Genomic DNA, 56242 nt, shown 5'->3' on the forward strand with positions numbered 1-56242 from the left:
GTAGTTGAGGTACTCGCGCTTGCACATCCGCCGGAACGCGCTGCTGCTGAGCTCGCGCTGCTGCTCCTTGAGGTAGCGCCACAGGGTGAGCCAGGTGAGGAAGTCCGAGCCCTCGGCCTTGAACCGTGCGTGCTGCTGGTCGGCCTGGGCGCGCTGCTCGACCGGCCGCTCGCGGGGGTCCTGCAGCGACAGCGCGGCGGCGATCACGATGACCTCGCGCGCGCAGCCGAGACGTTCGGCCTCGATGATCATCCGAGCCAGTCGGGGGTCCATCGGCAGCCGGGCCAGGCGACGACCGACCTGCGTCAGCTGCGGCCCGTCGTGCTGCGGCTGCGGGCGACCTCGACCTCGGCGACCGCTTCCTCCGCGCCGTGGCCGACGATCTGGCCCCTCGCGGTGGTCGTCCGGGGCCACTTCGTCGCTCACCGCGCCCAACTCCTCCAGCAGCTGGACGCCGGCCTGCACGTTGCGCTTGTCGGGGGGCTCGACGAAGGGGAAGCGGGCGATGTCGCCCAGGCTGAGCGAGGCCATCTGGAGGATCACCGAGGCGAGGTTGGTGCGCAGGATCTCGGGGTCGGTGAACTCGGGGCGGGCCTCGAAGTCCTCCTCGGCGTAGAGCCGGATCGCGATGCCCGCCGCGACGCGACCGCAGCGACCCGAGCGCTGGTTGGCCGAGGCCTGGCTGATCGGCTCGATCGGCAGCCGCTGGACCTTGGTGCGCACGGAGTACCGCGAGATGCGCGCGACGCCGGTGTCCACGACGTACCGGATCCCCGGGACGGTGAGCGACGTCTCGGCCACGTTGGTCGCCAGGACGACGCGCCGCCCGACGCCCGCGGGACGGGGCGCGAAGACACGGTGCTGCTCGGCCGAGGAGAGCCTGGAGTAGAGGGGCACGATCTCGACCCCTCGCGGGCCTTCGGAGAGGTGGCCGAGCGCATCGGCGGTGTCGCGGATCTCGCGTTCGCCGGGCAGGAAGACCAGGACGTCGCCGGCCCCCTCCGCCGAGAGCTCCTTGACCGCCTCGACGATGGCCTCGGTCTGGTCGCGCACGACCGTCTCACCCTCCTCGTCGTCGTCGGCGAGGTCGATGAGCGGGCGGTAGCGCACCTCGACCGGGAAGGTGCGCCCGGACACCTCGATGATCGGGGCCGGGGTGCCGGACGCGTCGGCGAAGTGCTCGGCGAAGCGGTCGACGTCGATGGTGGCGGAGGTGACGATGACCTTGAGGTCGGGCCGGCGCGGCAGGAGTCGCTTGAGGTAGCCGAGCAGGAAGTCGATGTTGAGGCTGCGCTCGTGGGCCTCGTCGATGATGATCGTGTCGTACTTCGCCAGGTCGCGGTCGCGCTGCAGCTCGGCGAGCAGGATGCCGTCGGTCATCAGCTTGACCCGGCTCGCGCGGCTCGTACGGTCGGTGAAGCGCACCTGGTAGCCGACGACGCTGTCCGGCTCGCCCACCTTCGTGCCGAGCTCGTCGGCGATCCGCTCCGCCACGGAGCGGGCGGCGATCCGGCGCGGCTGGGTGTGCCCGATCAACCCGCCCCGGCGGGCGCCCTCGGGACGCAGCCCGCGACCCAGCTCGAGGCAGATCTTCGGCAGCTGGGTCGTCTTGCCCGAGCCGGTCTCCCCCGCCACGATCACCACCTGGTGGTCGCGGATCGCCTCCGCGATGTCGTCGCGACGCTGGCTGACCGGGAGGTCGGGCGGATAGGTGATCACCAGCCCGCCGGCGCGGGCGGGGTCGGGAGCCGGCGAGGTGGGGGATCCGTCGGAAGGGGGCGCAGACATGACACCCCCCATTCTGCCGGTCGCGTCGAACGGGTTTGCCCGCCGCCTCGCGCGGCACCTTGCGCTAGAACACGTTCTAGTTGCAGGATCGGGCGGTGGACGAGCACTCCGAGCAGCAGCAGTACGACGTCGTCGTGGTCGGCAGCGGGGGCGGCGCCCTCACCGGGGCGGCCCTGGCCGCCCGCGCGGGACTGTCGGTCGTGGTGGTCGAGAAGACCGCCCTCCTGGGCGGCACGTCGGCCTACTCCGGCGGCGCCTGCTGGCTGCCGGGCAGCCAGGTCCAGCAGCGCGCGGGCCTCCCCGACTCGACCGAGGGCGCCCGCGCCTACCTGTCGGCCATCCTGGACGACCCGACCGGGCCCGCGACCGCCGCCAAGCTCGACGCCTTCCTGACGCACGCGCCGGAGCTCGTCGCCGCCCTCGAGGACGACCCCGACCTGGACTTCGAGTGGCTGCCCTTCCCGGAGTACTACGACGCGCCGGGCCGGGTGCCGATGGGGCGCTCCATCCAGCCGGTGAGCATCAAGCGCGACGCCCTGCCCGCGCCCGTCGCCGAGCTGGTGCGACCGCCGGTGGAGCTCGACCGTGCGGGCGCACCCGGGCGTCGCACCCTGACCGGCGGGCAGGCGCTGATCGCCCGTCTGGCCGTGGTCGCCCTGCGCGAGGGGGCGCACGTGCTGACCCGCCACACCATGACCGAGCTGCTGGTCGAGGACGATCGGGCGGTCGGCGTGCACTGCACGACGCCGGACGGTGCGCCGGTCGAGCTGCTCGCGCGTCGTGGGGTGCTGATCGCGGCCGGCGGCTTCGAGGGCAACGCCGCGCTGCGTGCCAGGCACGACGTACCGGGAGAGGTGGCGTGGAGCATGGCGCCGCGCGGCACCAACCTGGGCGAGCCGATGACGGCGGCGGTCGAGCTCAGCGCGGCGACCGACTTCAGCGCGCTCGGGTGGTTCTGTCCGGGCCTGGAGCAGCCCGACGGCGGCGGCTCCTTCACCCTCGGCTTCCGCAGCGGCGTGATGCTCGACGCCGCGGGCTCGCGCTACGCCAACGAGTCGCTCCCCTACGACCGGTTCGGCCGGGCCATGGCCGCGCACCCGGGTGCGATCCCGTCCTGGTTCGTCTTCGACTCCCGTGAGGGCGGTCGCCTACCGGGCATCGCGATGCCCGAGGGCGACCCTGCCGAGCACCTCGCTGCCGGCACCTGGGTCCAGTCCGACACGCTGGCCGGGCTCGCCTCGGCCACCGGTCTGCCCGCCGCGGCACTGGAGGCGAGCGTCCGGCGCTACAACGGCTTCTGCGCCACCGGGGTCGACGAGGACTTCGGGCGCGGCGCCGACGAGTACGACACCTTCTTCACCGGCGGAGAGGGCCCCAACAAGGCCCTCACCCCGGTCGACGTGCCGCCGTACTACGCGGCTCGCTTCGTGCTCTCCGACCTCGGCACCAAGGGCGGGTTGCTCACCGACGACGCGGGCCGGGTGCTGCGCGAGGACGGCTCCTCGATCGCGGGCCTGTACGCCGCCAGCAACTCGACCGCGTCGATGTTCGGCTCGGTCTATCCCGGACCGGGCGCGCCGCTCGGCTCGGCGATGGTCTTCGCGTCACTGGCCGTGCGGGACATGCTCAGCTCGCCTGGTGCCGCTGGCGTCGCATGAAGGACTTGCCGTCAGGCCACGCACGGAGCGGCGCAGGCTCGGCTCACGACAGGGTCCGGTACTGGATCTCGACCCGGAAGCTCTTCACGTCGTACCGGCTCCCCTCCGACAGCCCCACCTGCCAGTAGATCGCCGGCTGACCCGACGCCGGGTCCCGCACGAGATCACCCTTCTTGTGCGTTCCGCCCCGGTGGAGCCCCGAACGGCCGTCGAACTGTGCCCGGTTGAGGAAGTCGCCGTCCTCCGTGAGGTAGCCGAGCACGAGATAGGCCTCGCGCGCGCCACGGGCGGCCCCGCCACGCACGCTCACCCGCATGTTGCGGTAGCGACCGCCGAAGGCAGGCGGCAGGTAGACGCCGTGCACGCTCACCACGACGCTCTGCTTCGGCTTCTGGCAGGAGGTCTGCGAGTACAGGCCCAGCCCACCACCACGCTGCTTCTTCAACGAGGAGCAGCGTCCGACGAACGAGTTGACCTGACTCGGGGCCGGGGACAGGTCGGCCTTCCACTTCCTCCACCGCAGCTTGTCGTCGGAGACCCGGAACGTCGTCCGCACGTCGGCCTGGTTGCCTGCCCGGTCCTCGCCACGGACCCGCAGCTGGTAGCGGCCTGCGGCGACCGGCTTGCCGGCGACCCGGCCGTCCCAGTCCATGACGACCTGTCCGCGGTAGTTGCCTGGCCCGCCGGTGCCGAAGGTCTTCACCACCTTGCCCTGGGGGGTGAGCACGTCGAGGAAGGCATGGCGCATCCCGCCGTTGCGGAGCTGGGCGACGACCCGGAGGCGATCGCGGTAGCCGTCGGGAGCGGGGAACAGCGTCGGGATGGACTCCGGCAGCTCGACGTCGCCGTTCGCATCGTCGTCGAAGACGAACTCGAAGCTCGTGGTGCCCTCGAGGAGACCGAAGTCCTCGGTCGCCAAGGACGCGTCGGCCACCAGCTCGTAGGTGGCGTCCTGGTCGAGGCCTTCAGGGACCTCGAAGCGCAGCCGGGCGGCCGCGTTGCTCGGCATCGTCTGCTCACCCTCGGCCACCACGGACGCGTCCGGGGCCACGATCCGCCAGGCGACGTCCAGCTCCGAGCCCGCAGGCGCCTCGGTGTTGGCGACCTGGAGCTCGACCGGACCCGGCCTCAGCGGTGCCCGGTTGCGCACGTGGGCCACGTCGAAGCCGACTCGCCGGTAGATGTCCAGCGACTCCGACCGGGCGACCTCGACGCACGGGTAACCGCACCGGATGACCCACACGAACGTGTCGTCGGCGTTGTAGTCGAAGGTGACCGGGACCTGGCCGTCGGGGGGGACGGCGAAGGTGTCCTGGTTCTGGTTGACCACGTAGAGGGCACCGGCCTCCGGCGCGTGGTCGACGACGCTGACCACGTAGTCGGTGACGTCCGGGTTGAAGCGCGTGACGCTCGGGAAGGTCACCTCCACGTCGCCGGTTGGTGCCTCTGCGGGCGCCGGGTCCGCCGACGCTGGCGCTGCCGTGCCGAGAACCTGCAGGGACGTGGTGACGGACAGGGCAACGGCGGCGACGAGCGCGCGGATCTTCATCGTGGAGGCTTCTTCCGAGACGGGCCCCCGGATCGAGGCGGCTCAGCGTAAGGCCGCCGTGTGCCCTCCGTCCCGGATTTTCCTCAACCCGGACGAGGCTCAGGTCACGTGGTCGTTCCGCCCGTCGAGTCGCCCGCCCCGGAGTCCGGTACGACGTCGTCCTGCGGCACGGTGCCGGGCGGGAGCCCGCCCTGCTGGCCACCGGTCACGCCGCCCTGGAACTGGCCGCCCCGTCCGGGGAGCTGACCCTGCTGACCCGGCTGCCCGGGCACGAACTGTCCACCCCCGGGCCCGCGCTGGTCGGTGTCGGCACCGTCCGAGACGGCGCCCAGCGCGGCTCCCCCGAGTCCCCCGAGCACGAGGGAGGCCAGGGCCACCGCAGCGACAGCGCGGAGGCCGAGCACGCGATGGCGCAGGCCGGTCGGGGGGTCGGCGTCAGCCGGGGCAGGGGTGGCCGGGGTGGCAGCGGGCGGTGGCGGGGGCGCGACGGTGTCGTCGATCGCCCGGGTGTCGTCGGTGTCCTGGTCCATGCAGCCAGGCTCGTCCGGGCACCTGTACGCCGGCTGTGGTCGCGATGTGGACTCGGCATGCGCTCCACCAACGGGACTCAGGCGCCCGCAGGCACCACCCAGCGTGTCCACAGCAAACCCACAGACAGGATCGTCACAGTGGACTCATGACCACCGCACCAGCTCTCCTGCGTCCCGACGGAACGCCCGTCCGAGTCCTCGTCGTCGACGACGAGGTCAACATCGCCGAGCTCATCTCGATGGCCCTGCGCTACGAGGGCTGGGTCGTGGAGACCGTCCACACCGGCACCAAGGCCGTCGCTGCTGCCAAGGAGCACCAGCCCGACGCCGTGGTGCTCGACATGATGCTGCCCGACTTCGACGGGATGGAGGTGCTGCGCCGGATGCGCGGCACCGATCCCGACGTACCGGTGCTCTTCCTGACAGCGCGCGACGCCGTCGAGGACCGGATCGCCGGCCTGACGGCGGGGGGCGACGACTACGTCACCAAGCCGTTCTCCCTGGAAGAGGTCGTGGCCAGGCTCCGGGCGCTGATGCGCCGCTCGGGCGCCCAGCAGGCGGCCACGTCCTCGCTGCTCACCGTCGGCGACCTGATCCTCGACGAGGACAGCCACGAGGTCCGTCGCGGCGGCACCGAGATCTCCCTGACCGCCACCGAGTTCGAGCTGCTGCGCTTCCTGATGCGCAACCCCAAGCGGGTGCTCAGCAAGGCGCAGATCCTCGACCGCGTGTGGAACTACGACTTCGGCGGCCAGGCCAACGTCGTCGAGCTCTACATCTCCTACCTGCGCAAGAAGGTCGACGCCGGACGGGAGCCGATGATCCACACCATGCGGGGCGCCGGCTACGTGCTCAAGCCGGCCGCGGGCTCGTGAGGGGTCGCTTCGCGTCGCTGACGTCGCGGCTCGTCGTCACCGCGGTCGCCCTGGTGCTGGCGACCTCCGTGCTGATCGGCGTCGTCACCGCCCTGACCGTGAAGACCTACCTCGGTGGCCAGCTCGACGACGACGTGCGTGCCGCCTTGCAGCGTGCCGAGCGCGTGCCCAGCAGCCCGTTCTTCGGGCTCGACCAGCTGCCCTTCGCCGAGGAGCCGCCGGGCGACGGCGGCCCCGACGGGGACGATCCCGGCCGCGGCCAGTCCGTCGGCACTCTCACCGCCTTCTTCGAGCAGTACGCCGACTACGACGCCGACCCGACGGGCACCCTGCTCACCCAAGGCCAGCGCGGCCGCCCCGGGGACTCCAACCTGTCCGAGGAGGTGCTGGACCGGATCGACGAGCTGCCGGCCGACGGCACCCCGCGCAAGCTCGATCTCCCCGGACTCGGGAGCTACCGGATCGCCGTGAGCGAGACCTCCACCGGCAGCTACAAGGTCGCGGCCGGGCTGCCGACCGACGACGTGGACGGAGTGGTGACGACCCTCATCAGCACCGAGGCACTGCTGATCCTGCTCGGCGCCATGATGGCCGCGGTCGCCGGACGTTCCGTCGTACGGCGTCAGCTGCGCCCTCTCACGGAGGTCGCCGAGACCGCACACTCGGTCGCCGAGCTGCCGCTCGACTCGGGTGAGATCGGTGTGACCGAGCGAGTCCCGGCGCACCTGACGGACGTGCGCACCGAGGTCGGGCAGGTGGGGGCGGCGCTCAACACGCTCCTCGCCCACGTCGAGACGTCCCTGGACGCGCGCCACGCGAGCGAGCAGCGGGTGCGCCAGTTCGTCGCCGACGCCTCGCACGAGCTGCGCACGCCCCTCACCACGATCGCCGGCTACACCGAGCTGGCCAGACGCCGGCCCGACGACTCCGCGGCCGGCGCGATGGCGCTCGCCAAGGTCGAGGAGGAGTCGGCACGGATGACCGCCCTCGTCGAGGACCTGTTGCTGCTCGCGCGCCTGGACTCGGGTCGACCCCTCGAGCGCGAGGACGTCGACCTGACGCGACTGCTGGTCGAGGCCGTCTCGGACGCCCGCGTGCTCGCGCCGGAGCACCAGTGGCGGCTCGAGCTGCCCGAGGACGTCGTGGAGGTCCCCGGCGACGCGCTGCGGCTGCACCAGGTCGTGACGAACCTGCTCACCAACGCCCGCAAGTACACGCCGCCCGGCACCACGGTCACGGTGACGGCGCGCCCCGACGGCTTCACCGTGCACGACGACGGCCCGGGCTTCCCGCCCGAGATCGCCCCCCACGCCTTCGAACGGTTCGCCCGTGCCGATGCCGGGCGCAACCGCGCCGGCGGGGTCGGGCTGGGCCTGGCTCTGGTGGAGGCCATCACGGCGGCCCACGGTGGCACCGTCAGGTTGAGCAGCGAGCCGGGCGACACCCGGATCGACGTCCGCCTCGGCTGAGACCGACCCGCGCCGGCGAGTTGGCCCCCGATGCATTGTCTGACAATCTGGGGCGGGCTCGCTACGGTGGGCCCAGACCCGAGAGGAGCGTGATCCGCATGACGATGACCGACCCCGCGACGTCCACGAGTGGCGTCGAGTTCGGCCGGGCCGAGGCCCGTACCGCACACAACTACCACCCCCTGCCGGTCGTGGTCGCCCACGCCGAGGGCGCCTGGATGACCGATGTCGACGGGAGCCGCTTCCTCGACCTGCTCGCCGGCTACTCAGCCCTCAACTTCGGTCACTCGCACCCGCGGCTCATCGAGACCGCGCACGCCCAGCTCGACAAGCTGACCCTGACCAGCCGGGCCTTCGTGCACGACCAGTTCGCCGACTTCACCGCCAAGCTGGGCGACCTGTGCGGCAAGGACCTCGTCCTGCCGATGAACACCGGCGCCGAGGCCGTGGAGACCGCCATCAAGGTCGCGCGCAAGTGGGGCTACCAGGTCAAGGGCGTCCCCGCCGACCAGGCGAAGATCATCGTCGCCAGCGGCAACTTCCACGGCCGCACCACCACGATCGTCGGTTTCTCCGACGACGAGGAGGCCCGTGCCGACTTCGGCCCCTTCGCTCCCGGCTTCACGTCCGTCCCGTACGGCGACCTCGAGGCGCTCGAGGCCGCGATCGACCCGACGACGGTCGCCGTCCTGATCGAGCCGATCCAGGGCGAGGGTGGCGTCGTGATCCCGCCCAAGGGCTACCTTCGCGGCATCCGGGAGGCCTGCACCCGCAGCAACGTGCTCTTCGCAGCCGACGAGATCCAGGCCGGCCTCGGTCGCACCGGCACCACGTTCGCCTGCGACCACGAGGGTGTCGTCCCCGACATCTACGTGCTCGGCAAGGCCCTCGGTGGCGGCGTCGTCCCGGTCTCGGCCATCGTCGCCGACCGCGACGTGCTCGGCGTCCTCAAGCCCGGCCAGCACGGCTCCACCTTCGGCGGCAACGCCCTCGCCTGCGCGGTCGGGTCGACCGTCGTCGACATGCTGGCGACCGGCGACTTCCAGCGCCGCGCAGCCGAGCTCAGCACCATGCTGCGCGAGCGGCTCGAGGCCATGGTCGGCCACGGCGTCCTCGCCGTGCGCGTGCGCGGCCTGTGGGCCGGCGTCGACATCGACCCGTCCGTGGGCAGCGGCCGTGAGGTCTGCGAGAAGCTGATGGCCCGCGGCGTCCTGGCCAAGGACACCCACGGCTCGACGATCCGCCTCGCGCCCCCGCTGGTCATCTCCGAGGAGGACCTCGCCTGGGGTCTCGACCAGCTCGCCGCCGTGGTGGCCGGCGACTGACCCCGGCCCTCCCCGGCCCACAGGAGACCAACAGGTAGGACCGAACCCCGCCCCAGCCTGACTGGCCATCGTCTCCCCCATGACGCTGACCGACGCGCGACCCGCAGCCTCCCGAGACTCCGACGACCAGGTGGTCGAGACCGACCTCCGCCCCAGCCTGCGCCAGCAGGTGGCGAGGCTGGACCAGGAACGCGCGGCGTACGTCGTGCTGCTGGGCGCGACGGCGCTGCTCTACCTGTGGGGGCTGGGCGCCTCCGGCTACGCCAACTCGTTCTACTCGGCGGCCGCGCAGGCAGGCTCGGAGTCGTGGAAGGCCTTCTTCTTCGGCGCTTCCGACGCGGCCGGCTCGATCACCGTCGACAAGCCACCGCTGTCGATCTGGCCGATGGCACTCTCGGTGCGGGTCTTCGGACTCTCCTCGTGGAGCATCCTGGTGCCGCAGGCCCTGATGGGTATCGGCACCGTCGCCCTGCTGCACGCCACCGTGCGCCGGGTGACCGGGTCGGGCTGGGCCGGGATCGTCGCCGGGGCGACGCTGGCAGCTACCCCGGTAGCGGTGCTGATGTTCCGGTTCAACAACCCCGACGCGCTGCTCGTGCTGCTGATGGCTGCCGCGGCCTACGCCGTCGTCCGCGCACTCGAGTCCCCGCGGGCCCTGCGGTGGATGGTGCTCGGTGGAGCGTTCGTCGGGCTCGCGTTCCTCACCAAGACCCTGCAGGCCTTCCTGGTGCTGCCCGCACTGGCCGCGACCTACGCGATCTTCGCAGCCGTCCCGTGGCGCACCCGCGTCCTGCACCTGCTGGCGGCGTTCGGGTCGATGGTCGTGGCCGGCGGCTGGTGGGTCGCGATCGTGCAGCTGTGGCCGGCCTCGTCGCGGCCCTACATCGGCGGCTCGCAGACCAACGACTTCCTCGAGCTGACCTTCGGCTACAACGGGTTCGGACGCCTCACCGGCGACGAGGCCGGGTCGGTCGGCGGGGGCAACGGGTGGGGCTCCACCGGGCTGCTGCGCCTCTTCGGCTCCGACAACGGCGGCCAGGTCGCGTGGCTGATCCCGGCGGCCCTGATCCTGGGCGCCGGCGCCGTGTGGTGCGGGTCGCGGATGGTGCGTGCCCTGGCCACCCTGCTCCTGGGCTGGCTGGTCGTCACCGCACTGACCTTCAGCCTGATGGCCGGCATCTACCACGCCTACTACACGGTCGCCCTGGCCCCGGCGGTCGCCGGACTCGTGGGACTCGGCGGCTGGGCGCTGTGGCAGCGCCGCGACTCGCTCGTCGCCGCGGGTCTGCTCGGCCTCGCCACCGCGACGACCACGGGCTTCGGCTTCGCGCTCCTGGACCGCACGCCCGACTTCGCGCCGTGGCTGAGGTACGTCGTCGCCACCGTCGGCTTCGCGGCCGCCCTGATGATCGTGGGGGCCCGACACCTGCCTGCGCGCGTGGCCTCGGTCGTCGCCGTGGCCGCCCTGCTCGCCGGGCTGGGCGGCCCGGCGGCGTACGCCCTGGAGACGGCAGCGACCCCCCACACCGGCTCGATCCCGACGGCAGGCCCCAGCACGAGCGGCGGGTCGGGCGCCGGGTTCGGCGGTCAGGCCGGCGGGCCGGGCACCGCGACCACGGGCGGTGTCGGCGGCCTGCTGGACGGCAGCACCTCGACCGATGCCGTGACCTCGCTCCTGCTCTCGGACGCCGACTCCTACACCTGGGTCGCGGCGACCGTCGGGGCGAACTCCGCGGCGGGCTACCAGCTGGCTTCCGAGGAGTCGGTGATGCCGATCGGCGGCTTCAACGGCAGCGACCCGAGCCCCACGCTCGCGCAGTTCCAGGAGCTGGTGGCCGACGGCCAGATCCACTTCTTCATCAGCGGTGGCGGCGGCCTCGGCGGCGGGCGAGGCGGCCCCGGGGGCAGCGCGAGCACCTCGGACATCGAGGCCTGGGTCGCAGCCACGTACACCGCCCAGACGGTGGACGGGGTCACCCTCTACGACCTCTCCGGCGCCTGAGCGCCGGCTCAGGACGCGAAGCCCGCCGTGCCCGTGCGCGGCGGCTGGGTCAGGCCAGCGCCTCGACGAGGGCCGGCAGCGACGCGATCATGATCGCGAGCAGCTCGTCGCGGGAGACGCCGGCCGGGTCGGCGACCCAGCTCAGCACCAGGTCCTCCACCATGGCCGACCAGCCGCGCACGACCAGCCGCGTGGTGGGCGTGTCGGGGATGATCTCGGCCTGCGCGTCCTCGCGGAAGATCCGGTCGGTCAGTGCCGCCCGTGCCTCGTCGTAGATCGCCCGCATCGTCTCGTTGCCGCCGGCGGCGCCCTTGACCAGCGAGAGGTAGCCCTCGTGGTTGCTCTCGACGTAGTCGAGGTAGGCCGTCATCGAGACCGTGAGCCGGTGGAGCGGGTCGCTGTCGACGGGCGGAGCCGTCTGGGCGATCAGGTCGTCGGCCGCCCGCCGTACGACGGCCTCGTGGAAGGCGTGCTTGTTGCCGAAGTAGTGGTAGAGCAGCCCGCGCGAGATCCCCGCCTCCTCGGCGAAGAGGTCGATCGACAGCTCGTCGAGCGAACGGGTCGCCAGCAGCCGCACCCCCAGGTCCAGCAGCTGCGCGCGGCGTTGGTCGGGGCTGAGGCGGCTCCGGGAGGCGGACTTCGATGTGCTGGCGGTCACGACACGCATTCTATTGACATCTATTCAATAAGGGCAATACCGTCGGCTCCATGAACGTGATCAATGTCGACCACCTCGTCATCGGAGCCGGCTTCGCCGGACTGTGTGCCGCCATCAAGCTGGACCAGGCAGGCGAGTGCGACTTCGTGGTGATCGAGAAGGGCAGCGACGTCGGCGGCACCTGGCGCGACAACACCTACCCGGGTGCGGCCTGCGACGTGCCGAGCCAGCTGTACTCCTACTCCTTCGCCCCCAACCCCGACTGGTCGATGTCCTTCTCCCCCCAGCCGGAGATCCTCGCCTACATCAAGCGCGTGGCCGACGAGTCCGGCACGCTCGACCGGTTCGTGTTCGACACGCTCGTCGAGGACGCCACGTGGGACGACGCGGCCCAGCGCTGGACGGTCCGGACGGGCAGCAGCGCCGGCGGCGGTACGACGTACTCCGCGCGCACCGTGATCAGCGGCGCCGGCGGACTCTCGGCCCCCAAGCTGCCCGACATCGCCGGCATCGAGTCCTTCGGCGGTGAGCTCTTCCACTCGGCCGAGTGGGACCACGAGGTCGACCTCGCCGGCAAGCGCGTCGCGGTGATCGGCACCGGCGCCTCCTCGATCCAGATCGTCCCGGCCATCCAGGAGAAGGTCGCGCACCTCGACGTCTACCAGCGCACCGCGCCGTACGTCATCCCGCGCAACGACCGCCGCTACAGCAGGCTCGAGCGGCTCGCCCTCAAGAAGGTCCCCGGACTGCAGAGGCTGTACCGCACCGGCATCTACTGGGCCCGCGAGGGCTACGTGCCGGCGTTCACGATGGCACCCAAGCTGGCGATGCCCGCGCAGAAGATGGCCCTGGCCAACATCCGCAAGGGCATCAAGGACCCCGCGCTGCGCGCCGCGGTCACGCCGGACTACCAGATCGGCTGCAAGCGGATCCTGATCTCCAACACCTACTACCCCGCGCTGGGGTCCGACAACTGCGACGTGGTGACCGACCCGATCGCCGAGATCACCCCGACCGGGATCGTCACCGCCGACGGCACCGCGCGCGACGTCGACGTGCTCATCATCGCCACCGGATTCCACACGACCGAGCTCCCGATCGCCGAGAAGGTCACCGGACGCTCGGGCCGGCCGCTCGCGGCGAAGTGGAACGAGAGCGGCATGTCGGCCTTCAAGGGCACCGCGGTGGCCGACTTCCCCAACCTCTTCTTCATCGTCGGTCCCAACACGGGGCTGGGCCACTCGAGCATGGTCTTCATGATCGAGTCGCAGGTCAGCTACATCGTCGACGCCCTGCGCACGATGCGCACCGAGGGACACGGCTCCGTCGAGGTCACCGCCGCGGCCGAGCAGGCGTGGTCGGCCGACCTCCAGCGCCGGATGAAGCGCACCGTGTGGAGCTCCGGCGGCTGCGCGAGCTGGTACCTCGACAAGCACGGCAACAACACCACGCTGTGGCCCCGGTCGACCTTCGCCTTCCGCGGCGAGACGGCCTCGTTCGACCCCGACGTCTACACGGTCTCGGCCGTGAGCACCACGCAGGATCCCCAGGCAGGACCCACCAAGCGAGAGGCAGTCTCCTCATGAAGTCCCTGAAGGACAAGGTCGTCGTCATCACCGGTGCCGGCTCCGGCATCGGTCGCGCCCTGGCGCTCAACTGCGCCCAGCGCGGCTCCCTGCTGGCGCTCTCCGACGTCGACGAGGCCGGCCTGGCCGAGACCGTCGCCCTGGTCACCGACGCCGGGGTGGGCAAGGTCCGCAGCGACCGGCTCGACGTCTCGGACCGCGACGCGTTCGCGCGCTACGCGCTCAACGTCGTGCAGGACTTCGGCCGGGTCAACGTCGTCGTCAACAACGCCGGCGTCGCGCTGGCCGGCGACCTCGCCGACCTCGAGTACACCGACATGGACTGGATCATCGGCATCAACTTCTGGGGCGTGGTGCACGGCACCAAGGAGTTCCTGCCCCACCTGATCGCCAGCGGGGACGGCCACCTGGTCAACCTGTCCTCGCTCTTCGGCCTCATCTCGATGCCCGGCCAGTCGATGTACAACGCCTCCAAGTACGCCGTGCGCGGGATGACCGAGGCGCTGCGCGAGGAGATGCTCATCGCCGGTCACCCGGTCGGGGTGACGTCGGTGCACCCCGGCGGCATCAAGACCGCGATCGCCCGCAATGCGCGTGTCTCGGCCAAGGAGGACCAGGCCGCCACGGCCAACCTCTTCGACAAGAAGCTGGCCCGGATGACGCCCGAGAAGGCCGCCGAGATCATCGTCAAGGGGATCCTCAAGAACCAGGCCCGCGTGCTCGTCGGCATCGACGCCCACGCGCTGCACACCCTCGGAAAGCTCGCCGGGTCGCGCTACCAGGACATCATCGCCCACTCCGCCAAGCGGGTCCTGCCCGCGAAGGCCAAGGTGGTCTGAACCGACCGGACACACCGTTTGCTCGGATGGGGCCCATGGACCTGGGTGACCCGCCCCGTGTGGCGATGACCACGTGGGGCGAGACCGACCAGGTCGCCGAGCACCGGGTCAGCCTCGGCTACCCGCCGGAGGTCGTCTCGTCGGCCGAGGCCTCCTGCGCCTGGGTGCTGGAGTCGGTGCTCGAGGAGCGGGCACCCTTCGACGGTGACACCTCCGAGGGATGGTTCTCGGTGTTGTCCGGGCTGGCAGCGCCGGCCGGTCCCACCCCGCGCGACTGACGCGAGCGGCGCGAGCGGCGCGACCGACGCCGCGGAAGGTGGACGGGGCCGACGAGCCGCGGGCCGGCGAGGCGCTGCTCGAGACGTCGTGACTGCCGGGTGACGGGCTGGGCGAGGTACTCCCCCAGGATCACGCCGGCTGCCAGCGCCAGGGCGACCGAGGCCGCGGTGATCAGCGCGACCAGACCCTCGGAGGTGTCGCGGCGGCTGCCTTCGCCGAGCAGTGCGAGCCCGCGGTAGATCGAGACACCGGGCAGCATCGGGATCACCGCGGAGACCACCACGATCAGGGGCGGGACCCGCATCCTGCCGGCGACGGCGTACCCGACGATGCCGACGAACAGGGCGGCGAACGCTACCGACCAGGTCCGCGCGATACCCGGCGCCTGGATGGAGCTGGAGATGGAGATCGCGATCGCAGCCATCAGCGCCACCGGCACCAGGATCCGCTTCGGGGAGTACGACGCGAAGGCGAACGCGGAGGCGGCGGCCGCAGCCCCGACAGCGGTGAGCCACAGCCCTTGCACGTCGGTCTGGCCGGGGTCGACCTCGGGCAGGTCCACCCCCACCGCGTAGGCCAGGCTCAGGCCCCCGCTGACCCCGGCGATGATGCCGGCCGTCGACAGCAGCGCCTCGGTCAGGCGAGCCCCGGCGGTGATGTAGAAGCCCGTCAGGGCGTCCTGCAGGGCGCCCATGAAACCGATCCCGGCCAGCAGCATCACGATGTTGGCCGTCACGACGAGCGAGACGTCGATGTCGATCGACAGGGCGGCGGCTCCGACAGCCACCAGGGTGGCCACGCCGCCGCCGGCGACCTGCTCGTAGAAGCCGGGCAGCCGACGCCGGGCGATCCGCAGCTTGAGACGGTCGATCAGGACCGCGGAGAGGAAGGCGAGCAGCCCGACCATCCAGTCGCCACCCAGCTGCACGCCGATCCCGGCCGACATCAGGCCCCAGCCGACGGTCACGGCCCAGCGCGGACGGTCATGGCCGGTGGAGACGATCCGGCGCAGCTCGGCGCGACCCGAGGTCAGGTCCAGCTCACCGCGCAGGACGTCGCGCACGAGGTGGTCGACGCGCGTCAGGTCCTGGTAGTCGATGACGCGCCGCGTCACCTGCCGGGTGGCGATGATCGGGACCTCGTCGGGACTGCTCTGGTAGCTCATCGTGAGGGAGGTGAAGGTGATGTCGACGTCCGCGGCGCGCGCATCGAGGCCGCGGGCGAGCGAGAGCATCGTCGACGTGACGTCGGCGGCGCCGGCGCCCGAGGACAGCAGCAGCTCCCCGACCCGGAGACAGAAGTCCAGGATCAGGTTGAGCTCGCTCGTCGGGCGCTGTCGCGTGGCCATCAGGCGATGGTGACGCACTCCCGGGGTCGCACCCAACCTGCGGCGACGCGATGCTCGTCACCCCTGCCGGGCCGGGCCTCACACGTCGACGCGCGACCCGTTGCGCTGCCACCAGCCGAGGGCTCCGGCCAGCTCGGTCGAGCCTCGCGGGTCCTCCAGGAGCTGGCCCATCACGGGGTGCGCCGTCATCCCGGCGGCGTACAGGGCCCGGTTGGCCACCCGGCCCCCTCCCAGCAGCGCTCGGGCGAGGATGTCGGCCGGCACCCACGTGTTCGAGGCGCCCGCCAGGAACAACGCCGCCTCGAGCTCGTCGTCGTCGCCGTTGACCAGCCACGAGCTCGCCAGGCCCGGGAAAGACCCCTGGGCCATGCCGGGCAGGCGGCGCAGCATCCGTTCGCGCAGGGCCGGATCGACATGGGTCTCGATCAGCTGTCCCAGTGAGGACGTGACCCGGGCGGCGATCTCGGGAATGGAGCCGAGCAGCATGTACGACGTGACCGCGCGGGACTCGTACGGACTGATCGCCAGGTCGAACATCAGCCTGGCCAGCATCGGCTGGTTGCCCAGCTCGAGCTCGCTGGCGATGCTCGCCGCTGCTCGGCTCACGTCGGCCCAGTGACCGTTGGTCTCCTCGCGCTCCCAGCTCGCAATCACCGGCGCCGGCGCCAACGCCTTGCTCACCCGGTGTCGCCGCGGCCCCATGACGCCGGCAGGGACGAGGCGCAGCAGGTGGCTGTGCCACTCCCACCCGGGCGCGTCCTCGGCAGAAGCGTTGTGTACGGCGATGATCCGGTCGACGACCGACTCCCAGAACTCGTCGGAGGCCTCGGCGATCTGGCCCATGTTCTCCAGGGCCAGCGCGGCCCCGTGGATCACCCGCTCCCGGGGATCGGTGAGCAGGTCCAGGCACCATGCCACGGCGTCGGTGCTGACGTGCTCCCCCACCGCGCTCATCATGTCGTTGAGGACCTGGATGTCGGGGTCGGCGATCTGCTCGCGTGCCACCTCCAGCACGACGTGGCCGTAGTCGCTGCACCGCAGCAGGGCCAGGGCCTCGTAGCGGATCGGGTAGGCGTGCGACGTGGAGCGTCCGAGCTCGGTGACCAGGCGTACGACGAGATCCTGGGCCAGGCGCTCCGGCATCCCGATGCCCCCGGATCGGGACAGCGCCCGCGCCCACGCGAACCAGAGGTGGGCCGGTTGGGTCTCCACGGACGAGAGCCGTTCGGTGAGTCGCGAGAGCTCGCGCACCGTGGCCACGACCGGCGCAGGGTGTCTGTCGACCGGCGCCTCGGGGAAGGTGCGGCAGACGATGTCGATCGGCGCCTGCAGAGAGGCCGGTGCCAGGCCGAGGACCTCCTCGTACTTCTCGACCAGGCGTCCCTCCCGGGTGCCGCCCGTCTCGACGCGATGGAGCCGGGTCGCGTTGGACTGCACCTTCGTGGCCATCGCCTGGAGGCCGGCGCCGGCGGCTTCACGATGGAGCAGCCGGGAGACGCGCAGGACCCAGCCGATGCGAGGACCGATGTCGATCTGAGCACCGTTGAGGGGTGTGCCGTCGTCGATGTCGCGCGAGGACCCCCGGGGCCGTGCCGTCATGGCACCACCCAACCGCTCCGACCGACGCCCTCGGGGGCATCTCGGAAAATTGCGGCACACGACGGCCGGGGCGTGCCAGGGTTCGCCGCCCGCCGGGGACGGACGTGCGCGGCATGTCACTCAGTGGGCTGCCTGTGACGCAGGGACCTGCACGAAATGTTCCTGTGCGAAGATTTCCTGCATGTCAGCAGCCATGACGACCCGGGTCCTCGTCGCCAGTCCGTTGGCCGCCATCGTCAGCGACTACCTCGAGCAGCTCCTGACGCCGGCGGTCGTCGTGACCGCGTCGACACCGCTCGAGATCCGCGCGGCTCTGCAGACCCGGCTGCGCTTCGACGCGGTGCTGACGGACCTGGTCAGCAACGACACGACCTGGGCTCCCTGCTTCGACGGGCTCGACGTGCTCTCCCTGGTCCGCGAGCGCGACGGCGGCACTCCCCTGGTCTACGCGTTGCACAACGCCCGAGGTGAGGCCGAGCACGTCGCCGAGCTGACGGCTCGCGGCGAGGCTGCCGGCCTGGTGCTCAAGTCTCAACCACTGGCCGAGATCGGGCAGGTGCTGCGCGAGGCCGCCTCGGGGCACGTCGCGGACCTGCCAGGACGGCATGTCCCCTCGCTCTACGAATACTTCTCGTCGAGCCAGCGCGGGGCCACCGCCGCTCGGCTGGCCGGCGCGATCGCTGCGGGGCGGGCCAGCGACACGGCCAGCCTCGCCGCGGCGACCAGCGTCTCCCTCTCGACGGCCGAGAAGGTCGTCGGCTACCTGCGTCCGATCATGGTCGCGCGCGACGAGCACGACGACGACCTGAGGCTGACCTCCGCCTCGGTCTACCGCTGGTGCGGCTTGCACGCGGGCTACCTGACGTCCTGGTGCCGGAGGCACGGTCACGAGGACGTGCTCGCCACCCCGTAGCTGTGGAACTCTTCGGGCGTGCGCATCGACTTCCATGCCTCGTCCGAGCCCACGCTCGGCGTCGAGTGGGAGCTGGCGCTGGTGGACCGCCGCACCAGAGACCTGCGCAACGAGGCGAGCCATCTCTTCGCTCGGGCCCGACCCCGGCTCCCGCACCCCGAGCGCTTGCACCAGGAGCTGCTGCGCAACACCGTGGAGATCGTCACCGGGATCTGTCACGACGTGCCGGAGGCGATGGGCGACCTGCGCGCCACCCTCGAGGGCGTCGTGCGCGGGTGTGACGAGCTGGACCTGGACCTCTTCGGCGCCGGCACTCATCCCTTCGCAGCCTGGAGCGGGCAGCAGCTCAGCGAGGGGGCGCGCTACGAGGAGCTGATCAACCGCACGCAGTGGTGGGGCCGGCAGATGCTGATCTGGGGCGTCCACGTCCACGTGGGGCTCGCCGACCGGGCCCGGGTCCTGCCCGTCCTGGCCGGGCTGCTGACCTACTACCCCCACCTCCAGGCGCTCTCCGCCTCCTCGCCCATCTGGGCCGGCCTGGACACCGGCTACGCCTCCAACCGGGCCTTGATGTTCCAGCAGCTGCCCACGGCCGGACTACCTTTCGCGTTCGAGACCTGGGCGGAGTTCGAACGCTTCGCCTCGGACCAGCTCACGACCGGCGTGATCGACGACCTGTCCGAGATCCGGTGGGACGTGCGCCCGGTCCCGGCCCTGGGCACCCTCGAGAATCGCGTGTGCGACGGCGTGTCCACCGTGGCCGACCTCGGCGCGCTCGTCGCCCTGACGCACTGCCTCGTCGTCGACCTGGACACGCGCGTGGCCGCCGGCGAGTCCCCTGTCATCCTGCCGCCGTGGCACGTGCAGGAGAACAAGTGGCGCTCGGCGCGCTACGGGTTGGACGCCATCGTGATCGTCGACACCGACTCCGCCGAGCGGCTGGTGACCGACGACCTCGCCGACCTGCTGGTGCGTCTCGAGCCGATCGCGGCACGATTGGGCTGCCTCCCGGAGCTCGCCTCGGTCGCCGACCTGGTGGCGCGGGGCGCGTCGTACCAGCGCCAACGCGCGGTGGCGGCGGCCACGGGCGGCGATCTCGTGGCCGTGGTCGACTCGGTCGTGCAGGAGCTGCGGGGCTCGCTCTGACCTGCGGGACGCGGGCCGAGGATCAGTAGCCGCCCTCCGGCGCCGCCATCTCCAGGCGCACCCCCAGCAGTCGGACCGGTCGGTCGCGCTCGACGCGGGCCAGCAGTCCGACGGCGACCTCGGCCAGGACCTCGGGCTCGTCCGACGGCGCGGGGAGCGTGCGGCTGCGGGTGACGGTGGCGAACGACCGGTTGCGGACCTTGATGACCACGCGTGCGGCCGGTCGGCCGTCCGCGGCGATGTCGGCCGCAGCGCGGCGGGCGAGGCGTCGTACGGCCTCGGCGATCTCGGCGTCGTCGTCCAGGTCCTCCTGGAAGGTCTCCTCCCGGCCGTGTGCTCGAGCCACCCACGGCGTGGGGTCGACACGGGTCGCGCCCCGACCCCGGCCCAGGCTGCGCAGCCACGGCCCGGTCGAGGGGCCGAAGACCGCACCGAGGACCTCCGGGTCGGCATCGGCGAGACCGCTCACGGTCGTGATGCCCACCGCGGCGAGCCGCCTCTCGGTCTTGGCCCCGATCCCCCACAGCGCGCGGGGCGAGCGGTGCCCCATCTGCGCGACCCACGAGTCGTCGCCGATCCGGTGGGTGCCCCGGGGCTTGCCGAAGTCGGTGGCGATCTTGGCCTGCAGCGTGTTGTCGCCGATGCCGACCGAGCAGTGCAACCCGGTGGCGGCGAGGACCTCGGCGCGGATCCGGTCGGCGAAGACCTGCGGATCGCGGCCGTCGGCGTCGACGTGGGCGTCGGCCTCGGCGCCGGGTGCGAGGCCGACGAAGGCCTCGTCCCAGCCGAGCACCTGCACGTCGACCGGGTCGCCGTCCCAGCGCAGTGCCCGCAGCGCCGCCATCACCTCGGCGGACGCCTCGTCGTAGGCGGGCTTGTCGACCGGCAGGAAGACCGCTCCGGGGCACCTGCGCACGGCCACCCGCAACGGCATCCCCGAGCCGACCCCGAAGGCCCGCGCCGCGTAGGAGGCGGTTGAGACGACGCCCCGCTCGGTCGGGTCCCCTCGCCCGCCGACCACGACGGGGCGTCCTGCGAGGTCGGGACGACGTCGCACCTCCACCGCGGCGAGGAACTCGTCGAGGTCGACGTGGAAGACCCATCCGGTCACCCCACCAGGATCGCACTCGTAGGCTTCGACCTGTCGAGCCTTCGGCTCAGGAAGGCCCGGGGACCATGCTCAGCACCACCACCGTCCAGACGCTCACCGCGAGCGTGACCGACGAGATCTCCGACTCGGCCGGTGACATGCTCGACGCCCTGCTGCGCGCGCTGCCACGCGTGGGGGTCGCGATCGTCCTCGTCGTGGTCGGCTGGGCGGCGGCGAAGGCGGTCAGGTGGGCGCTGCACAGGTGGTTGACGCGCGGCCACACACCGAGCTTCGCGACGGTGATGAGCAAGATCGCGAGCTGGTTCGTGGTGACGCTCGCGGTCCTGGCCGCGATCACCGTGGTCTTCCCGTCGGTGCAACCGGTCGACCTGCTGGCCGGCCTGGGGTTCTTCTCCCTGGCAATCGGGTTCGCGTTCAAGGACATCTTGGAGAACACCCTGTCCGGGGTCCTCATGCTCTTCCGCCAACCGTTCGCGTCGGGCGACCAGATCGAGGTCCAGGGCTACACCGGCACCGTGCAGGCGATCACCATCCGCGAGACCCGCCTCAGGACCTTCGACGGGCAACTGGTGCTGATCCCGAACAGCGACGTCTACAAGAGCGCCATCCGGGTGCAGACCCATCACGAGCAACGTCGGATGTCCTTCGTGGTCGGTGTGGCCTACGAGAACGACCCGGCCGAGGCCAGCGAGGTGATCGTGCGTGCGCTCGGGACCGTCGACGGCGTGGCGACCGAGCCGGGCCCGCAGGCCCTGATCACGACCCTCGGCGTCTCGACGGTCGATCTCGATGCCCGATTCTGGTGCGACAGCCACCAACGGGAGTCTCTGCTGGTGCTGCACCGCGCCATCGACGCGGTCAAGCGAGCCCTGGACGAGGCCGGCATCGAGATGCCTGCCGACATCGTCGCGCTGCAGGCCACGCCCAGCTTCCGCGCTGCACTCCAGGGCGACGCCGCCGTCACTCCCGGAGGGTCGATCCGTCCCGCCTGATCGACCCCGCGCCGATCAGCGACCGTGCTCGGCGGCATACGCCAACGAGCGCTGCAGGTCTCCGAGGTCGCGGTACCAGGTGCGCACCCCGACGCGACAGCGCACGCGGGCGACCTTGGCGTCGTACTCCGAGCACTCCGCCCTCGCCTCGGAGTCCGTCGGCGGAAAGCGGGAGTCGCCGTCGGCGTAGGTGATGCCGAAACCGTTGCCGGCGTCACCGGTGACCTCCACGATCACGGGGCGCTCGCGGGCCGGCGCCCGGACGTCGTCGGCGGCGCCGGCAAGGCCGGACATCCCCAGACCGAGTCCGAGGGCGGTGAGGGTGCAGCCGGCGACGAGGGCGAGGGTGTGCTTCATGAGGGTCTCCCGAGTAGGTCCTGCGCCGGGAGGTCCGGCGCCCGTCAGACGCTAGGGAGCACCGACCCGGGCCACCATCACGAGCACCGCAGCCTGTGGACGGGACCGCCTCGACGACGCCTGTGGACGACTGGCGGGCCGGCCAGGCGCTGACCAGGGACCGGCCAGGGACCGGCCAGGCGCCGACCAGGGACCGGTCAGCGAGCCAACGTGACCGAGATCGTGGAGTTCGTGCACCCCGCCGCCAACGACTGCATCGCCGACTTCTCCACCGAGTCGATCGACAGGCGCCAGCGGTGCTTGACCGCCACCCACTCACGCAGGTAGCGGCACTGGGCGTGGTCGGGCAGCCAGTCGGCGACGTCACGGTCACCCTTGGAGCGGTTCTCCCCTGCGGTGACCGCGACCAGCGACCGGGTGTCCCCGAGGTCGTTGGCGAAGGCCTTGCGCTCGGCCGACGTCCAGGAGCGCGCTCCGGAGTCCCAGGCCTCGGCGAGCGGGACCATGTGGTCGATGTCGAGCGCCGAGGAGGAGTACTGCGAGATGGCGTCATAGTAGGAATACCAGCGGCCTCCGCTGAGAGAGCAGCCCGAGCCGACGCTGACCGGGTCGTCGGCCTCGGAGATCAGCACCTCGTTGCGGGTCGAGCAGCCGTCGCCGTCTGCGTCGATCCAGTGCGTGAACTTGCTGCGCTCGTAGCCCGTGCGCACCTCCGAGGAGACCGTGAGGTCCGCGATGGCGGTCTGCAACGGCGCGGAGTATCCCGCGGCGTAGGCAGCCGCGGGCATCGCCACCAGGGCGGAGACGACTCCGAGGGTGAGCACGAGCAGCGCGATCAGGCGCCGGGCGGGCAGGGTGAGGACGACCATGAGTGACTCCCGAGAGCAGTGACAGGTACGACGCTCCCTGAGCCTCTCCCGCCGCCCGGGTCGGCGGCAAGGGCCGGTGGGTGACGCAAGGGAGAACCCTGCACGACGCCGCGACCACGTCTCACCCCGGGACGGCTTGTGGTCGTCCTCACAGCACGCAAGGATCGCCGGAACGAAAGGTGACTCCCTTGCCGACTCCGCTCGACCCGACCTCCGCCGCCTTCCTGCTCGCCGAGAACCGCAACATGCCCATGCACGTCGGCGGTCTGCAGCTGTTCAAGAAGCCCGAGGGTGCCGGCCGCAGCTACACCCGGGACATGTTCGAGTCGATGCGTGACGAGCCCGAGATCGCCCCGCTCTTCCTCAAGCACCCGCACCGTTCCGTGCGCACCGGCGCGCAGCTGGTGTGGCGCCCCGACGCGCAGTTCGACATCGAGCACCACGTGCGGCACAGCGCCCTGCCCAAGCCGGGCCGCGTGCGTGAGCTGCTCGAGCTGTGCTCGCGCCTGCACAGCACGCGCCTGGCCTGGGAGCGTCCGCTGTGGGAGTCCCACGTGATCGAGGGCCTGCGCGACGGCCGGGTCGCGATGTACACCAAGGTGCACCACGCGCTGGTCGACGGAGTCTCCGCGATGCGGCTGATGGCCAGCACCCTGAGCACCGACCCCGACCAGCGCGACATGGCGGCGCCGTGGGCGCCCCGCACCCCGACCACGAGGAAGCCGGCGCCGGCCGAGACCAGCCTGGCCGACGTACCGATGAGCGCCCTGCGCAGCGCACTCGGCCTGACCGCCGAGGCCGCCGGGATGCCTGGGGCGCTGGTCAAGACCATCTCCAAGGGCCTCAAGAACGAGACCTCGGCGATCTCGCTGCACGCACCGCAGACGATCTTCAACCAGCCGATCACCGGCTCACGGCGCTTCGCCGCCCAGGACTGGCCGATCGAGCGGCTGCGTGGCATCGGGAAGGCCACCGGCACGACGATCAACGACGTCGTCCTGGCGATGTGCGCAGGGGCGGTGCGCAGCTACCTGCTCGAGCTCGATGCGCTGCCCGAGGCCCCGCTGGTCGCCATGGTGCCGATCGGACTGAACGCGAAGCAGTCCCACATCGCCTCCGCCGAGGGCGGCAACGCGGTAGGAGCGGTGATGGTCCAGCTCGCCACCGACCGCCCTGACCCCGCCCGACGGTTGAGTGCGATCCACCGGTCGATGAAGGACGGCAAGGAAGCCCTGTCGTCGATGACCCCGACACAGATCCTGGCGATGAGCGCGATCGGCCAGGCACCGGCCATCCTGACGCCGATGTTCAAGATGTCCGGGCTGGTGCGGCCGCCGTACAACCTGATCATCAGCAACGTGCCCGGCCCGCGCTCGACGCAGTACTGGAACGGCGCCGAGCTGGTCGGGCACTACCCGCTGTCGATCCCGATCAACGGGATGGCGCTCAACATCACCTGCATCTCCTACGACGGCAAGATGGGCTTCGGGCTCACCGGCTGTCGGCGGACGGTCCCGCACCTGCAGCGACTGCTGACGCATCTCGACGACGAGGTGAAGGCGCTGGAGAAGGCCGCCGGGCTCTGAGCGGTACGGCGCTCCGCGCGCCGCGAGCCCGGACGGCCCCCGCCGCGCACGCCACGACGGCGAGCGCGCCGACCGCCGTCAGCAGCGTGATGCGCTCGCCGAGCAGGAGCGTCGCCCACCCGATGCTCAGCACCGGCTGGACGAGCTGGACCTGGCTCACCGTGGCGATCGGCCCGATTGCCAGCCCGCGGTACCACGCGACGAACCCGAGGAACATGCTGACGGCCGCGAGGTAGGCGAAGGCCGCCCACTGCCCCGTCGTCGCCACCGGCGGCTGCTGGGCGACGGCAACGGCGGTCAGCACGGCGGTGACGGGCACGGCCACGACGAGCGCCCACGACACGGTCTGCCAGGCGCCGAGGCTGCGCGCGAGCAGTCCCCCCTCCGCGTAGCCCACGGCGGCCGCCACCACCGCACCGAGCAGCAGCAGGTCGGCCCAGCCGACACCGCCCAGGCCTGCGCCCTGTGCCGTCACGAAGCCGACGGTGGCCACGACGCCGAGCGCCGCGAAGCGCCAGAAGCGAGGGCTGGGGCGCTCCCCGCCGCGCAGCACCGCCACCACGGCGGTGGCCGCGGGCAGCAGCCCGATCACCACCGCGCCGTGGCCGGCGGGCACGCTCTGCAGGGCGTAGGAGGTCAGCAGCGGGAAGCCGAGGACGACGCCTGCCGCCACCACCAGGAGCCTTCCCCACTCCGTGCCGCGCGGCAGCCGCTGGCGGGTCAGCGCCAACGCCGCCCCGGCCAGGGCCGCGGCGACCACGGCACGACCGACACCGATGAAGAGCGGGGACATCCCCTCCACGGCGATCCGGGTCAGCGGGACGGTCAGCGAGAAGGCGAGGACACCCAGCAGTCCCCACCCGAGGCCCGGCGAAAGCGCTGGGGAAGTCTGCGTGATAGCGCTACTGTTCTCTCTCATGAACGACAGTAGCAGTGCTCGCATCGTGACGGCGCTTCGGGAGTGGATCGCGGACGCCGCCCCCGGCGCCCGGCTGCCCTCCACGCGCTCCCTCGCCGCCGAGCACGGCGCCGGCCCGGTCACCGTGCAGCAGGCGTTGCGCACGCTCACGACCCAGGGCCTCGTGGAGACTCGCCCGGGCGTCGGCACGTTCGTGCGAGCCGGCCGGACGGCCCACACCAGCGACTACGGCTGGCAGACCGGCGCGCTCGGCCGGCCACCCTCGCGGGTCGCCCCGATCTCCACGGCCCTGCGCACCGTCGACGACGACGTGATCGCCCTGCACAGCGGCTACCCCGACCGCGAGCTCCTCCCCGAGCGCCTGGTCCGGGCAGCCCTGGGCCGGGCCGCCCGCAGCGACGCCGCGCTGTCTCGCCCTCCGGTCGCCGGGGTGCCCGAGCTGCGCCAGTGGTTCGCCCAGGACCTCGCCGCCACCGCACCCGCCCACGTCAGCGCCCCGGCGTCCGGCGACGTCATCGTGCTGCCGGGCAGCCAGAGCGGGCTCAGCTCGGCCTTCCGGGCACTGGTGCCCCGAGGCCGCCCCCTGCTGATGGAGTCGCCCACCTACTGGGGCGCCATCCACGCGGCCGCGCAGGCGGGGGTCGAGGTGGTGCCCGTGCCGAGCGGCCCGCACGGCCCCGACCCGGCCCAGCTCGACCGTGCCTTCGAGGAGAGCGGCGCCCGGCTGCTCTACGCCCAGCCCACCTACGCCAACCCGACCGGCGCCCAGTGGAGTCGGGACGTCGCCGAGGCGGTCCTGGGCGTCGTACGGCGGCACGGGGCGTTCCTCCTGGAGGACGACTGGGCCCACGACCTCGGGATCGACACCGAGCCCGCACCCCTGGCAGCCCAGGACGACGCCGGGCACGTGATCTACCTGCGCTCGCTCACCAAGACCGTCTCCCCGGCGATCCGGATCGCCGCGATCATCGCCCGCGGCCCGGCCCGGGAACGGATCCTGGCCGACGCCGGGACCGGGTCGATGTACGTCAGCGGAGCGCTGCAGGCCGCCGCGCTCGACGTGGTGACCCAGCCCGGGTGGGAGCCCCACCTGCGCCGGGTCCGGACCGCCCTTCGCGAGCGACGCGACCTGCTGCTGGCCAGCCTGCGCACCCACGCGCCCCTGGCGCACGTCGAGCACGTGCCGGCCGGCGGGCTCAACCTGTGGGCCCGGCTCCCCGACAGCACCCTCGTCGACGACCTCACCGAGCGGTGCCGCAGCCGGGGCCTGATGGTCGCCGCGGGCTCGGAGTGGTTCCCGGCCGAGCCGTCGGGCCCCTACGTGCGGCTCAACTACTCGGGCCCACGACCGTCGGCGTTCGGCGAGGGCGCCCGCATCCTGGGCGAGGCGCTCGCGCAGGGGTCCGGAGCCTGAGCCGTCTCAGCGCTCGACCAGCCCCCCGCCGTACGACGCCGCGACGGCGCGCAGCCGCGCGCGGGTCACGTCGGCGACCGTGGCGTACCCGGCGTTGGCGGCGTTCGACCCGGCTCGCGTCGGCTCCGCGGAGTTGATGCTCAGGCAGGTGCGCGTGCCGCTGTCGGCGACGTTGGCCAGGGCGACGGCGTGACCGGTCGTGCCGGAGCCGGCGAAGAAGTCGAGCACGCGCGCGTCGTTCGGCATGGTGGTCAGGATCCGGCGGATCAGCCCCGTCGGCTTGGGCGACTCGAAGAGGTGGCCGACCAGTGCCTTGAGCTCGGCCACGGCCGTGTCGGTCGAGCCGATCTCCTCGCTGAGCCAGATCGTGCGCAGCTTCTTGCGGCGTCCGGGCTCGAGCCAGTCCTTCTGGAAGAGGTCGACGCGCTCGCCGAGGCGCGTGCGGACCCGACGACACACGAGGTCGTCGGGTCGCTCGTCGACCAGCCGGGCGCTCCATCGCCACACCGCCGGGGTGCCGTCGCCGAACACCGGCAGGATCTCCTGACCCCCCGCGAACGGGGCCGAGCGCACCGTCCCCGAGTCCGGGTCGCCGTACAACGCGTAGTGCATGGTCGGCGCGGTGACCGGGTTGAACTTCTTGTTGGTGTTGCGCAGCGGCAGCCGTCGGTAGCGGCGCGGCTCGCCGGGATCCTCGAGCGGGAAGTCGCGCGGATCGACCGCGTCGGGGCTCGACGGGTCGAGCACGCAGGTCGCCGCGTCGCGCGCGTAGGCCAGCAGGTACTCGTGGTTGACGGCGAACCCCTTGCCCAGCTGGCGCCCCTTGGCGTTGAGGTTGACCACGATCTGCGCCAGCAGGTTGGCCTCGCCGAAGACCTCGTCCATCAGCAGGCGCAGGTGAGCCGCCTCGTTGTCGTCGATGCTCACGAAGATCGCGCCGGACTCGGCCAGCACGCGCCGCGCCTCGACGAGCCGCGGTCGCATCATCGCCGTCCAGGCCTCGTGCCGGCCCCGACGACCGGCCTGACCGGCGCCCGCGGGGACCCGGTCGACGTACACGAAGTCGTTGCCGGTGTTGTACGGCGGATCGATGTAGACCAGGTCGTACGACGCCTCGTCCAGGCCGGCGAGTACGTCGAGGTTGTCGCCCTCGGCGAAGGCGTTCCAGACGGCGCCCTCGGCACCCGACCCACTTTCGACTACCGGCACCGCGCCATCATGGACGACATGGCCCTCGCCCGCGAACGCGAACGCACCATCACGGTGCTCTCGATCGTGGTGACCCTGGTCGTGGTCGGCGGCTACGTGGCGTTCGGCAACAGCCCGGTGAGCGTGCAGCTGCGCTCGCTGTTCGGCGTCGACGACCGGCTCCGCCCGGCGGTCGAGGCCGACGCCAACGGTGACTACGCGTTCCTGGAGACCCGCAGCAACGGCAGCCCGCTCGGGTTCAGCCCGTGCCGGGAGATCGGCTACGTGGTCAACCCGGCCGGCGCCCCGGACAACTGGGCCGAGCTCGTCTCGATCGCGGTGCGCGAGGTCAGCGAGGCCACCGGTCTCCAGTTCGAGGACGAGGGCGTCACCGACGATCGCAGCTTCTCCGAGCGCATCGACTCCTCCGGCAACGCCGAGCCGGTGATCATCGCCTGGGCCGACGACAGCGAGGTCGACGCGCTGGCCGACGACGTCGCCGGCGTGGGCGGCCCCACGGTGATCCAGCGCGGCAACCTGCGCTCCTTCGCCAGCGGTTCGGTCATCCTCGACACCGACATCACCGACCGCCTCGACCGGCAGATCGGCGGCGGCAACGCCCAGCTCGGGCTGCTGCTGCACGAGCTCGGCCACCTCGTCGGCCTCGACCACGTCGACGACCCCAACGAGCTGATGTACCCCACGGCCACCTCGATGACGGCTTTCGGTCCGGGCGACCTGCAGGGGCTGTCGTTGCTGGGCGCCATCCCCTGCTGACGACCTCCCGGTGACCGACCGGTAACTTCCTCCGCCGCGAGGTGTGACTTCGTGCACAGTCACTCGTTGAAGAGACATGCTTACCCGCACCGCACGCCTGCTCGGCGGCGTCCTCGTCACCTCCGTCCTCGCCGTCGTCCCCAGCACCGGCGACGCCACGGCCGCGCCCGTCGGCGGCGCGGCAGCCGGCAGCGCCACGGCCAAGCCCGCCCCGGTCACGACCGTCGACGGATGCATCAAGAGCAAGCCCGAGCCGGGCACGAAGGCCAAGATCGACCTCTGCTACACCTACTTCAAGCCCGCCGGTGCCAACCGGCGGCAGCGAGTGCCGATGATCATGCACAGCCACGGCTGGGGCGGCTCGCGCACCGAATCGGCGCGGGCCTTCAAGACGTTCACCGACGCCGGGTACGGCGTGCTCTCCTTCGACCAGCGCGGGTTCGGCGAGTCCGGCGGCCACGCCCACGTCGAGGACCCGACCCTCGAGGGGGTCGACGTCCGCAAGCTGGTGCGCCTGGTGAGCGAGCTGCGCTGGGTCCAGCAGGACGGGCGCGGCGACCCGCGCCTGGGCGCGATCGGCGGCTCGTACGGCGGCGGCTACCAGTTCGTGGGCGCCTTCGAGGAGCTGCGGGTGAAGGGCAAGCCCGTCTTCGACGCCCTGGCGCCGGAGATCACCTGGAACGACGTCTCCGACAGCCTCGCTCCCGAGGGCGTCGTCCGCACCGAGTGGGCCCTGCTGCTGAGCGCCGCCTCGGTGCCGACCGACGCCCTGCCCACGTCGGTCTACAAGGCGCTCCTGGAGGGTGCCGCCACCGGCACGTACCCCGACGGCTCGCTGCCCGGCACCGAGGACCTGGTCACCTTCTTCGAGAAGAACGGACCGAGGTGGCACGTCGATCACGGCCGCCGACTGCCGATCCCCGTGCTCTTCGGCCAAGGCACCACCGACGGTCTCTTCCCGCTTCAGCAGGGCCTGCGCAACTGGCGCACCGCGATCACCAAGCAGGCCCGCAAGCAGAGCATCTTCGTCGCCTACAACGGCGGCCACGTGCTGCCCTCGGTGCTGCCCCAGGGCGTCAACGTCACCTCCGACCCGTGCAGCAAGCGGCTGACCGGAGGTGACTTCGAGAAGCTCTCGATCCGGTTCTTCGACGAGCAGCTCAAGGGACGCGACCGCGGTCTGGGCGGCTACGGCAAGCTCCACCTGGCGACGGCGGCCAACGACTGCGTGACGGTGAAGAGGGTCAAGGCCACCAGGAGCGTCGACCTCGGCACGGTGGCGAGCACGACGGCCGCGGGGGCACCGATCCCCTACGAGATCGCCGAGGGACCGGTGACCGTCGCCGGCACGCCGTACCTCACCGGCGACGTGACGGCGCTGGGCGTGCAGAACCGTGCCTTCTACGGCCTGGCGATCGGCGCCTCCCCGCTCGACGCCCACCTCGTGCAGAACAACGTCCTGCCGCTGAGCGAGGACCTGCCGGTGACCGGCGTCGCGCGGCGCATCGATCTCCCGTCGGTGTCGGTGAGGGTCCCGAAAGGCCAGCACCTCTACCTGCTCGCCTCGCCCATCAGTGACACCTTCGTGGGGATGGGGTCGCGGGTCCCCGGGCTGATCACGATCGCCGACACGACGGTGCACCTCCCCGTCGTACGCCGCTGAGGTCCTTACCCTGAGCGGGTGCGACCCTTCCCCTCGCTCGTGCTTGCCTGCCTGCCCGTGATCATCGCGCCGGCGGCCCTGGCCGCGCCCGCTCACCTCGCCCAGCCCGCCGGTCCGAGTGCGGAGCCCGCACCGTGGTCGGTGCGCGCCGACGCCTCCGATCGTCCCGACGGCGCGAAGGCGCCCGGTGCCACTCCCCTGGCCGAGGCGCTACGGGCCGCCACCACCGAGGGCGACGTCCCGCAGACCAGCGACGGCGTCCAGGGCCCGGTGGCCCGGCCCCGCAACGTCGCCCCACGGGGACCCGGCGACGAGTCCGTACGGCGGCACTGGCGCGTGGCGCCCGGCGTCACCGCGACCGTCTGGGACGAGCGCGACGAGCGCGGCCCCATCCGAGCCAACCTGCTGACCATCGACTGGGAGCAGCCCGGCATCGGCATCGACTACGCCAACGACGGCCGCGTCAACCGCACCGCGACCCTCAGCGCCATCCTGACGCGGGACAAGGCGATCGCCGGGGTCAACGGCGACTTCTTCGACATCGGCGACACCGGGGCACCCCTCGGCGTCGGGCGCGACCGCCAGCGCGGCCTGCTGCACGGTCGGCTGAGCGGCTGGAACTCCGCCTTCAGCTTCGACCAGGACGGGCGCCCGCAGATCGGGCCGCTTCCGGTCACCACCACCATCAAGCAGCGTCCGGGCATCACGATCACCAACGTCAACTCGCCCTCGGTGGCCGTCGCCGGCATTGGCCTGTACACACCGTCGTGGGGCACGACGTCCGGCTACCGGATCACCGACGGGCAGCAGTCCAACGTGCGGATGGTGCGGATCAAGGGCGGCAAGGTCATCCGCAACACCACCAAGCTGCCCTCGGGCACCACGTTCAAGGGCCGGATGCTGGTCGGTCGAGGCCAGGGCGCGGACGCCCTCAAGAAGCTGAGGAAGGGCGCACCGGTCACCTTCGTCTCGCGCGCCTCCGGCTCCCCGGCGATGGCGATCACCGGCAACCAGTTCCTCATCGACGACGGGGTGGTCCGGGTCGTCGACGACCGCGAGCTCCACCCGCGCACGGCGATCGGCATCGACCGCGACACCCACACGATCCTGCTCCTCGTCGTCGACGGCCGGCAGAGCTTCAGCCGCGGCTACACGATGGTCGAGATGGCCGCCCTGATGCAGGACCTCGGCGCCGACGAGGCGCTCAACCTCGATGGTGGCGGCTCCTCGACGATGATCGCGAAGCGACCCAACGGCAGGGTCAAGGTGATCAACTCGCCCTCCGACGGCCGCGAGCGGCACGTCGCCAACGCCGTGTCGGTGACCTACACGGCACCGGCGCGATGAGGCTCCCGGCTCCGGTCAGCTGATCGCGACCAGGGCCACGGTGGTCACCGGCGCCAGGCACTCCTGGAGCGGCTTGGCCACCTTCTCCGGCGTCACCAGGTAGCCGGCCTCGCCCTCCTCGACGAAGACCCCCGGCGATACGTCGCAACCGATGGACACGACCGCGGCCCACAGGTCCCCCTCGTAGGAGGCGGAGGTGGCGTCGTTGCGGACCTCGTCGGCGAAGGAGTCGAGGCGGAACTGCGACACGAACGTGTCGAGCTCGTCGGGGGTGCCGACCGGGGTGAGCATCGGCGACACCGTGCCGCCCGCGGCGGTCTCGCTGGGCAGGCTCACGACCTCGTAGTCGACCGGCTCCTCGGCGTCGCCGTCGGTCTGCGACCCGCTGTCCGGCCCCTCCGTCGGGTCGGCGGGCGACGTGGCCGGGTCGCTTCCCGTGCTGTCGGTCGGCTGAAGACCGGGAACCTGCTCCCCGGCGCAGCCGGCGAGCAGCAGCACGGTGGAGAGGACCAGGGCCAGGGAGGATCCGAGAGTTCGTCGCATGGTGTTTCGACGGTACTGCGCCCCGCCCGGTTCCCGCGATGGTCCGGGCGTGACGCGATGATGGTCCGATGACCAGCTTCACCCGCGCCGAGCTCGAGTCGTTCCGCGACGCCGAGGTGCCCGACCTGCTGCCCGGTCCGGGCGACCCGGCGCTGCGCCTGCTGTTCGTCGGCATCAACCCGGGGCTGTGGACCGCGGCCACCTCCACCCACTTCGCCCACCCCGGCAACCGCTTCTACCCGGCCCTGCTGCGAGCGGGGATCCTCGACTCCCCGGTCGACCCGGCCTCCGGCATGGTGGACGCCGACCGCGACCGGCTCCGGTCGGCGGGGATCGGGATCACCAACGTCGTCCGGCGCGCGACCGCCAAGGCCTCGGAGCTGGACCCGGAGGAGCTGCGGACCGGAGGGGCCGAGCTGGCGGCGCTGGTGCGCCGTACGCGCCCGACCGTGGTCGCCATCGCCGGCATCACGGCGTACCGCACGGCCTTCGGGCACCCCAAGGCCGTGATGGGCCGGCAGCCGGACGGGATCGGTGGGCCCTTCGACGGCAGCGAGCTGTGGGTGGTGCCCAATCCCAGCGGCCTCAACGCCCACGAGACTGTCGAGACCCTCGCCGCTGCGTATGCCGAGCCGGCGCGAGCGGCGGGCGTGCTGGAGACCGGCGTGCTGTAGACCCGCGTCGGCCCTGCCACAACGCCACAATTGTGGAGTTGTGGCATGCCCCCGGGGCCAGAACGTGTCACAACGGCACAATTGTGGGATCTGGACACCGAGAAGCCACCCGAGGCCAGGTCACACCACGATCAGCCCGGGAACACCTGGTCCTTGCCGAGGACCGTCAGCCCGTCCTCGACCAGGAAGCCACGAGCCCGGTCGGCCTGCGCGTCGACCCCGATCTCGGCGCCGGGCGGGACGACGACGTTCTTGTCCAGGATCGCGTTGCGCACGACTGCTCCGGCGCCGACGGTGACGCCGTTCATCAGCACGGACCCGTCCACCGAGGCGCCCTCGCCGACGTGGACCGCCGGGGAGAGCACCGAGCGGTTGACGTGGCCACCGCTGACCACCACCCCGGGCGAGAGGACCGCCTCGTCGACCTGGGACTCGCGCCCGCCGGAGGCGACGACCTTCGCCGGCGGCTGCGGCCCGTAGGAGGTGTAGATCGGCCAGTCGAAGTTGTAGAGGTTGAAGATCGGCAGGGGCGAGACGACGTCCATGTGGGCGGCGTAGTAAGAGCCGAGCGTCCCGACGTCGCGCCAGTAGCCCTTGTCGCGCTCGGTGGCGCCGGGCACGACGTTGTCCTGGTAGTCGTAGACGCCGGCCTGGTCGCGACGGACGAACGCCGGCACGATGTCGCCACCCATGTCGTGCTTCGAGCCCTCCGTCGTGGAGTCGCGGGTGACGGCCTCGACGAGCGCCTCGGCGTCGAAGACGTAGTTGCCCATCGAGGCGAGCACCTCGTGCGGGCTGTCGGGCAGCCCGGTGGGATCGGTCGGCTTCTCCAGGAATTCGCGGATCCGTCGCGGGTCGTCGGGCACGACGTCGATCACGCCGAACTGGTCGGCCAGCCCGATCGGTTGCCGGATCGCCGCCACCGTGCACCCGGCTCCGCTGGCGACGTGCTGGTCGACCATCTGGGAGAAGTCCATCCGGTAGACGTGGTCGGCGCCGACGACCACGACGATGTCGGGCTTCTCGTCCTTGATCAGGTTGAGCGACTGGTAGATCGCGTCGCCCGAGCCGAGGTACCAGTGCTTGCCGACGCGCTGCTGCGCCGGGACCGGCGCGACGTAGTTGCCGAGCATCGTCGACATCCGCCAGGTCTGGGTGACGTGCCGGTCGAGGCTGTGCGACTTGTACTGCGTCAGCACGACGACCTGAAGGTAGCCGGAGTTGACGACGTTGGAGAGCGCGAAGTCGATCAGCCGGTAGATGCCGGCGAAGGGCACCGCGGGCTTGGCCCGGTCGGCGGTCAGCGGCATCAGCCGCTTGCCCTCCCCGCCGGCGAGGACGATGGCCAGGACCTTCGGGCGCGCGCTCACGTGCCCAACGTACGCCGTCCACCTCCCGCGTGTGCTTGGGTTGCGCCATGTCTCTGACGTCTCCGAGGTCGCTGGGTTCCCCGCCGTCGGTGCTGCGGCGCGCACTGGTGGTCGCCGCCCTGCTCGCCGCCGGGCTGCACGTCTCACCGGTCTCGGGCGCCGAGCCGGCCGAGCCGGCCGAGCCCGACCAGCCCCGCACCCCGACCGATGCCGCCGCGGTCTTCAAGTGGGGCCGGGCCGACTGGCGTGACGAGTTCGAGGTCAAGGGTCCGCCCCGCGACACGTGGCAGATCAACAAGCCCGAGCGCGCCGAGAACACCAAGGGGATGCTGTCGCTGGAGTCGGCCCGCCGCGGCACCGTGAAGGCGCTCGCCACCGACCAGGCCGCCCGCTACGGGCGGTGGGAGGCACGGGTCCGCGCGCGCCGCTTCAGCACCAACCGGACGCCGTACCAGGTGGTCTGGGAGCTGGTGCCGAAGCGGCGGTACAAGTGCGGGTCGAAGTCGATCGTGCTGGCCGACTACGTGCCGGGCTACGGGTCGGCGGCGGGGGTCGTGCGCACCCGCCCCGGCAACGAGCTCGACTTCGGCATCGACCTCGACCTGAGTGACGACACGTTCCACACCTACGCCGTCGAGGTGACCCCGGACCACGTGTCGTGGTTCGTCGACACCGTGGTCCTGCACACCGAACGCCGCCCCGAGGCGCTCTCGGGCACCAGGCTGCAACCGCGCTTCCGGCTCCAGGCGACGAAGGGCGAGCGGATGGACCACGGGCGGCTGCAGGTCGACTGGGTGCGCTACCACGACCTCGACCGGCCCAACCAGCAGTCGATCGAGGCACCCGAGATGACCCTGTCGACCTACGACGGCGCGTGCCCGCCACCGTGAGGGTCCGCTCCGGATAGGTTCGCACCGTGCGCGTCGACGTCCTCACCAAGGAGTACCCACCCGCTGTCTACGGCGGGGCCGGGGTCCACGTCGCCGAGCTGGTCCGAGCCCTGCGCGGCCTCGACGGCCTCGACGCACGGGTGCGCGCCTTCGCCGGGGCTCGCGACGAGTCCGGCACCACGTCGTACGGCGCCCTGGCCGAGCTCGCCGGAGCCAACCCGGCGCTCGCCACGCTCGGCGTGGACCTGGCGATCGCCGACGCGTGCGGCGGGGCCGACCTGGTGCACTCCCACACCTGGTACGCCAACCTCGCGGGGCACCTCGCGAGCCTGCTGCACGGCGTGCCCCACGTCGTGACCGCGCACTCCTTGGAGCCGTTGCGGCCGTGGAAGGCCGAGCAGCTGGGCGGGGGGTACGCCGTCTCGTCGTGGGCCGAGCGGACGTCGTACGAAGCGGCGGCCGCGGTGATCGCCGTCTCGGCGGCCATGCGCGACGACGTGCTGGCGTCGTACCCCGCGATCGACCCGGACCGGGTCCACGTCGTGCACAACGGCATCGACACCACCGACTGGGCCCCGATCCACGCACCCGCGCGCGTCCGCGAGCTCGGCGTGGACCCCGACCGCCCCTCGGTCGTCTTCGTCGGGCGGATCACGCGGCAGAAGGGTCTGCCGCTCTTCCTGCGCTCGGTGGCGCAGCTGCCGCCCGAGGTGCAGATCGTGCTGTGCGCCGGGGCTCCGGACACCCCCGAGATCGAGGCCGAGGTCGTCGCCCTGGTCGACGAGCTGGCCACCACGCGCACGGGCGTCGTCTGGATCCGTGACATGCTGCCGCGCCCCGACGTGATCGCGCTGCTGACCGCGGCCACGATCTTCGCGTGCCCGTCGATCTACGAACCGCTCGGCATCGTCAACCTGGAGGCGATGGCCTGCGAGACCGCGGTCGTGGCGACCGCGACCGGGGGCATCCCCGAGGTGGTCGTGCCCGCGGAGACCGGGCTTCTCGTCCCGATCGAGCAATCCGACGACGGGACCGGTACGCCCCTGGACCCCGACCGCTACGTCGCGGACTTCGCCGACGCGCTCAACGAGCTGGTCGCGGATCCGGCGCGCGCGGCGTCGTACGGACGAGCGGGCCGGCAGCGGGCGATCGAGTCGTTCGGGTGGACGGCGATCGCCGAGCGCACCCGCGAGGTCTACCGCTCGACGCAGCGGGCCTGACGCCCGGCCCCCGAGCCGGTCCCGGCCGTCTTGCGGAGGGCATCGAACGGCAGGACCACGGCGTCCTGCTCCAGCGCCAGGACCCGCTCGGTGATCCGGTTGTTGTCGGCCCGGATCTCGCGCAGCCCGTCGATCACGACGACGCCGCTCATCCGGTGACCGCCGCGCAGCCGGTTGGCCAGGGCGGCGTGCATGGCATCGATCGTGCTGGGCGCGAGGAACTCGTGGCACAGGAAACGCAGCCACGGAGCGACCTCGGAGGCGTCCTCGCCCACGACGTCGAGGTCCAGGTCGAGGCTGCGGCCGTCGGGGCCCACCCGCCAGGGGCAGTGCGCGTTGGGCTGGCCGGGCCAGACACGACGGATGTCACCGCGGGAGGAGAAGCCGGAGAGGAACTCGATCTCACTGGGCACGAGCGGAGGATCGAGATACATCGACGCCGGCTGTGGGGGAGGCTGCGTCACGAGACACCCGTACCCGCATCCCCCGGGTGTATGCCCGTGCGGATCCGCGAAGGACGAGCTGACCGCTAGCGTGACAGGTGTGACAAAACGGATGTTCGCACTCTGGGGCGACGATCTCGCCTCGACACTGCTCACCCCTGCCCTGCGCAGCGCACTGGCCGGGCTGGGGGTCGAGCGGCTCCAGGTGAACGTCGACGACGCTCCGGTCGCCGCCGCGATGCGCATCCCTGCAGGTCAGGACCCGATCGGCGCGTTGCTGAGCACCTGGGGCGGCACTGCGGACGCCGTCGCCGCCGTGCTGTCGGGACTGCGCGGGGTGGGACGCGTCGCCGGGTGGGAGGTCGAGGAACGACGTCCCATCGCCCCCGGGGAGAGCTGGGACGGATCACGACTCGATGCGCTGGCCAACATCGCTCTCCTGCGTCGCCCGCCGGAGCTGACCCACGACGAGTGGCGGCACCGCTGGCTGGTCGACCACACCCCCGTCGCGATCGCGACGCAGGGCACCTTCGGCTACGTGCAGAACATCGTCGTCGGGCCGGTCACCGCCGCGACCCTGCAGCCGGCCGCCGGCGCGGCCGGCGACGAGCCCGTCGCCGCTCTCGTCGAGGAGCTGTTCCCGACCGCCGCGATCACCGACATCCACGCCTTCTACGGCAGCGACGGGACCGACGCGGACCTGTCGGACCGGATGGAGAGGATGATGGCGAGCGTCGGCCGGTTCGGCGCGGACCGCGGGCTCGACCTGGTCCCGACCAGCAGGTATCTGTTCGACCTGACCTGACCTGATCCGACGGCCGGCACCCGCGCGACCACCTCGGCCTCCTCCGGCCACTTGGTCGACCCGGTGGCAGTAGACCTTCGACGTCCGCGGCCAGGTCTCGCGCGACTTCAGCACGGCGCCGGTGTGGCAGGGAGTTATCCACAGATCGCGTTCGAGCGCCCCAGGCATGTCTCGGTCGGGGCAGGCTGAGGTGCGTCGTACCGGACTCATCTCGGGAGCCCCCATGACCATCAACCTGATCCATGCCGACCTCGCCGAGGCGGTCGCGGCGCTGAGCCAGGTCGCCGAGCGGCTGGAGGACCGCCGCGCTGCCACGGAGCAGCAGGTCGACACCCTCGCCGAGCGCTGGTCGGGGGCCGCGGCGACGACCTACGTCGAAGGCTGGGAGGAGTGGCGCAGCGGCAGTCGCGAGGTCACGCAGGCGCTCCGCGCGATGGCGGACCTGATCGTGACTGCCGGCCGGGATCTCGGCGAGGCCGACGAGTCGTCGCGGACGGCGTCGGCTGCTCTTGCCGGACGGGTGGCGGATCGTCTCGTGGAGCGGCTCGGATGAGCGCGCCGTACGCGATCGACCTCCAGGTCCTGCAGGACACCATCGACGCGCTCGCCCACTGCGAGGCATCCTGCGACGAGGCGCTGGACGACGTCGTACGACGCGTCGCCCGGTTGCACCTCACGTGGTCCGGTCTATCGGCCGACGCGCAGGCCGAGGCCCAGAGTCGCTGGGAGGCGGGCTTCGCGACGATGCGCGACGGTCTCGCCGTGATGCGCGGCGCGGCTGCAACGTCTCGGGACAACTATCGAGCGGCCATCGACGCCAACGTCTCGATGTGGGAGGCGCTGTGACCACGATCGACGTCACCGGGGCCGGCTACGCCGAGGGCTCGGCGCTGCTCCACGACGGCAACGTGTGGGCTGCCAAGCACTTCGGCAACCTCGTCGACGGCCTCGCCGGGAGCGGCGGGATGGCCGGCGACTCGGCCTTCGCCGACGCTTGGTCGGTCGCCTACGACGAGGCAGCGGGCGAGGTGTTCGGCGCCATGGCCGAGGCCGTCGAGGCCCTGGGCAACCTCGGGCGTCTCGCCTTCGCGTCCCTGGAGAACCACACCCGGGCCGAGCGCGCCTCCACCTTCGGCGGCGTCAGGATCGCCCATGACCCCTCACTGTCGACCGACGACTGGATCCACGTCCTGCCGTTGCGACCGCCCGCCTCGGTGGGCGGCGATCCGTCATCGCTGCCGGGGTGGGCCAACGTCATCCTCGACCACGTCGAGGGGTTCGTCTGGCCGGACGCCGACCTCGACCGGTTGCACGCCGCCGCCGCGACCTGGCGGGCTGCCGCCGACGGTCTCGACGACGTCGCGACACTTCCGGGGCGAGCCGTCAGTGCCCTGTGGTCCGAGCGCTCCCCCGAGATCCCGGCCGCCACGGCTGCGATCGGTCGGCTCGGCAACGGTGTGGTCGACCTCGCCGGCGGCTGTCGTCAGATCGCCACGCTGTGCGAGGAGTACGCCGAGCAGGTCGCCGCGCAGCGCGAGGCCATCCTCGACCTGGTCAGCGACCTCATCCGTGACGCAGTCCTGATCCAGGTCGGTGGCTTCGTGCTCGGGCTCGTCAGCCTTGGCGCCGCCAACGGTGGGGCGGTCGCCATCAACGTCGCCAAGATCGCCGCAGCCGCCCCGCGGTTCACCCGAATCCTGGTCGACCTGCGCCGCTACCTCGCCGAGGCCGCGCAGGCCTTGCAGGGCACCCGGCTCGCCGTGGCCGGCGTGGGCACCCGGCTGCGCCCGATGGGCGACGTCCGCCTGCTGATGACCGCCGAGGTCGGCCAGGTCGGCGCGAAGGGCAAGCGCGCGACGTCGTTCTTGAAGGCACACGAGGGCGGCCCGATGAAGGCGCACACGATCGAGCGACACGTGGGGAAGTCCGACGACTACCTGCGGGCGAGGCTTGCCGCTGACCCGAAGAAGAAGTTCGTCTCCACCTTCACCGATGAACGAGCTGCGGAAGCTGCGATCACGTCGGTCCTTGCGTCTCGCGGTTCCGCGCTCGCCAAGTTCTTGTCCGGGTCGAAGAAGGGCACGGTCTTGGAGGCGCCCGTCGCTGGTCTCTCAGGTCGGGTCATGGCCAGGAACGGAGACATACTCGAGGGGAAGAGCGTCCTGATACAGATTGCCAGGGACCCGGCGATGCCAGACGGCTATCGCATCATCACGGCTTACATGAAGGCATGAGGAACGTGGACGAAGCGTCGGAACTGACTCACTTCCTGAGCGTCTACTACGGCGAGGACTTCGAGACCTGGTGGAGTGGCCTGGACCAGTACCTCGACGATGACCCGCCCGAAGACCAGCAAGAGCTCATCCAGGAAATCGAACACGTGCTGGCCGACAGGACACGCACTGACGAACAGCTCGGCGACCTGTTGGAGAGCCGCGGCTTCTACGGCTATCTCTCCGACACGCCCGGCGGCTACCGCGGCTGGCTCGAGGAGATCGCCCGGCGGGTGCGGGCCCACCTGGCGGATGCCTGACCGTGGTCACGGCGTACAGCACTATTCGCCCGCGCTCGTTTCAGCCTCGGCGAGGCGCTCGTGCAGCCGCGAGCGCACCTCGTCGGGGGTGAGGTTGGCGCGTTGACGCTGGTCACGCGCGATGATGACTCCCGTGGCGGCGACACCGGCCACGCCCGCGACACCCAGCAGCTTCCACACGCTCAGCTTCATCCGACTCTCCCACTCGACGCACTGTCTTCGATCCGTCCGGAGGACGCACCCGATGGCTCCGATCAGCCGTGACCGACTGCCGCTCGACGCCGCGGTCGAGCTGACCCGCACCGGCGACCTGTGGCTCTTCCGGGGCGCCTCCGCCGCCGACCAGGCTATCCGGGTGCTGACCAACGCCCCGGTCAACCACGTGGGGATGGCGATCGTGGTCGACGACCTGCCGCCGTTGATGTGGCACGCCGAGCTCGGCAAGGGTCTCCTCGACGTCTGGTCGGGCAACCACCACCGCGGCGTGCAGCTCCACGACCTGCGAGAGGCCGTCGTGCAGTGGTGCGGCCGCTACGAGCAGCATGCGTGGCTGCGCCAGCTCTCCCCCGCCGTCACCCGCGACATGGAGAGCGCCGCGCTCCAGACCGTCGCCCGCCTGGACGGCACGCCGTTCCCGGCGACCGCGGCCCTGGCCGGGCGTTGGCTGCGCGGTCGCGCGCGGCGTCAGGCCGGCGTCGAGATGACCTACTGCGCCGAGGTGGTCGCCGCGACCTACCAGGAGATGGGCCTGCTCGACGCCAAGCGGCCGACCAACTACTACGACCCGGGCAAGTTCTGGTCCGGCGACGACCTCGAGCTCGAGCTGGGCGCGACGCTGGGCGACGAGATCGAGGTCCGGGTCTGACGCCGGACCTCCGATGCCAGGGGTCAGGCCGCCGGTCCGACCTCGAACTCGCACCGTGGTCCCGGAGCACGAGCCAGCCGAGCGTCCAGGGTCACCAGTGGCACCCGAGCCGCCTCGGCGACCGCCACGTACCAGGCGTCGTAGGCCGAGACCGTCTCGCGCAGCTCCCAGACCCGGTGGGCAACAGCGGCGAAAGCCACCTGAGTGATCGGGTACCGCATCAGCTCCGCGATGACGTGTCCGGCCACAACCGGATCGAGCCGCCCGACTCGCACGCTCCTGCGCAGCACCTGGGCGACCTCGGCACCGAGCAGGTGCGGGGCAAGGAGCGGGCGGCCGCGCAGACGACGTCTCGCCCATGGCCCGACCACGCCGTTGTCCGTCAGCGCCGCCACCATCGCCGACGAGTCGGCAACGACGCTCACCGCCGCCCCTCGTCCAGGGCCGCGAGGATGTCCTCAGTCGAGAGCGTGCTGCCGTGCCGGGCCACCGACTCCTCGACGCGGTCCCAGAACTCGCCCTGGTCCTCGGCCGCGCCGATCTCGATCAGCTGGCGCCGCAGGTACTCCTGCATCGACTGCCCCGCCCGCTTGGCGCGCGCCGCCAAGAGGTCGCGGGTCTCGTCGGGGACGTTGCGGACCGTGATCGTCGTCATGCATGCATTCTGCCTGCATGCCGCCGCGCGAGCCACCCCTCTCACAGCTCCTTGGCGGTGACGACCAGGTTGTCGGCGTAGTGGAAGCCCGTGCTGGTCCGCTGCCGGGTGGTGCAGGTGACGAGGTGCAGCAGGTGCGGACCCGTCGTCTTGAGCAACCGGGCCGGAACGCCCTGCGTGCGCGGGAACCGCTGGACCCGCCGTACGGCGAACCGGTGCGTCTCGCCGCTCGCGTCGGTCCACCGCACGACGTCTCCCCGTCGCACGTCGCGCAGCCGCCACAGCGCGCCGGGCCGGTCGCTCCGGTCGGAGACGTGTCCCGAGATCACGCTCGAGCCCATCACGTCGGCCGCTCCGGCCGTCGTCGAGAGCCAGCCGAGCCGACCGGTGTCGTTGGGGATCGCCATCGTGCCGCCGTCGAGACCCACGCTGCTGACACCGGCGCGGATGCCGACGCGGGCGATCCGCAGCTCACCGCCGCCTGCCGTGCGGCCGAGCGCGTCGCCCGACTCGGGGGCGACGTAGCGCTCCTCGAGGTAGCGCGGCTCGGTGCGCTCCGTCGGCCGATCCGGCACGTCGTCGCGAGCCGCCACGTCCTCGGCCCGGATGTCGAACCCGGACGGGATCTCCGGCACGTACGGCGTCGCCGGTCGCGTCACCAACGAGGTCTCGCTGGGGATGCCGGGGCGGGTCTCGGTCGGCTCGGTGGCCGGCGTGGCCGGCACCCGCTCGGAGTAGGTGTAGCAACCGCTCGCCTGCACACCGACCCACCGGGTCCGGTAGCGGCCGTTGCCCTGCGCGCCGAACTCGCCGCGATCCGCCACGGGCGCGCCCGACCAGTCGAGGCCACGGCACGACGTACCGCGCTTCGGCGCGATCGGGCCGTGCAGCCACCACTTCACCCGCACCCGGTCGGCCTTGCGCAGACCCTGCAGCCGCACCGTGTCGCGGATCTTGTCCCCGACCAGGGCGCGCTGGTCGGAGACGACCGTCGTGACCTCGGGCGTACGACGGCGCACCAGCGCGGTCTCCCGCGCGAGCCCCGGCGGGCTGAGCGCCGCGGTGCTGATCGCGGTCGGCTCGACGGACTGGGAGTAGGTGTAGCAGCCCGCACGCTCGAGCGGCGTGCTCGCAGTGCGGTAGGTGCCGTCGCCGTCCACGACGAGGCTGCCGCTATCGGCGATGCCGGCCCCGGCCCAGCGGACCGCAGCGCACGAACCGTCCACCGGCCGACGCGGCCCGTGCAGGCGCCAGCGCAGCGTCGCTCGGGTGTCGCGCAGCCCGTCGACGGTCACGACGTCGTGGATCCGGTCGCCCACCTCGGCGCGCTGCCGCGAGGCGACGGTGCGGATCCGCGGCGTGAACGGCTCGACCAGGGTCGTCTCCTCGACCAGTCCGCACCGCGTGGTCAGCGGCAGCGTGAACCGGTCGCCGCGGAAGGCTTCCACCCACGTGTAGTAGCCGACCCGGTCCACGACGACCGCCGGCGTCGTGTACGTGCCGTTGCCGTCGACCTCGAAGCGCACCCGACCGGCGCGCGTGGCGGCGGTGCAGTCGTCACGGCCAGGTCGATCGACGAAGGGACCGTGCAGCGTGGCCACCACCTGCCGGGCATAGCCCTTCGGTAGTCCCCCGACGTGCACGACGTCGTGGATCCGCGCGCCGGGCAGCACCTCGACGTGCGACGTCGTCGTGCGCACCTGCGGTCGCGCCTTCTTGATGGTGGTGCGGGCGCTCGCCCCGGCCCGAGCCCGGTTGTCCTGCGCGATCCAGCCGCGCTGCACCCCGACCCCACGGGCCGTCGGTCCGGCGTGCGTGCGCCAGCCCCGCTGGCGGTAGAGCAGACCGTGCGCGTCCGGTCCCGACACTCGCGCGCGGATCCGGAACCTCCCCGTGTCGCTGGGCCGCACCTTGAGCTTGGCGCCCTTGCGGCGCGTCGTGATCGCCTCAGGACAGGCGATCGGGCCACGGCACCGCAGGGCGACCCGCACCCCTGTCAGCCGACGACCCGCCGCCGACGTCACATCTGCTCGGTAGGTGCGGGTGCGGCCCAGGCGCATCGGACCGCCGGCGGTCTTGCGGAGGCTGAGCTCCCACGGACCGTACGAGCGCGACGCCTCGCGCCACATCGCCCGGGCCAGCCCCAGGACTCGGCCGCCGAGTCCGCCGACCGGGGGTCGGACCTGTTCCCCCACGTCCAGCCCTCCCGGGTAGACGACCAGGCCTCCCGGCCGGGTGCCGTCGCTCATCACCTCACGCACGATGAGTGCGATCGCGGCGTCCCGGTCGTCGCTGCCCGTCGAGCCGCGCCCGGCCCACGTGGAGATCACGTAGTTGAGAGCAGCCACCTCGGCATCACCCACGCGACGGCCCAGCTGGTTGACGAGCCGCTCGGTCGAGACGGTCTCGGCCCTCTCGGGCAGCCGGGAGTCGTAGAGGTAGTCGATGCAGAAGAAGATGCGACCGTTGGGAGCGCGGTAGGTCCCGATCCAGGTCAGACCGCTCCCCTGCTCGGTCTGGAAGCGCAGGCAGACCCCGTTGACCAGGTTGGGGTCGATGCGTCGGCACGAGTCCTTGTCCACACGTGTCGCGGCCTGCGCCGCGGGCGGTCCCCCCGGCGGTGCGACGACGAGGGTGAAGGCTCCGAGCACCAGGGCGAGCACGGTGATCGGAGCGAGGACGGGGCGCAGGAGGATCCGAGAGAGCGACATGACGACCACGGTGGCCGGCGCGGCGCCCGGCCAAAACCACCGATCTGCAGCCTGTGGATGGGAGCGTGGATCGACTGCACGTTCGCGCAGCCGGCACCCGACCGCCTCACCGTGGTCCTCCGCGAGCCGTGCCCCTCAGACGGCTCGACGCCCGCGGAGGCGGCGCCGCTTGCCGGCCACGACGATCTCGGGCGGAACCGTGATGACCTCGACGGTGGCGGCGACGGATCGGGCGCGCTCAGCGCGTTCGAGCCCGACGTGCACCACCCCGACCACGCCGGCGACCTCCTCGCCGGTGAGCACGCGCGGGCAGGAGCGCAGCAGCCGAGCGAGGTCGACCGACTCACAGCGGATGACGCCGTCGACCTCGACCCAGGGCGCCGGCTGGTCGGCTCCGACCAGCACGGCGCGGAACCCCTCACGGCGCAGCCCGGGCACGAGTGCGGAGACGGCGTCCGCGGCGGCGACGGCCTCTGCGACACACGTGCCGGCGGTCATCACGAAGACGCCGGTGGGCCCGATCGCGACATGGTCGATGGTCCCCGACGGGCAGCCGGGCCAGGCCACGTCGTGCAGCAGCGTCCACTCACGTGGCACGCGGGCCAGCACGGCCCGGCGATCGCCGTACTGCTCGACGATCTCGCTCGTCGACTCTCCTGCCACCTGCACCCCCAGCCCTGATCCACCAGCCGAGACGTACCCGAATCATAGGGGTTGCCTGCGCATGGTGATCCAAGTCACTAGATTCGCCTCCGTGACCAAGTCTGCCTCCCTCCTGCGGGTCTGCGTCGCGTACGCCGGCGCCCTGCTCGTCGCGGTCGTGTGGCTGGCCCTGGGGCCCTCGACCGACACCTTGTGGCTCGACACCCTGATCGCCGACCTCTTGGCGACGCTGGTGATCTTCGGCTTCAGCCGCGTACACCACAACTCCAGCTTCTACGACGCCTACTGGAGCGTGGTGCCCCCGCTGCTGCTCTTCTACTGGTGGGCGCAGAGCGACGGCGTGGACACCCTGCGCTTCTGGCTGGTGGCCGTGGTCGTGCTCCTGTGGGCGGTGCGACTGACTGCCAACTGGGTCCACTCGTTCCCCGGACTGCACCACGAGGACTGGCGCTATCCCCTGCTGCGCGACCGCGCCGGACGCTTCGAGGCGGTCGCCGACCTGGGCGGCATCCACGTGATCCCCACCCTCCAGGTCTTCCTCGGGTGCCTGCCGATGTACGTCGCGGTCACCCGAGGCGGTCGTGACGTCGGGGTGATCGACGCCGTGGCGTTCGTCGTCGGCGTCGGAGCCGTCGGGCTGGAGCTGGCGGCGGACACCCAGATGCACCGTTTCGTGCGCGAGCGGCAGCCCGGCCAGGTGATGGACCGCGGGCTCTGGTCGTGGTCGCGGCACCCCAACTACTTCGGCGAGCTGGCCTTCTGGGTGTCGCTGGCGCTCTTCGGAGTCGCTGCCGCCCCAGGTGAGTCGTGGTGGCTCCTCGTCGGCGCACTGGCGATGCTGGCGATGTTCCTCGGGGCGAGCATCCCGATGATGGAGGAGCGCAGCCTGGAGCGGCGTCCGCAGTACCAGGACGTGGTCGACCGGGTCCCGATGCTCGTGCCGCGACCCCCGCGCCGTCGACCGGCCGACCGGGCCGACACGTGAGCAAGCCCCGGGTCGTCGTTGCCGGCCTCGGGGACAGCGGCTTGCTGACTGCCGTGCACCTCGCCGGGGCCCGGCAGGTCGGTGAGGTCGTGGGGATCTCCGCCAAGACGGCGCTGGTCAGCGGCCAGGAGCTGGGCGTGCGGCTGGCTCGGCCCGACGCCTGGGCGCGCGACTACTTCATCGGCTTCGACCGCTTCCGCGGTCTCGACGGGGTCCGAACCGTGCACGGCAACCTGCTCGGACTCGATCCCGCCGCTCGGTCGGTGACGGTCCAGGACGCCGACGGGACCACGCACGCCGAGCCGTACGACGTGCTCGTGATCGCGACGGGGGTGACCAACGGGTTCTGGCGACGCCCCGAGGTGCAGTCACCGGCGGAGGTCGAGGCCGAGCTGCACTCGGCCCACGAGCGCCTGGGCTCCGCTGGCACCATCGCCGTGGTGGGCGGCGGCGCGGCCGCCGTCAGCAGCGCGCTCAACGTCGCCCTGGCCTGGCCGGGGACCTCGGTGCACCTCTACTTCCCCGGCGAGCGAGCGCTGCCCCACCACCACGGCCGGGTCTGGCGTCAGGTGCAGCGCCGGCTGACCGAGGCCGGGGTGAGCCTGCATGCCGAGCACCGAGCCGTGGTGCCGCAGGGCTTCGCGTGCGACGCGATCACCGAGGGACCCCTCCGGTGGAGCACCGGACAGCCCCCGGCCGAGGCCGATGCAGTGCTGTGGGCGATCGGGCGGGTCCGCCCCAACTCCTCATGGCTGCCGACCGAGCTGCTGGATGCCGACGGGTTCGTGCGCGTCGACCCGCAGCTGCGGGTGCCCGAGGCCCACGGTGTGTGGGCGGTGGGCGACATCGCCGCCACCGACCCGTTGCGGACGTCCGCGCGCAACCGTGCCGACAAGCTGCTCGCGCACAACATCCGCGCCACCATCTCCGACCGGGAGCTGAGGGACTACGAGCCACCGCGACGCCGTTGGGGGTCGGTGCTCGGAGTCCAGCCCGACGGCCTGGAGGTCTTCGCCGCCAACGGTCGAGCGTTCCGCTTCCCGGCCTGGACCATCGACTCGGTCCTGCAGCCGTGGATCGTGCGGCGCGGGATCTACGGCGGTGTGCGCCGCCCCTGATCCCCTACGCCGACCACCCGAGGTCGAGCGGGTCGTCGGCTCCCGGATCCTCCAGCAGCGCTTCCTGCGCGGTGGGCGGGCCGGGCTCCGACGTGACGGCGTGGGTCGAGGGCTCACCGTCGGCGACGTACCGCAACGCCTTGCGCAGCGCCTCCAGCACGATCTCCTCGTCGTGGTCGCCGCACGACTGCTCGCCGCGGCGGATCCGGACCAGCTGGCGGATGATCTCGACCCGGTCGTGGTCGAACAGACCGGCCACCGTCGCGGCGCGGACCCGGTCCAGGTGGAGCAGCTCGATGAGGCCGGACATGAGCACGTCGCGCTCGTCCTCCACCAGCTCGGGCTCACGGAAGAGCGTGCCGCCGACGCGGACCGTGAGTCCGCGCGCGATGTCGTCGACCTCGGAGGTGAACCGCTTGACCATCATCCGCAGGCCGAAGGCGGAGAACGGCAGGGCGACGAGGCGGTGGCGCATCTCGATCCGGTCGCCGCGCTGGCCGAACTTCCACAACGGGTGGGCGTCGTTGAGCAGGACGAGCTCGTGCGGGACCCGGTCGGGGTCGTCGGGGCGGATCACGATCACCGCGAAGAGCTCGATGCAGGGACGGTCAGGCAGCACCCGCACGTAGGCGACGCTCGAGCCGGCGACGATCGGGATGTCGCCGTCCTCGTCGTGCCGCAGGCGCGGGAAGACCTCCGTCAGGGCGGCGTCGACCATCAGCTGGAGGTGCTCGCTGTCGGTCGGGACCCCCTCGAGCTCGACGTGCCCGCCGAGCCCCTCCGGCTCCTCGCCCGGATCCACCCGCGGCGGCGCGGCGTCGGGGTCGACCTGCAGGCCGCCCGCGGCCAGGAACGACGGGTGCGGTACGTCGTACACCTCGCGCAGGGTGCGGACCAGCAGCACGGCGAGCTCGTCGGCACGGCGGAGCTCGAAGGCGGTGCACCGGTGGTCGACACCGTCGTGCGAGACGGTCTCGTCCCAGCCGAGCTCGACCATCGCGGCGACGTCGGCGTGGGCGTGCACCCACACCGCGTCGTCACCGTCGCTCGTCCACTCGACCGCCACCACGTCGCCGTCGAGCCCGCACACCACCAGGCACGGACGGATCCGCGCCGAGGAGTCGTCGACCCCGGCGCTGAGCTCGAGCCTGAGCTCGGCACCCTCCGCCATCACGGCCAGGTGATCGGCCAGTCGCCGGCGGAATCGCACCCACGCAGCGTCGGTGGCCTCGTCCAGATCGAGCTGTCCCCGCATGTGCACCCCTGCCTCTCGTCCCCTGTCGGATCGACCCTAGGGGCGGGCGCCGACAGCGCGGAGCCGGCCTCAGGAGGAGGAGGTCGTCGCCGGGGCGCGACCACCCGTGCGTCCTCGGGTGATCAGGAACCCGAACGCCGTGGCCAGGACGTACATCAGGACGGAGTAGACCGCGGCGGGGATGGCGACCTCGGTGTTGTCCAGGACGCTGAGAGCGATGGTCAGGGCGATCGTCGTGTTGTGGATGCCGACCTCCATCGAGCTGGCGATGGCCTGCGGCTCGTCGAGGCGCATCAGCCGCGCGCCCGCGTAACCGAGCGTGAGGCTGGCGAGACAGAAGATGCCGGTCACCAGCCCGACCTGCTCGATGTAGCCCCCGATGTTGGCGCGCTCCCCCAGCAGGGCGCCGACCGCGACGATGACGAGCACGGCGATCGAGAAGGCACGCACCGGGCGATCCGCCCGGCGGGCGAATTCGGCGGAGCGGGCGCGCACCACCATGCCGATCGCCACCGGGACCAGGACGATCGCGATGACCTGGAGGACCTTGCCGACCTGCAGGCCCAGCTCGCCGTCGGCGTCGAAGTAGCCGATCGCGAAGTTCGTGATGAGCGGGATGGTCAGCGCGGCGAGCACCGAGTTGATCGCGGTCAGCGTGATGTTGAGCGCGACGTCGCCGTGGAACAGATGGCTGAACAGGTTGGCCGTCGTCCCTCCCGGCGAGGCCGCCAGCAACATCACGCCGACCGCCAGCAAGGGGTCCAGGTCGAAGGCGAGGACGAGTCCGAACGCGATGACGGGCAGCACGAGCACCTGCAGCACCAGGGCGACCGCGACCGCTCGCGGCGTGCGTGCGACTCGTCGGAAGTCGCCGACGGTCAAGGACAGTCCCAGGCCGAACATGATGATCGCGAGCGCGATCGGCAGGCCGACCGAGATCAAGGCTGAGTCGTTCATGCTCGTTCCTCCCCAGGATGTGGAGTGCAGTCAAGCAGAGTGTGACGGCAGTCACGCGGACCCACGTCCGGCGCGACGTCCGCGACCCGGGCCCCGGCCGTCGGCGCGCGCCATTAAGGTCGCCCCGTGCACCTCGACGAGATCCGGCTGCTCGCGGAGCGAAGCCCCGCGTGGAAGCTGCTGCGAGCGCGCAACGCCCCGCTGGTGCTGGGCTTCCTGGGCGAGACCTTCGTCGAGTCCAACGGCGGCGCTCAGGCTCAGAGCGAGCTCGCCGGGCGCCTCGACGACTTCCTGTACGCCGCCAACGCCGGTCGCGCGCAGGCCGAGCAGTGGGGCGGCGACCCGATCGGCTATCTCGACGACTGGTCGGCCCCCGATTCCGGCTGGTTGCGACGCTTCTACCCCCCAGGTCTCGACGACGTCCACTACGACGCCACGCCCGCGTTCGAGAAGGCCTACTCCTGGGTGACGAGCCTCAAGACCCGACCCAGCGTCGGCACCGAGTCGCGACTGCACACACTGGTGGAGCTGCTGCGCCAGATGGTGCACGGCGCCGACGACGACCAGGAGGCGCGCCTGGCCCTGCTGCACCAGCGTCGCGCCGAGGTAGAGGCCGAGATCGCGGCGGTGGAGGCCGGTGAGTTCGAGGTGATGGGTGGCGCGGCGTTGCGTGAGCGCTACCAGTTCTTCAGCAGCACCGCCCGCGAGCTGTTGGCCGACTTCCGCGAGGTCGAGGAGAACTTCCGTGCCCTGGACCGCGGCGCCCGCGAGCGGATCGCCACCTGGGACGGCGCCAAGGGCGAGCTGCTCGAGGCACTGGTGACCGATCGCGCCGACATCGCCTCCTCCGACCAGGGCGCGAGCTTCCGGGCCTTCTACGACTTCCTCCTCTCCCACGACCGCCAGGACGAGCTGTCCGAGCTGCTCGCGCGCGTCCAGGAGCTCGACGAGCTCGACGCCGACCCGCGGATGCGCCGCGTCCACCACGACTGGTCGGATGCCGCCGAACGCACCCAGACCACCGTGCGGCGGCTCTCGGAGCAGTTCCGCCGCTTCCTCGACGACCAGGTCTGGGTGGAGAACCGTCGCGTCCTCGACCTGGTCAGGGAGATCGAGACCGCGGGCCTCGAGCTGCGGCTCGCGCCCCCGAGCCTCGGCCTGGAGATCGACGAGGCCCAGGTCTCGATCAGCCTGCCGTTCGAGCGTCCGCTGTACGACGTCAAGCCGGCCAGCGAGGTCGACTCGAGCGTCTCGGTGGGCGTGGAGGAGCTCGACACGACGGCGCTGTTCGAGCAGACGGTCGTCGACCACGTGCGACTCGCCGCGCAGCTGCGCACCGTCGTGCCTCCACGCAGCTCGGCGCTGCTCGCCGACATCCTCGAGCTCTACCCGCTGCGCGACGGGGTGGCCGAGCTGGTGGGCTACCTGGCGCTCACCGACGACGACCTGAGCGTCGAGCTCGACGAGACCCAGCGGGTCGAGGTCAGCATCGACGACGAGCGCGGGCGGCGTACAGTCTCGATGCCGCAGGCGACCGTGAGCAGGTCGTGAGGGAGGTGCGTCGATGAGGAGCGAGACCGAGGTAGCGGTGTCGACCGCGGCGATCACCCTGATGCGCGGGGTGGTCTACCGCGAGACGCACGAGGGAGTCTGGGCGACCCTGCAGCGTCACGGGGCACCGGTGCGCGACCACTTCGCGACGATCGGCGTGGACGTCGTGGTCGACGACAACGAGGGCTACGCCTACCTGCGTGCCCAGGTCGACGACGCCGAGGAGCTGCCTCGCCTGGTCAACCGCCGCAGCCTGTCCTACCCCGTCAGCCTCCTGCTGGTGCTGCTGCGCAAGCGGATGGTCGAGTGGGAGTCCACGAGCAACGAACCGCGTCTGATCCTCACGCGCGAGCAGATCGGCGAGATGCTCGCCCTCTTCCTCGCCGACACGTCCAACGAGGCCCGTCAGCTCGACCAGGTCGACAGCACGATCAAGAAGGTCGTCGACCTCGGTTTCCTGCGTGCGCTGCGCGGCCAGCGGGACACCTTCGAGGTACGGCGGATCCTCAAGGCCTACGTCGATGCCCAGACGTTGGCCGACTTCGCCGCCAAGCTCGACGACTACCGCCTGGACGGGTCCCCGGGGGCACAGCCATGAGTGAGGGACTCTTCTCCACCGTCGAGCTCGACACCGGATCGGCTCGTCCCGGGTGGCGGCTGCACCGCCTCGAGGTGCTCAACTGGGGCACCTTCGACAAGCGCGTCTGGTCGCTGCGTCTCGACGGCACCAACACCCTGCTCACCGGCGACATCGGCAGCGGCAAGTCGACCCTCGTCGACGCGGTCACCACGCTGCTCCTGCCCCATCAGAAGATCTCCTACAACAAGGCGGCCGGCTCCGAGGGCAAGGAGCGCACGCTGCGCAGCTACGTGCTCGGTCACCACAAGTCCGAGCGCATCGAGGAGTCCGGGACCTCGCGCCCGATCGGCCTGCGTGACCACACGTCGTACTCCGTCGTGCTGGGGGTGTTCACCAACGCCGGGTCCGACGACGCGAACGGTTCCGGCGGCTCCACCGAGTCGGTCACGCTCGCCCAGGTCTTCACCCAGCGCGACCGCACCGGGCAGCCCGACCGGTTCTACGTCACGGCCGAGCGCGAGCTCAGCATCGAGGACGACTTCGCCGGCTTCGGCACCAACCTCAACGACCTGCGCCGCCGGTTGCGCGACGGCGGCGCGCTGCTGGAGAAGGACTTCCCGGCCTACGGCCGACACGTACGACGTCTGCTCGGCATCCGCTCGGAGCAGGCGATGGAGCTGTTCCACCAGACGGTGTCGATGAAGTCGGTGGGCAACCTCAACGACTTCGTCCGCACCCACATGCTCGAGCCGGCCGACGCCACCGCACAGGTCGCCACCATCGTCACCCACTTCGACGACCTCACCCGCGCCCACGAGGCCGTACGACGTGCGCGCGACCAGCTCGCCGCCCTCGACCCGCTGCTGGTCAACTGCGACAAGCACGCCGCCCTGGCGGCCGAGCGGGCCACGACGGAGCGACAGCGCGACGGCGTCGGCCTCTACTTCACCGAGCTGCGGATCTCCCTGCTCACCACCCAGCTCGACCAGCTCGAGACCGAGCTGCAGGCGCGCCGGACCGACCTCGACGCGATCGTGGCCGCCCTGTCCTCCGCCCGCGGCGAGCAGAGCCGACTCATCGGCGAGCGCGCGGCAGCCGGCGGCGACCGCGTGGCCCAGCTGGAGCGTGAGATCAAGGAGCTCGAGGCCGTGGCGGCCGAGCGCACCACGCGCCAGCGGCGCCACGCCGAGCTGCTCGAGCAAGCCGGCCTGGCGCCGGTCGTCGACGCCGCGTCGTTCAGCCGCCGGCGCGAGGAGGCGACCGCGGCCTACGCCGAGGCCGAACCACGCCGACGCGATCTCGACCACGAGTTCGCCGCGGCGATGACGACGCGCTCCAAGCTGGACGAGTCGATCGGCGAGATCGACGTCGAGCTCACCAGCCTGTCCCAGCGACCGAGCAACCTGCCCAGCAAGGCGGTGACGCTGCGCGACAGGCTCGCGGCCGACCTCGGGGTCGCAGCCGAGGAGCTCCCCTTCGCCGGCGAGCTGATCGAGGTCGCCGAGTCCCACGGCGCCTGGCGCGGTGCCGCCGAGCGCGTGCTGCGCGGGCTGGGGCTCTCCCTGCTCGTGCCCCACCGGCACTACGCGGCCGCCGCACGCTGGGTCAACGACCAGCACCTCGGCGCCAAGCTCGTCTACCTGCGGGTGCCGGAGCGCAGCGTGCGGCTGCAGCCCGACCCGGCCGGCGACGGTCGCCTGCGCCTGCTCGACACCCTCGAGGTCGCCGAGGGAGGCTTCGCCGCCTTCCTCACCGCCGAGCTCAACCGTCGCGCCGACCACACGTGCGTGGCAACGGTCGCCGAGCTGCAGACCGAGCACCGGGCGGTGACCGTCGAGGGTCAGATCCGCTCGGGCGATCGGCACGAGAAGGATGACCGCTCGCGCGTCGACGACCCCCGCCAGTGGATCCTGGGACGCTCCAACCAACGCAAGCTCGAGGCACTCACCGCGGCTCGCACCGAGCTCCAGCACGAGCTCTCCCGGGTCGAGGAGAGCGTGGCCACGATCACCGAGCGTCGCGAGGTCGCGCTCGAGGTGACGCAGTCGCTCGGCCGGCTCCTGGATGTCGCCTCGTGGACCGAGCTCGACACCGCCACTCCCGCCGAGCAGGCGCGCGAGGCCGCCGAGGAGCGCGCCCGGCTGCTCGCGGGCTCCTCGCGACTCGCCGAGCTGGATCGCGCGCTGGACCGCGTCGAGACCCGGATCGCCGAGGTCGAGTCTCGCCGCTCGGCCGTGGAGGGCGCTGTCGGCGGCCTGAGCAGCGACCTGCACCGCTGTACGCGCAGCCGCTCCGTCGCGGCCGAGCAGCTGGCCGCGACCCCGGTCGACCTGCTGGAGCTGGCCCGTGGGCAGTACGCCGACATCGAGCTGCGCCTACCCGAGCCGGTCACCGACGCCGAGGCCTGCGACCGCGCCGCCGCGAGCCTCGCCGACACGCTGCACCGCTCCATGGAGCGGCTGCAGCAGCAGATGAACGCCCTGGCGACCACTGCCACCGCCCAGATGACAGCGATCAAGGCGCAGTGGCCGGCGGTCACGACCGAGATGGACGCCTCGATCCAGGCCGCCGGGGAGTACTACACCTTCCGCGACCGCGTGCGCCGCGACGACCTGCCTCGCTTCGAGAAGGAGTTCAAGGAGCAGCTCAACACCAACGCGATCCGCGAGCTGGCCCGATTCGACCACTGGCTGCGCCGACAGTCCGACGAGATCCGTGAGCGCGTCGCCCGGATCAACGAGTCGCTGGGGGCGATCGACTACTCCCCCGGGCGCTACATCAAGCTGCTCATCGAGCCGACGATCAACGCCGACGTGCGCGACTTCCGGGCTGACCTGTCGGCGGTCACGAGCGGCACGATCGGCGGCGACGACCGCTACTCCGAGGAGCGGTTCCTCGAGGTCAAGCGGATCATCGAGCGCCTGCGCGGACGCGACGGACACGCCGAGGCCGACAAGACGTGGACCCGGCGGGTGACCGACGTGCGCAACTGGCATACCTTCTCGGCCGCCGAGATCGAGAAGGCCACCGAGACCGAGTGGGAGCACTACCGCGACTCCGACGGCAAGTCCGGCGGGCAGAAGGAGAAGCTCGCCTACACGATCCTCGCGGCCTCGCTGGCCTACCAGTTCGGGCTCGAGTGGGGCACGACCAGCTCGCGCGACTTCCGGTTCGCGGTGATCGACGAGGCCTTCGGACGTGGCTCCGACGTCTCGACGCGCTACGCGTTGTCCCTCTTCGAGCGGCTGGGCCTGCAGCTGTTGATCGTGACGCCGCTGCAGAAGGTGCACGTCATCGAGCCCTACGTGCGGGCGATCGGGTTCGTCGACAACCGCGACGGCGTCGACTCGCGGGTCCAGACGCTGACCATCGAGGAGTATCGCGAGCGCCGCGGTCATGGCTGAGTGGTCCGAGCCAACCGACGTCGCAGCCAAGGTGCGCCGTCGTTGGACGTCGGGCGAGCTGCTGAAGTCGTACGGACGCGGCACGGAGTTCGAGCCGATCGAGGTGCCGCTGCGAGGGCCGAAGGCGGGCGAGATCGGTGCCGACCTGGGCCGGGTGCAGGCGTGGGCGACGCGTCTCGAGCGGCGCGCGGCCGGCGGCTACGACGTGATCCGCAAGCCGATCGGGGGTCGAGCCGGCGGGCGCAACGAGGTCCCGGCGCGCGCGGTGGTCACGTCGTACGCCCGGGCCTGGCGACTGCTCGGCGTCGAGGCCGAGGTGGCGTCGTACGACGAGATCCTGATGCTCACGGCCGACGTCGCGACCGCGCGCGCCTGGGTGCTGGCCCGGCCCCATGCCGCACTCACCGTCGGTGACGACTGGCCGGGCGTGCTGGCGGCCCGCGAGTGGCTCGAGGAGCACCGTGGCCGCGGCCGGTCGGTGCGCGAGATCACCGCACGCGGCGTCGACACGAAGTTCGTCGAGAAGCACCGCGCTGTGCTGGCGGCACTGCTCGACGTCCCGTCCGCAGCGAGCGGCTTCGCCGCGGGCCTCGGCCTGCGCGAACGGCCTGCTCGGGTGCGACTGCGCTTCGACGAGGGTTTCGCGGGGCTGCCTGCCTCGCTCAGCGAGGCCACCGTCCGGGTCGATGAACTGTCGGCCGCCCGGGTCACGGTGCAGCGCGCGATCATCGTGGAGAACGAGATCACCTTCCTCTCGGTCCCCGTGCCGCGCGAGGGGCTGGTGATCTGGGGAGAGGGATTCCGGGTGAGTCGTGCTGGGTCGCTGCCGTTCCTCACCGACGTGCCGGTCCACTACTGGGGCGATCTCGACACCCACGGCTTCGCGATCCTCCACCAGCTGCGGTCGTGGTTGCCGCAGACCGAGTCGTTCCTGATGGACGCCGCAACCCTGCACCAGCACCGCGAGCGCTGGGGGCAGGAGCCGGCACCGACGACCGCCGCGCTGAGCCGCCTCACCGGGGCCGAGCAGGCGTTGTACGGCGAGCTGGTCACCGACCGCCACGGCGAACGGGTGCGCCTCGAGCAGGAGCGGATCGACTGGGAGTGGGCGATGCGGCGCTGGCCGGGCGAGGCGTGATCGAGTCCAGGTAGCCGACCGCAGTGCCGTGCGCACACTCGTGGGTCGCTGCTCACGCGGCTGCCCTCCGCGCATCGAGCAGCGCGCCGAGCCAC

At 71.7% G+C, this 56242-nt stretch carries 52 protein-coding genes (2 of these 52 cut by a window edge); 30 read left to right on the forward strand and 22 right to left on the reverse strand.

Annotated features, from left to right (window positions below):
- On the reverse strand, positions 1–1788 hold the beginning of the coding sequence (gene hrpA, locus Q1K33_RS01955; RefSeq protein ID WP_300400005.1) for an ATP-dependent RNA helicase HrpA. 2226 nt of this gene lie to the left of the window's left edge; only the first 1788 of its 4014 coding nucleotides appear in the window; it begins with the start codon at positions 1786–1788; its stop codon lies beyond the left edge, outside the window.
- A gap of 95 nt (positions 1789–1883) precedes the next feature.
- Here hrpA and Q1K33_RS01960 point away from each other — a divergent pair, with 95 nt between their 5' ends.
- Positions 1884–3446 (forward strand): FAD-dependent oxidoreductase, encoded by a 1563-nt coding sequence (locus Q1K33_RS01960; protein WP_300400006.1) that lies wholly within the window; start codon positions 1884–1886, stop codon positions 3444–3446.
- A 43-nt stretch (positions 3447–3489) separates the two neighbouring features.
- Here the strand turns inward: Q1K33_RS01960 and Q1K33_RS01965 are convergent, their stop codons facing one another.
- Positions 3490–4995 (reverse strand): hypothetical protein, encoded by a 1506-nt coding sequence (locus tag Q1K33_RS01965; RefSeq protein ID WP_300400008.1) that lies wholly within the window; start codon positions 4993–4995, stop codon positions 3490–3492.
- A 104-nt stretch (positions 4996–5099) separates the two neighbouring features.
- Positions 5100–5525, reverse strand: a complete 426-nt coding sequence (locus tag Q1K33_RS01970; RefSeq protein WP_300400009.1) for a hypothetical protein — start codon at positions 5523–5525, stop codon at positions 5100–5102.
- Between the two features lie 146 nt (positions 5526–5671).
- On the opposite strand from Q1K33_RS01970, the gene Q1K33_RS01975 reads away from it, so the two are divergent.
- The 4 genes from Q1K33_RS01975 to Q1K33_RS01990 all read left to right on the forward strand — a co-directional run bounded on the left by Q1K33_RS01975 (position 5672) and on the right by Q1K33_RS01990 (position 11196).
- Complete coding sequence (locus Q1K33_RS01975; RefSeq protein ID WP_300400010.1) at positions 5672–6400, forward strand: response regulator transcription factor; 729 nt, start codon at positions 5672–5674, stop codon at positions 6398–6400.
- On the forward strand, positions 6397–7869 hold the full coding sequence (locus tag Q1K33_RS01980; RefSeq protein WP_300400011.1) for a HAMP domain-containing sensor histidine kinase: 1473 nt from the start codon (positions 6397–6399) through the stop codon (positions 7867–7869). The genes Q1K33_RS01975 and Q1K33_RS01980 overlap by 4 nt, the downstream gene beginning before the upstream one ends.
- A gap of 104 nt (positions 7870–7973) precedes the next feature.
- The gene (gene rocD, locus Q1K33_RS01985) at positions 7974–9194 is read left to right on the forward strand and encodes an ornithine--oxo-acid transaminase (protein WP_300400114.1); all 1221 of its coding nucleotides are present in this window, start codon (positions 7974–7976) and stop codon (positions 9192–9194) included.
- 79 nt (positions 9195–9273) lie between these two features.
- Positions 9274–11196 (forward strand): glycosyltransferase family 39 protein, encoded by a 1923-nt coding sequence (locus Q1K33_RS01990; RefSeq protein WP_300400012.1) that lies wholly within the window; start codon positions 9274–9276, stop codon positions 11194–11196.
- 49 nt (positions 11197–11245) lie between these two features.
- Here Q1K33_RS01990 and Q1K33_RS01995 read toward each other — a convergent pair whose 3' ends face one another.
- Positions 11246–11854, reverse strand: a complete 609-nt coding sequence (locus Q1K33_RS01995; RefSeq protein WP_300400013.1) for a TetR/AcrR family transcriptional regulator — start codon at positions 11852–11854, stop codon at positions 11246–11248.
- A 50-nt stretch (positions 11855–11904) separates the two neighbouring features.
- Between Q1K33_RS01995 and Q1K33_RS02000 the strand changes: the two genes are divergently transcribed.
- Both Q1K33_RS02000 and Q1K33_RS02005 read left to right on the forward strand, forming a co-directional pair.
- A complete protein-coding gene (locus Q1K33_RS02000) occupies positions 11905–13440 on the forward strand; it encodes an NAD(P)/FAD-dependent oxidoreductase (protein ID WP_300400014.1) in 1536 nt (511 codons plus the stop codon).
- Positions 13437–14279 carry an SDR family NAD(P)-dependent oxidoreductase gene (locus Q1K33_RS02005; protein ID WP_300400015.1) on the forward strand — a complete coding sequence of 281 codons (843 nt, stop codon included), beginning with the start codon at positions 13437–13439 and terminating at the stop codon, positions 14277–14279. The genes Q1K33_RS02000 and Q1K33_RS02005 overlap by 4 nt, the downstream gene beginning before the upstream one ends.
- Before the next feature lie 118 nt (positions 14280–14397).
- On the opposite strand, the gene Q1K33_RS02010 is transcribed toward Q1K33_RS02005, so the two are convergent.
- A complete protein-coding gene (locus Q1K33_RS02010; RefSeq protein WP_300400017.1) occupies positions 14398–15906 on the reverse strand; it encodes a threonine/serine exporter family protein in 1509 nt (502 codons plus the stop codon).
- Positions 15907–15984: 78 nt separating this feature from the next.
- Positions 15985–17505: a hypothetical protein gene (locus Q1K33_RS02015; protein ID WP_300400019.1), complete on the reverse strand. Its 1521-nt coding sequence runs from the start codon at positions 17503–17505 to the stop codon at positions 15985–15987.
- Between the two features lie 181 nt (positions 17506–17686).
- Between Q1K33_RS02015 and Q1K33_RS02020 the strand changes: the two genes are divergently transcribed.
- Both Q1K33_RS02020 and Q1K33_RS02025 read left to right on the forward strand, forming a co-directional pair.
- Positions 17687–18418, forward strand: coding sequence for a hypothetical protein (locus Q1K33_RS02020; RefSeq protein WP_300400021.1), 732 nt, complete (start codon positions 17687–17689; stop codon positions 18416–18418).
- Between the two features lie 18 nt (positions 18419–18436).
- Complete coding sequence (locus Q1K33_RS02025) at positions 18437–19564, forward strand: glutamate--cysteine ligase (protein WP_300400023.1); 1128 nt, start codon at positions 18437–18439, stop codon at positions 19562–19564.
- Between the two features lie 22 nt (positions 19565–19586).
- On the opposite strand, the gene Q1K33_RS02030 is transcribed toward Q1K33_RS02025, so the two are convergent.
- Complete coding sequence (locus Q1K33_RS02030; RefSeq protein WP_300400025.1) at positions 19587–20675, reverse strand: DNA polymerase IV; 1089 nt, start codon at positions 20673–20675, stop codon at positions 19587–19589.
- 65 nt (positions 20676–20740) lie between these two features.
- Here Q1K33_RS02030 and Q1K33_RS02035 point away from each other — a divergent pair, with 65 nt between their 5' ends.
- Positions 20741–21667 (forward strand): mechanosensitive ion channel family protein, encoded by a 927-nt coding sequence (locus Q1K33_RS02035; RefSeq protein ID WP_300400027.1) that lies wholly within the window; start codon positions 20741–20743, stop codon positions 21665–21667.
- Between the two features lie 15 nt (positions 21668–21682).
- On the opposite strand, the gene Q1K33_RS02040 is transcribed toward Q1K33_RS02035, so the two are convergent.
- Both Q1K33_RS02040 and Q1K33_RS02045 read right to left on the reverse strand, forming a co-directional pair.
- The gene (locus Q1K33_RS02040; protein ID WP_300400028.1) at positions 21683–22024 is read right to left on the reverse strand and encodes a hypothetical protein; all 342 of its coding nucleotides are present in this window, start codon (positions 22022–22024) and stop codon (positions 21683–21685) included.
- A gap of 197 nt (positions 22025–22221) precedes the next feature.
- Complete coding sequence (locus tag Q1K33_RS02045; protein WP_300400029.1) at positions 22222–22893, reverse strand: HNH endonuclease family protein; 672 nt, start codon at positions 22891–22893, stop codon at positions 22222–22224.
- Positions 22894–23072: 179 nt separating this feature from the next.
- On the opposite strand from Q1K33_RS02045, the gene Q1K33_RS02050 reads away from it, so the two are divergent.
- Entirely contained in the window at positions 23073–24479 is a 1407-nt protein-coding gene (locus Q1K33_RS02050) for a wax ester/triacylglycerol synthase family O-acyltransferase (RefSeq protein ID WP_300400030.1), read from the forward strand.
- Here the strand turns inward: Q1K33_RS02050 and Q1K33_RS02055 are convergent.
- Positions 24385–25398 (reverse strand): DMT family transporter, encoded by a 1014-nt coding sequence (locus Q1K33_RS02055; RefSeq protein WP_300400031.1) that lies wholly within the window; start codon positions 25396–25398, stop codon positions 24385–24387. The two genes, Q1K33_RS02050 and Q1K33_RS02055, sit on opposite strands and share 95 nt — an antisense overlap.
- On the opposite strand from Q1K33_RS02055, the gene Q1K33_RS02060 reads away from it, so the two are divergent.
- Positions 25397–26812, forward strand: coding sequence for a PLP-dependent aminotransferase family protein (locus Q1K33_RS02060; protein WP_300400032.1), 1416 nt, complete (start codon positions 25397–25399; stop codon positions 26810–26812). The two genes, Q1K33_RS02055 and Q1K33_RS02060, sit on opposite strands and share 2 nt — an antisense overlap.
- Positions 26813–26818: 6 nt before the next feature.
- Here Q1K33_RS02060 and Q1K33_RS02065 read toward each other — a convergent pair whose 3' ends face one another.
- Positions 26819–28021: a site-specific DNA-methyltransferase gene (locus Q1K33_RS02065; RefSeq protein ID WP_300400033.1), complete on the reverse strand. Its 1203-nt coding sequence runs from the start codon at positions 28019–28021 to the stop codon at positions 26819–26821.
- Positions 28022–28039: 18 nt separating this feature from the next.
- Here Q1K33_RS02065 and Q1K33_RS02070 point away from each other — a divergent pair, with 18 nt between their 5' ends.
- From Q1K33_RS02070 to Q1K33_RS02080, 3 genes are all read left to right on the forward strand, one after another.
- A complete protein-coding gene (locus Q1K33_RS02070; protein ID WP_300400034.1) occupies positions 28040–28777 on the forward strand; it encodes a matrixin family metalloprotease in 738 nt (245 codons plus the stop codon).
- A 76-nt stretch (positions 28778–28853) separates the two neighbouring features.
- Positions 28854–30440 (forward strand): alpha/beta fold hydrolase, encoded by a 1587-nt coding sequence (locus Q1K33_RS02075; RefSeq protein WP_300400035.1) that lies wholly within the window; start codon positions 28854–28856, stop codon positions 30438–30440.
- Positions 30441–30458: 18 nt separating this feature from the next.
- On the forward strand, positions 30459–31787 hold the full coding sequence (locus tag Q1K33_RS02080; protein ID WP_300400037.1) for a phosphodiester glycosidase family protein: 1329 nt from the start codon (positions 30459–30461) through the stop codon (positions 31785–31787).
- A gap of 15 nt (positions 31788–31802) precedes the next feature.
- Here Q1K33_RS02080 and Q1K33_RS02085 read toward each other — a convergent pair whose 3' ends face one another.
- Positions 31803–32330: a hypothetical protein gene (locus tag Q1K33_RS02085; protein WP_300400038.1), complete on the reverse strand. Its 528-nt coding sequence runs from the start codon at positions 32328–32330 to the stop codon at positions 31803–31805.
- Between the two features lie 68 nt (positions 32331–32398).
- Between Q1K33_RS02085 and Q1K33_RS02090 the strand changes: the two genes are divergently transcribed.
- Positions 32399–33004: a mismatch-specific DNA-glycosylase gene (locus tag Q1K33_RS02090; RefSeq protein ID WP_300400039.1), complete on the forward strand. Its 606-nt coding sequence runs from the start codon at positions 32399–32401 to the stop codon at positions 33002–33004.
- 131 nt (positions 33005–33135) lie between these two features.
- Here Q1K33_RS02090 and glgC read toward each other — a convergent pair whose 3' ends face one another.
- Complete coding sequence (gene glgC / locus Q1K33_RS02095; RefSeq protein ID WP_300400041.1) at positions 33136–34374, reverse strand: glucose-1-phosphate adenylyltransferase; 1239 nt, start codon at positions 34372–34374, stop codon at positions 33136–33138.
- Between the two features lie 47 nt (positions 34375–34421).
- Here glgC and Q1K33_RS02100 point away from each other — a divergent pair, with 47 nt between their 5' ends.
- On the forward strand, positions 34422–35264 hold the full coding sequence (locus Q1K33_RS02100; protein WP_300400042.1) for a family 16 glycosylhydrolase: 843 nt from the start codon (positions 34422–34424) through the stop codon (positions 35262–35264).
- 26 nt (positions 35265–35290) lie between these two features.
- Positions 35291–36484: a glycogen synthase gene (glgA, locus tag Q1K33_RS02105; protein ID WP_300400043.1), complete on the forward strand. Its 1194-nt coding sequence runs from the start codon at positions 35291–35293 to the stop codon at positions 36482–36484.
- On the opposite strand, the gene Q1K33_RS02110 is transcribed toward glgA, so the two are convergent.
- Positions 36460–36897, reverse strand: coding sequence for a hypothetical protein (locus tag Q1K33_RS02110; protein ID WP_300400044.1), 438 nt, complete (start codon positions 36895–36897; stop codon positions 36460–36462). The genes glgA and Q1K33_RS02110 overlap by 25 nt on opposite strands.
- Positions 36898–37027: 130 nt before the next feature.
- Between Q1K33_RS02110 and Q1K33_RS02115 the strand changes: the two genes are divergently transcribed.
- The 5 genes from Q1K33_RS02115 to Q1K33_RS02135 all read left to right on the forward strand — a co-directional run bounded on the left by Q1K33_RS02115 (position 37028) and on the right by Q1K33_RS02135 (position 40265).
- A complete protein-coding gene (locus Q1K33_RS02115; protein ID WP_300400045.1) occupies positions 37028–37732 on the forward strand; it encodes an EthD domain-containing protein in 705 nt (234 codons plus the stop codon).
- A 223-nt stretch (positions 37733–37955) separates the two neighbouring features.
- Positions 37956–38285 carry a WXG100 family type VII secretion target gene (locus Q1K33_RS02120; protein ID WP_300400047.1) on the forward strand — a complete coding sequence of 110 codons (330 nt, stop codon included), beginning with the start codon at positions 37956–37958 and terminating at the stop codon, positions 38283–38285.
- Complete coding sequence (locus Q1K33_RS02125; protein ID WP_300400048.1) at positions 38282–38578, forward strand: WXG100 family type VII secretion target; 297 nt, start codon at positions 38282–38284, stop codon at positions 38576–38578. Before Q1K33_RS02120 ends, Q1K33_RS02125 begins: the two co-directional genes overlap by 4 nt.
- Entirely contained in the window at positions 38575–39966 is a 1392-nt protein-coding gene (locus Q1K33_RS02130; RefSeq protein WP_300400050.1) for an RNase A-like domain-containing protein, read from the forward strand. The genes Q1K33_RS02125 and Q1K33_RS02130 overlap by 4 nt, the downstream gene beginning before the upstream one ends.
- The gene (locus Q1K33_RS02135; protein WP_300400052.1) at positions 39963–40265 is read left to right on the forward strand and encodes a contact-dependent growth inhibition system immunity protein; all 303 of its coding nucleotides are present in this window, start codon (positions 39963–39965) and stop codon (positions 40263–40265) included. Before Q1K33_RS02130 ends, Q1K33_RS02135 begins: the two co-directional genes overlap by 4 nt.
- A gap of 21 nt (positions 40266–40286) precedes the next feature.
- On the opposite strand, the gene Q1K33_RS02140 is transcribed toward Q1K33_RS02135, so the two are convergent.
- Positions 40287–40457 (reverse strand): hypothetical protein, encoded by a 171-nt coding sequence (locus tag Q1K33_RS02140; RefSeq protein WP_300400053.1) that lies wholly within the window; start codon positions 40455–40457, stop codon positions 40287–40289.
- Positions 40458–40509: 52 nt separating this feature from the next.
- On the opposite strand from Q1K33_RS02140, the gene Q1K33_RS02145 reads away from it, so the two are divergent.
- Complete coding sequence (locus tag Q1K33_RS02145; protein WP_300400054.1) at positions 40510–41130, forward strand: hypothetical protein; 621 nt, start codon at positions 40510–40512, stop codon at positions 41128–41130.
- Positions 41131–41153: 23 nt separating this feature from the next.
- Here Q1K33_RS02145 and Q1K33_RS02150 read toward each other — a convergent pair whose 3' ends face one another.
- The 4 genes from Q1K33_RS02150 to Q1K33_RS02165 all read right to left on the reverse strand — a co-directional run bounded on the left by Q1K33_RS02150 (position 41154) and on the right by Q1K33_RS02165 (position 45159).
- Positions 41154–41555, reverse strand: coding sequence for a type II toxin-antitoxin system VapC family toxin (locus Q1K33_RS02150; RefSeq protein WP_300400055.1), 402 nt, complete (start codon positions 41553–41555; stop codon positions 41154–41156).
- Positions 41552–41785: a hypothetical protein gene (locus tag Q1K33_RS02155; protein WP_300400056.1), complete on the reverse strand. Its 234-nt coding sequence runs from the start codon at positions 41783–41785 to the stop codon at positions 41552–41554. The genes Q1K33_RS02150 and Q1K33_RS02155 overlap by 4 nt, the downstream gene beginning before the upstream one ends.
- A gap of 41 nt (positions 41786–41826) precedes the next feature.
- A complete protein-coding gene (locus Q1K33_RS02160; protein ID WP_300400057.1) occupies positions 41827–44496 on the reverse strand; it encodes a class F sortase in 2670 nt (889 codons plus the stop codon).
- A 135-nt stretch (positions 44497–44631) separates the two neighbouring features.
- Complete coding sequence (locus tag Q1K33_RS02165; protein ID WP_300400058.1) at positions 44632–45159, reverse strand: nuclease-related domain-containing protein; 528 nt, start codon at positions 45157–45159, stop codon at positions 44632–44634.
- A 91-nt stretch (positions 45160–45250) separates the two neighbouring features.
- Between Q1K33_RS02165 and Q1K33_RS02170 the strand changes: the two genes are divergently transcribed.
- Together Q1K33_RS02170 and Q1K33_RS02175 are read left to right on the forward strand one after the other, a co-directional pair.
- The gene (locus tag Q1K33_RS02170) at positions 45251–46144 is read left to right on the forward strand and encodes a DUF1295 domain-containing protein (protein WP_300400059.1); all 894 of its coding nucleotides are present in this window, start codon (positions 45251–45253) and stop codon (positions 46142–46144) included.
- On the forward strand, positions 46141–47262 hold the full coding sequence (locus Q1K33_RS02175; protein ID WP_300400061.1) for an FAD-dependent oxidoreductase: 1122 nt from the start codon (positions 46141–46143) through the stop codon (positions 47260–47262). Before Q1K33_RS02170 ends, Q1K33_RS02175 begins: the two co-directional genes overlap by 4 nt.
- Before the next feature lie 4 nt (positions 47263–47266).
- Here the strand turns inward: Q1K33_RS02175 and Q1K33_RS02180 are convergent, their stop codons facing one another.
- Positions 47267–48517: a hypothetical protein gene (locus Q1K33_RS02180; protein ID WP_300400062.1), complete on the reverse strand. Its 1251-nt coding sequence runs from the start codon at positions 48515–48517 to the stop codon at positions 47267–47269.
- A 69-nt stretch (positions 48518–48586) separates the two neighbouring features.
- Positions 48587–49474, reverse strand: a complete 888-nt coding sequence (locus tag Q1K33_RS02185; protein WP_300400063.1) for a bile acid:sodium symporter family protein — start codon at positions 49472–49474, stop codon at positions 48587–48589.
- 126 nt (positions 49475–49600) lie between these two features.
- On the opposite strand from Q1K33_RS02185, the gene Q1K33_RS02190 reads away from it, so the two are divergent.
- Genes Q1K33_RS02190 through Q1K33_RS02205 form a run of 4 tightly spaced genes read left to right on the forward strand, consistent with a single transcriptional unit; the run spans position 49601 to position 56147 of the window.
- Positions 49601–51025 (forward strand): DUF3375 domain-containing protein, encoded by a 1425-nt coding sequence (locus Q1K33_RS02190; RefSeq protein WP_300400064.1) that lies wholly within the window; start codon positions 49601–49603, stop codon positions 51023–51025.
- Between the two features lie 13 nt (positions 51026–51038).
- The gene (locus tag Q1K33_RS02195) at positions 51039–51623 is read left to right on the forward strand and encodes a DUF4194 domain-containing protein (RefSeq protein ID WP_300400065.1); all 585 of its coding nucleotides are present in this window, start codon (positions 51039–51041) and stop codon (positions 51621–51623) included.
- Positions 51620–55009: an ATP-binding protein gene (locus Q1K33_RS02200; RefSeq protein ID WP_300400066.1), complete on the forward strand. Its 3390-nt coding sequence runs from the start codon at positions 51620–51622 to the stop codon at positions 55007–55009. The genes Q1K33_RS02195 and Q1K33_RS02200 overlap by 4 nt, the downstream gene beginning before the upstream one ends.
- The gene (locus Q1K33_RS02205; RefSeq protein WP_300400067.1) at positions 55002–56147 is read left to right on the forward strand and encodes a DUF3322 and DUF2220 domain-containing protein; all 1146 of its coding nucleotides are present in this window, start codon (positions 55002–55004) and stop codon (positions 56145–56147) included. Before Q1K33_RS02200 ends, Q1K33_RS02205 begins: the two co-directional genes overlap by 8 nt.
- Before the next feature lie 52 nt (positions 56148–56199).
- Here the strand turns inward: Q1K33_RS02205 and Q1K33_RS02210 are convergent, their stop codons facing one another.
- Positions 56200–56242 carry the 3' portion of a hypothetical protein gene (locus Q1K33_RS02210; protein WP_300400069.1) on the reverse strand. It continues 1184 nt past the right edge of the window, so 43 of the gene's 1227 nt are visible here — the last part of the coding sequence; its start codon lies beyond the right edge, outside the window; it ends in the stop codon at positions 56200–56202.

Origin of the sequence: Nocardioides sp., assembly GCF_029937575.1 — a bacterium.
In the GTDB taxonomy this organism is placed as follows: Bacteria; Actinomycetota; Actinomycetes; order Propionibacteriales; family Nocardioidaceae; genus Nocardioides.

What these genes read in the sequence shown, in the direction of transcription:
- Q1K33_RS02085 (WP_300400038.1), bottom strand. Translation starts at nt 32,330, where the DNA reads ATGCGACGAACTCTCGGATCCTCCCTGGCCCTGGTCCTCTCCACCGTG.
- Q1K33_RS02000 (WP_300400014.1), top strand. Translation starts at nt 11,905, where the DNA reads ATGAACGTGATCAATGTCGACCACCTCGTCATCGGAGCCGGCTTCGCC.
- Q1K33_RS02005 (WP_300400015.1), top strand. Translation starts at nt 13,437, where the DNA reads ATGAAGTCCCTGAAGGACAAGGTCGTCGTCATCACCGGTGCCGGCTCC.
- Q1K33_RS01975 (WP_300400010.1), top strand. Translation starts at nt 5,672, where the DNA reads ATGACCACCGCACCAGCTCTCCTGCGTCCCGACGGAACGCCCGTCCGA.
- Q1K33_RS02060 (WP_300400032.1), top strand. Translation starts at nt 25,397, where the DNA reads ATGAACGACAGTAGCAGTGCTCGCATCGTGACGGCGCTTCGGGAGTGG.
- Q1K33_RS02055 (WP_300400031.1), bottom strand. Translation starts at nt 25,398, where the DNA reads ATGAGAGAGAACAGTAGCGCTATCACGCAGACTTCCCCAGCGCTTTCG.
- Q1K33_RS02015 (WP_300400019.1), bottom strand. Translation starts at nt 17,505, where the DNA reads ATGACGGCACGGCCCCGGGGGTCCTCGCGCGACATCGACGACGGCACA.
- Q1K33_RS02090 (WP_300400039.1), top strand. Translation starts at nt 32,399, where the DNA reads ATGACCAGCTTCACCCGCGCCGAGCTCGAGTCGTTCCGCGACGCCGAG.
- Q1K33_RS02075 (WP_300400035.1), top strand. Translation starts at nt 28,854, where the DNA reads ATGCTTACCCGCACCGCACGCCTGCTCGGCGGCGTCCTCGTCACCTCC.
- Q1K33_RS02145 (WP_300400054.1), top strand. Translation starts at nt 40,510, where the DNA reads ATGGCTCCGATCAGCCGTGACCGACTGCCGCTCGACGCCGCGGTCGAG.
- Q1K33_RS02100 (WP_300400042.1), top strand. Translation starts at nt 34,422, where the DNA reads ATGTCTCTGACGTCTCCGAGGTCGCTGGGTTCCCCGCCGTCGGTGCTG.
- Q1K33_RS01965 (WP_300400008.1), bottom strand. Translation starts at nt 4,995, where the DNA reads ATGAAGATCCGCGCGCTCGTCGCCGCCGTTGCCCTGTCCGTCACCACG.
- Q1K33_RS02205 (WP_300400067.1), top strand. Translation starts at nt 55,002, where the DNA reads ATGGCTGAGTGGTCCGAGCCAACCGACGTCGCAGCCAAGGTGCGCCGT.
- Q1K33_RS02035 (WP_300400027.1), top strand. Translation starts at nt 20,741, where the DNA reads ATGCTCAGCACCACCACCGTCCAGACGCTCACCGCGAGCGTGACCGAC.
- Q1K33_RS02010 (WP_300400017.1), bottom strand. Translation starts at nt 15,906, where the DNA reads ATGGCCACGCGACAGCGCCCGACGAGCGAGCTCAACCTGATCCTGGAC.
- Q1K33_RS02140 (WP_300400053.1), bottom strand. Translation starts at nt 40,457, where the DNA reads ATGAAGCTGAGCGTGTGGAAGCTGCTGGGTGTCGCGGGCGTGGCCGGT.
- Q1K33_RS02020 (WP_300400021.1), top strand. Translation starts at nt 17,687, where the DNA reads ATGTCAGCAGCCATGACGACCCGGGTCCTCGTCGCCAGTCCGTTGGCC.
- Q1K33_RS02135 (WP_300400052.1), top strand. Translation starts at nt 39,963, where the DNA reads ATGAGGAACGTGGACGAAGCGTCGGAACTGACTCACTTCCTGAGCGTC.
- Q1K33_RS02200 (WP_300400066.1), top strand. Translation starts at nt 51,620, where the DNA reads ATGAGTGAGGGACTCTTCTCCACCGTCGAGCTCGACACCGGATCGGCT.
- Q1K33_RS02040 (WP_300400028.1), bottom strand. Translation starts at nt 22,024, where the DNA reads ATGAAGCACACCCTCGCCCTCGTCGCCGGCTGCACCCTCACCGCCCTC.
- Q1K33_RS02120 (WP_300400047.1), top strand. Translation starts at nt 37,956, where the DNA reads ATGACCATCAACCTGATCCATGCCGACCTCGCCGAGGCGGTCGCGGCG.
- Q1K33_RS02125 (WP_300400048.1), top strand. Translation starts at nt 38,282, where the DNA reads ATGAGCGCGCCGTACGCGATCGACCTCCAGGTCCTGCAGGACACCATC.
- Q1K33_RS02045 (WP_300400029.1), bottom strand. Translation starts at nt 22,893, where the DNA reads ATGGTCGTCCTCACCCTGCCCGCCCGGCGCCTGATCGCGCTGCTCGTG.
- Q1K33_RS02155 (WP_300400056.1), bottom strand. Translation starts at nt 41,785, where the DNA reads ATGACGACGATCACGGTCCGCAACGTCCCCGACGAGACCCGCGACCTC.
- rocD (WP_300400114.1), top strand. Translation starts at nt 7,974, where the DNA reads ATGACCGACCCCGCGACGTCCACGAGTGGCGTCGAGTTCGGCCGGGCC.
- Q1K33_RS01970 (WP_300400009.1), bottom strand. Translation starts at nt 5,525, where the DNA reads ATGGACCAGGACACCGACGACACCCGGGCGATCGACGACACCGTCGCG.
- Q1K33_RS01990 (WP_300400012.1), top strand. Translation starts at nt 9,274, where the DNA reads ATGACGCTGACCGACGCGCGACCCGCAGCCTCCCGAGACTCCGACGAC.
- Q1K33_RS02180 (WP_300400062.1), bottom strand. Translation starts at nt 48,517, where the DNA reads ATGCGGGGACAGCTCGATCTGGACGAGGCCACCGACGCTGCGTGGGTG.
- Q1K33_RS02195 (WP_300400065.1), top strand. Translation starts at nt 51,039, where the DNA reads ATGAGGAGCGAGACCGAGGTAGCGGTGTCGACCGCGGCGATCACCCTG.
- Q1K33_RS02185 (WP_300400063.1), bottom strand. Translation starts at nt 49,474, where the DNA reads ATGAACGACTCAGCCTTGATCTCGGTCGGCCTGCCGATCGCGCTCGCG.
- Q1K33_RS02160 (WP_300400057.1), bottom strand. Translation starts at nt 44,496, where the DNA reads ATGTCGCTCTCTCGGATCCTCCTGCGCCCCGTCCTCGCTCCGATCACC.
- Q1K33_RS02070 (WP_300400034.1), top strand. Translation starts at nt 28,040, where the DNA reads ATGGCCCTCGCCCGCGAACGCGAACGCACCATCACGGTGCTCTCGATC.